54 protein-coding genes and 1 riboswitch (2 of these 55 only partly in view) are annotated in these 57,077 nt (G+C 57.9%); of the genes, 23 read left to right on the forward strand and 31 right to left on the reverse strand.

Annotated elements, in window-relative coordinates; all coding sequences use genetic code 11:
- Positions 1–216, forward strand: partial view of a universal stress protein UspA gene (gene uspA, locus NIM72_RS11145; protein WP_161734119.1) — the 3' end only. The gene continues 222 nt to the left of window position 1, outside the view; the window shows 216 of its 438 coding nt (coding positions 223–438); its start codon lies beyond the left edge, outside the window; it ends in the stop codon at positions 214–216.
- A 441-nt stretch (positions 217–657) separates the two neighbouring features.
- Complete coding sequence (locus NIM72_RS11150; protein WP_253420362.1) at positions 658–900, forward strand: hypothetical protein; 243 nt, start codon at positions 658–660, stop codon at positions 898–900.
- 190 nt (positions 901–1,090) lie between these two features.
- On the opposite strand, the gene rsmJ is transcribed toward NIM72_RS11150, so the two are convergent.
- Positions 1,091–1,849, reverse strand: a complete 759-nt coding sequence (gene rsmJ, locus NIM72_RS11155; protein WP_222924873.1) for a 16S rRNA (guanine(1516)-N(2))-methyltransferase RsmJ — start codon at positions 1,847–1,849, stop codon at positions 1,091–1,093.
- Between the two features lie 8 nt (positions 1,850–1,857).
- Complete coding sequence (prlC, locus tag NIM72_RS11160; RefSeq protein ID WP_161734112.1) at positions 1,858–3,900, reverse strand: oligopeptidase A; 2,043 nt, start codon at positions 3,898–3,900, stop codon at positions 1,858–1,860.
- A 406-nt stretch (positions 3,901–4,306) separates the two neighbouring features.
- Here prlC and NIM72_RS11165 point away from each other — a divergent pair, with 406 nt between their 5' ends.
- Together NIM72_RS11165 and NIM72_RS11170 are read left to right on the forward strand one after the other, a co-directional pair.
- A complete protein-coding gene (locus NIM72_RS11165) occupies positions 4,307–5,149 on the forward strand; it encodes a 23S rRNA (adenine(2030)-N(6))-methyltransferase RlmJ (RefSeq protein WP_161734110.1) in 843 nt (280 codons plus the stop codon).
- A 7-nt stretch (positions 5,150–5,156) separates the two neighbouring features.
- On the forward strand, positions 5,157–5,975 hold the full coding sequence (locus tag NIM72_RS11170) for a CPBP family intramembrane glutamic endopeptidase (RefSeq protein ID WP_161734108.1): 819 nt from the start codon (positions 5,157–5,159) through the stop codon (positions 5,973–5,975).
- Here NIM72_RS11170 and rnz read toward each other — a convergent pair.
- Positions 5,972–6,883, reverse strand: a complete 912-nt coding sequence (gene rnz, locus NIM72_RS11175) for a ribonuclease Z (RefSeq protein ID WP_161734106.1) — start codon at positions 6,881–6,883, stop codon at positions 5,972–5,974. The two genes, NIM72_RS11170 and rnz, sit on opposite strands and share 4 nt — an antisense overlap.
- 128 nt (positions 6,884–7,011) lie before the next feature.
- Here rnz and gorA point away from each other — a divergent pair, with 128 nt between their 5' ends.
- Positions 7,012–8,364 carry a glutathione-disulfide reductase gene (gene gorA / locus NIM72_RS11180; RefSeq protein ID WP_253420364.1) on the forward strand — a complete coding sequence of 451 codons (1,353 nt, stop codon included), beginning with the start codon at positions 7,012–7,014 and terminating at the stop codon, positions 8,362–8,364.
- Between the two features lie 109 nt (positions 8,365–8,473).
- On the opposite strand, the gene NIM72_RS11185 is transcribed toward gorA, so the two are convergent.
- The 4 genes from NIM72_RS11185 to NIM72_RS11200 form a co-directional block, all read right to left on the reverse strand.
- Positions 8,474–9,370 carry an alpha/beta hydrolase gene (locus tag NIM72_RS11185; RefSeq protein WP_161734102.1) on the reverse strand — a complete coding sequence of 299 codons (897 nt, stop codon included), beginning with the start codon at positions 9,368–9,370 and terminating at the stop codon, positions 8,474–8,476.
- Positions 9,371–9,538: 168 nt separating this feature from the next.
- A complete protein-coding gene (locus NIM72_RS11190) occupies positions 9,539–9,883 on the reverse strand; it encodes a hypothetical protein (protein ID WP_253420367.1) in 345 nt (114 codons plus the stop codon).
- Between the two features lie 22 nt (positions 9,884–9,905).
- Positions 9,906–11,252 (reverse strand): sodium:proton antiporter, encoded by a 1,347-nt coding sequence (locus NIM72_RS11195; protein WP_161734100.1) that lies wholly within the window; start codon positions 11,250–11,252, stop codon positions 9,906–9,908.
- A gap of 61 nt (positions 11,253–11,313) precedes the next feature.
- Entirely contained in the window at positions 11,314–12,516 is a 1,203-nt protein-coding gene (locus NIM72_RS11200) for an MFS transporter (protein WP_253420368.1), read from the reverse strand.
- A gap of 93 nt (positions 12,517–12,609) precedes the next feature.
- Here NIM72_RS11200 and NIM72_RS11205 point away from each other — a divergent pair, with 93 nt between their 5' ends.
- A complete protein-coding gene (locus NIM72_RS11205) occupies positions 12,610–13,575 on the forward strand; it encodes a LysR family transcriptional regulator (protein WP_253420371.1) in 966 nt (321 codons plus the stop codon).
- Between the two features lie 34 nt (positions 13,576–13,609).
- Here the strand turns inward: NIM72_RS11205 and NIM72_RS11210 are convergent, their stop codons facing one another.
- The 9 genes from NIM72_RS11210 to NIM72_RS11250 form a co-directional block, all read right to left on the reverse strand.
- Positions 13,610–14,113 carry a TIGR00645 family protein gene (locus NIM72_RS11210; protein ID WP_010253431.1) on the reverse strand — a complete coding sequence of 168 codons (504 nt, stop codon included), beginning with the start codon at positions 14,111–14,113 and terminating at the stop codon, positions 13,610–13,612.
- 54 nt (positions 14,114–14,167) lie between these two features.
- Positions 14,168–16,843, reverse strand: coding sequence for a two-component system sensor histidine kinase KdpD (gene kdpD, locus NIM72_RS11215; RefSeq protein ID WP_253420373.1), 2,676 nt, complete (start codon positions 16,841–16,843; stop codon positions 14,168–14,170).
- A gap of 16 nt (positions 16,844–16,859) precedes the next feature.
- Entirely contained in the window at positions 16,860–17,426 is a 567-nt protein-coding gene (gene kdpC, locus NIM72_RS11220; protein WP_253420376.1) for a potassium-transporting ATPase subunit KdpC, read from the reverse strand.
- 10 nt (positions 17,427–17,436) lie between these two features.
- Positions 17,437–19,485 (reverse strand): potassium-transporting ATPase subunit KdpB, encoded by a 2,049-nt coding sequence (gene kdpB, locus NIM72_RS11225; RefSeq protein WP_161734090.1) that lies wholly within the window; start codon positions 19,483–19,485, stop codon positions 17,437–17,439.
- Positions 19,482–21,170, reverse strand: a complete 1,689-nt coding sequence (kdpA, locus tag NIM72_RS11230) for a potassium-transporting ATPase subunit KdpA (protein WP_161734088.1) — start codon at positions 21,168–21,170, stop codon at positions 19,482–19,484. Before kdpA ends, kdpB begins: the two co-directional genes overlap by 4 nt.
- Positions 21,170–21,259, reverse strand: coding sequence for a K(+)-transporting ATPase subunit F (gene kdpF, locus NIM72_RS11235; protein ID WP_253420379.1), 90 nt, complete (start codon positions 21,257–21,259; stop codon positions 21,170–21,172). The genes kdpA and kdpF overlap by 1 nt, the downstream gene beginning before the upstream one ends.
- Before the next feature lie 108 nt (positions 21,260–21,367).
- Positions 21,368–22,534 (reverse strand): HD-GYP domain-containing protein, encoded by a 1,167-nt coding sequence (locus NIM72_RS11240; RefSeq protein WP_161734086.1) that lies wholly within the window; start codon positions 22,532–22,534, stop codon positions 21,368–21,370.
- Positions 22,535–22,691: 157 nt separating this feature from the next.
- Positions 22,692–23,648, reverse strand: a complete 957-nt coding sequence (locus NIM72_RS11245) for a 2-hydroxyacid dehydrogenase (protein ID WP_253420382.1) — start codon at positions 23,646–23,648, stop codon at positions 22,692–22,694.
- Positions 23,629–25,020, reverse strand: a complete 1,392-nt coding sequence (locus NIM72_RS11250) for an MFS transporter (protein WP_253420385.1) — start codon at positions 25,018–25,020, stop codon at positions 23,629–23,631. Before NIM72_RS11250 ends, NIM72_RS11245 begins: the two co-directional genes overlap by 20 nt.
- A gap of 419 nt (positions 25,021–25,439) precedes the next feature.
- Here NIM72_RS11250 and NIM72_RS11255 point away from each other — a divergent pair, with 419 nt between their 5' ends.
- Entirely contained in the window at positions 25,440–26,357 is a 918-nt protein-coding gene (locus NIM72_RS11255) for a sugar ABC transporter substrate-binding protein (RefSeq protein ID WP_161734080.1), read from the forward strand.
- Positions 26,358–26,392: 35 nt separating this feature from the next.
- Here the strand turns inward: NIM72_RS11255 and NIM72_RS11260 are convergent, their stop codons facing one another.
- Positions 26,393–26,893 (reverse strand): GNAT family N-acetyltransferase, encoded by a 501-nt coding sequence (locus tag NIM72_RS11260; protein ID WP_161734078.1) that lies wholly within the window; start codon positions 26,891–26,893, stop codon positions 26,393–26,395.
- Between the two features lie 72 nt (positions 26,894–26,965).
- On the opposite strand from NIM72_RS11260, the gene NIM72_RS11265 reads away from it, so the two are divergent.
- Complete coding sequence (locus NIM72_RS11265) at positions 26,966–28,798, forward strand: ABC transporter ATP-binding protein (RefSeq protein WP_161734076.1); 1,833 nt, start codon at positions 26,966–26,968, stop codon at positions 28,796–28,798.
- On the opposite strand, the gene NIM72_RS11270 is transcribed toward NIM72_RS11265, so the two are convergent.
- The gene (locus NIM72_RS11270; protein WP_253420388.1) at positions 28,795–29,919 is read right to left on the reverse strand and encodes a GNAT family N-acetyltransferase; all 1,125 of its coding nucleotides are present in this window, start codon (positions 29,917–29,919) and stop codon (positions 28,795–28,797) included. The two genes, NIM72_RS11265 and NIM72_RS11270, sit on opposite strands and share 4 nt — an antisense overlap.
- 141 nt (positions 29,920–30,060) lie before the next feature.
- Between NIM72_RS11270 and NIM72_RS11275 the strand changes: the two genes are divergently transcribed.
- The 3 genes from NIM72_RS11275 (at position 30,061) to NIM72_RS11285 (ending at position 32,617) form a co-directional block, all read left to right on the forward strand.
- Complete coding sequence (locus tag NIM72_RS11275; protein ID WP_161734072.1) at positions 30,061–30,960, forward strand: LysR family transcriptional regulator; 900 nt, start codon at positions 30,061–30,063, stop codon at positions 30,958–30,960.
- 98 nt (positions 30,961–31,058) lie between these two features.
- Positions 31,059–32,000, forward strand: a complete 942-nt coding sequence (locus tag NIM72_RS11280; protein ID WP_161734070.1) for a glutathione S-transferase family protein — start codon at positions 31,059–31,061, stop codon at positions 31,998–32,000.
- An 11-nt stretch (positions 32,001–32,011) separates the two neighbouring features.
- Positions 32,012–32,617, forward strand: a complete 606-nt coding sequence (locus tag NIM72_RS11285; RefSeq protein WP_253422081.1) for an alpha/beta hydrolase — start codon at positions 32,012–32,014, stop codon at positions 32,615–32,617.
- On the opposite strand, the gene NIM72_RS11290 is transcribed toward NIM72_RS11285, so the two are convergent.
- Together NIM72_RS11290 and crcB are read right to left on the reverse strand one after the other, a co-directional pair.
- Positions 32,614–33,429 carry a sugar phosphate isomerase/epimerase gene (locus NIM72_RS11290; protein ID WP_161734068.1) on the reverse strand — a complete coding sequence of 272 codons (816 nt, stop codon included), beginning with the start codon at positions 33,427–33,429 and terminating at the stop codon, positions 32,614–32,616. The two genes, NIM72_RS11285 and NIM72_RS11290, sit on opposite strands and share 4 nt — an antisense overlap.
- A gap of 121 nt (positions 33,430–33,550) precedes the next feature.
- The gene (gene crcB / locus NIM72_RS11295; RefSeq protein ID WP_150011351.1) at positions 33,551–33,928 is read right to left on the reverse strand and encodes a fluoride efflux transporter CrcB; all 378 of its coding nucleotides are present in this window, start codon (positions 33,926–33,928) and stop codon (positions 33,551–33,553) included.
- An 87-nt stretch (positions 33,929–34,015) separates the two neighbouring features.
- Positions 34,016–34,091, reverse strand: a riboswitch (Fluoride riboswitch).
- Positions 34,092–34,208: 117 nt separating this feature from the next.
- Here crcB and NIM72_RS11300 point away from each other — a divergent pair.
- Entirely contained in the window at positions 34,209–35,129 is a 921-nt protein-coding gene (locus NIM72_RS11300) for a nucleoside hydrolase (protein ID WP_222924863.1), read from the forward strand.
- 6 nt (positions 35,130–35,135) lie between these two features.
- Here the strand turns inward: NIM72_RS11300 and NIM72_RS11305 are convergent, their stop codons facing one another.
- Positions 35,136–36,164: a zinc-binding alcohol dehydrogenase family protein gene (locus NIM72_RS11305; RefSeq protein WP_161734064.1), complete on the reverse strand. Its 1,029-nt coding sequence runs from the start codon at positions 36,162–36,164 to the stop codon at positions 35,136–35,138.
- Positions 36,165–36,301: 137 nt separating this feature from the next.
- Between NIM72_RS11305 and NIM72_RS11310 the strand changes: the two genes are divergently transcribed.
- Positions 36,302–37,204 (forward strand): GntR family transcriptional regulator, encoded by a 903-nt coding sequence (locus tag NIM72_RS11310; RefSeq protein ID WP_253420392.1) that lies wholly within the window; start codon positions 36,302–36,304, stop codon positions 37,202–37,204.
- A 170-nt stretch (positions 37,205–37,374) separates the two neighbouring features.
- Complete coding sequence (locus NIM72_RS11315) at positions 37,375–38,727, forward strand: MFS transporter (RefSeq protein ID WP_222924860.1); 1,353 nt, start codon at positions 37,375–37,377, stop codon at positions 38,725–38,727.
- Positions 38,728–38,743: 16 nt separating this feature from the next.
- Here the strand turns inward: NIM72_RS11315 and NIM72_RS11320 are convergent, their stop codons facing one another.
- A complete protein-coding gene (locus tag NIM72_RS11320; RefSeq protein WP_222924859.1) occupies positions 38,744–40,135 on the reverse strand; it encodes a hypothetical protein in 1,392 nt (463 codons plus the stop codon).
- A complete protein-coding gene (locus tag NIM72_RS11325; protein ID WP_161734056.1) occupies positions 40,128–41,039 on the reverse strand; it encodes an alpha/beta fold hydrolase in 912 nt (303 codons plus the stop codon). Before NIM72_RS11325 ends, NIM72_RS11320 begins: the two co-directional genes overlap by 8 nt.
- A gap of 168 nt (positions 41,040–41,207) precedes the next feature.
- Here NIM72_RS11325 and NIM72_RS11330 point away from each other — a divergent pair, with 168 nt between their 5' ends.
- Positions 41,208–41,393, forward strand: a complete 186-nt coding sequence (locus NIM72_RS11330; RefSeq protein WP_253420406.1) for a hypothetical protein — start codon at positions 41,208–41,210, stop codon at positions 41,391–41,393.
- Between the two features lie 193 nt (positions 41,394–41,586).
- Here NIM72_RS11330 and cspA read toward each other — a convergent pair whose 3' ends face one another.
- Positions 41,587–41,799 carry an RNA chaperone/antiterminator CspA gene (gene cspA, locus NIM72_RS11335; protein ID WP_161734054.1) on the reverse strand — a complete coding sequence of 71 codons (213 nt, stop codon included), beginning with the start codon at positions 41,797–41,799 and terminating at the stop codon, positions 41,587–41,589.
- A 659-nt stretch (positions 41,800–42,458) separates the two neighbouring features.
- A complete protein-coding gene (locus NIM72_RS11340; protein ID WP_161736900.1) occupies positions 42,459–42,722 on the reverse strand; it encodes a DUF2798 domain-containing protein in 264 nt (87 codons plus the stop codon).
- 128 nt (positions 42,723–42,850) lie between these two features.
- On the opposite strand from NIM72_RS11340, the gene NIM72_RS11345 reads away from it, so the two are divergent.
- Positions 42,851–43,753 carry a LysR family transcriptional regulator gene (locus NIM72_RS11345; protein ID WP_253422084.1) on the forward strand — a complete coding sequence of 301 codons (903 nt, stop codon included), beginning with the start codon at positions 42,851–42,853 and terminating at the stop codon, positions 43,751–43,753.
- 415 nt (positions 43,754–44,168) lie between these two features.
- On the opposite strand, the gene azuC is transcribed toward NIM72_RS11345, so the two are convergent.
- The gene (gene azuC, locus NIM72_RS21570; protein WP_123809971.1) at positions 44,169–44,246 is read right to left on the reverse strand and encodes a stress response protein AzuC; all 78 of its coding nucleotides are present in this window, start codon (positions 44,244–44,246) and stop codon (positions 44,169–44,171) included.
- Positions 44,247–44,362: 116 nt separating this feature from the next.
- Positions 44,363–44,938, reverse strand: coding sequence for a manganese efflux pump MntP (mntP, locus tag NIM72_RS11350; protein ID WP_161736898.1), 576 nt, complete (start codon positions 44,936–44,938; stop codon positions 44,363–44,365).
- Positions 44,939–45,254: 316 nt separating this feature from the next.
- Here mntP and NIM72_RS11355 point away from each other — a divergent pair, with 316 nt between their 5' ends.
- Positions 45,255–45,497, forward strand: coding sequence for a DUF1158 domain-containing protein (locus NIM72_RS11355; RefSeq protein ID WP_161736897.1), 243 nt, complete (start codon positions 45,255–45,257; stop codon positions 45,495–45,497).
- On the opposite strand, the gene NIM72_RS11360 is transcribed toward NIM72_RS11355, so the two are convergent.
- A complete protein-coding gene (locus tag NIM72_RS11360) occupies positions 45,487–46,923 on the reverse strand; it encodes an aminotransferase class I/II-fold pyridoxal phosphate-dependent enzyme (protein WP_253420409.1) in 1,437 nt (478 codons plus the stop codon). The two genes, NIM72_RS11355 and NIM72_RS11360, sit on opposite strands and share 11 nt — an antisense overlap.
- A gap of 57 nt (positions 46,924–46,980) precedes the next feature.
- Here NIM72_RS11360 and NIM72_RS11365 point away from each other — a divergent pair, with 57 nt between their 5' ends.
- From NIM72_RS11365 to NIM72_RS11380, 4 genes are all read left to right on the forward strand, one after another.
- Positions 46,981–47,436: a carboxymuconolactone decarboxylase family protein gene (locus NIM72_RS11365; RefSeq protein ID WP_161736895.1), complete on the forward strand. Its 456-nt coding sequence runs from the start codon at positions 46,981–46,983 to the stop codon at positions 47,434–47,436.
- 510 nt (positions 47,437–47,946) lie between these two features.
- Entirely contained in the window at positions 47,947–49,563 is a 1,617-nt protein-coding gene (gene mqo / locus NIM72_RS11370) for a malate dehydrogenase (quinone) (protein ID WP_161736894.1), read from the forward strand.
- A 370-nt stretch (positions 49,564–49,933) separates the two neighbouring features.
- Entirely contained in the window at positions 49,934–50,275 is a 342-nt protein-coding gene (locus tag NIM72_RS11375) for a hypothetical protein (protein WP_253420412.1), read from the forward strand.
- Between the two features lie 478 nt (positions 50,276–50,753).
- The gene (locus NIM72_RS11380; protein WP_253420415.1) at positions 50,754–53,138 is read left to right on the forward strand and encodes a phosphoketolase; all 2,385 of its coding nucleotides are present in this window, start codon (positions 50,754–50,756) and stop codon (positions 53,136–53,138) included.
- Here NIM72_RS11380 and NIM72_RS11385 read toward each other — a convergent pair.
- Entirely contained in the window at positions 53,135–53,722 is a 588-nt protein-coding gene (locus NIM72_RS11385) for a LysE family translocator (RefSeq protein WP_161736397.1), read from the reverse strand. The genes NIM72_RS11380 and NIM72_RS11385 overlap by 4 nt on opposite strands.
- A gap of 134 nt (positions 53,723–53,856) precedes the next feature.
- Here NIM72_RS11385 and NIM72_RS11390 point away from each other — a divergent pair, with 134 nt between their 5' ends.
- Entirely contained in the window at positions 53,857–55,344 is a 1,488-nt protein-coding gene (locus tag NIM72_RS11390) for a PLP-dependent aminotransferase family protein (RefSeq protein ID WP_161736398.1), read from the forward strand.
- On the opposite strand, the gene NIM72_RS11395 is transcribed toward NIM72_RS11390, so the two are convergent.
- Positions 55,311–55,934 carry a glutathione S-transferase family protein gene (locus tag NIM72_RS11395; RefSeq protein WP_161736399.1) on the reverse strand — a complete coding sequence of 208 codons (624 nt, stop codon included), beginning with the start codon at positions 55,932–55,934 and terminating at the stop codon, positions 55,311–55,313. The genes NIM72_RS11390 and NIM72_RS11395 overlap by 34 nt on opposite strands.
- A gap of 106 nt (positions 55,935–56,040) precedes the next feature.
- On the opposite strand from NIM72_RS11395, the gene NIM72_RS11400 reads away from it, so the two are divergent.
- Positions 56,041–56,886, forward strand: a complete 846-nt coding sequence (locus tag NIM72_RS11400) for a PhzF family phenazine biosynthesis protein (protein ID WP_161736400.1) — start codon at positions 56,041–56,043, stop codon at positions 56,884–56,886.
- A 39-nt stretch (positions 56,887–56,925) separates the two neighbouring features.
- On the opposite strand, the gene NIM72_RS11405 is transcribed toward NIM72_RS11400, so the two are convergent.
- A protein-coding gene (locus tag NIM72_RS11405) for an SDR family NAD(P)-dependent oxidoreductase (RefSeq protein WP_253420418.1) crosses the window boundary here: on the reverse strand, positions 56,926–57,077 show its 3' portion. 607 nt of this gene lie beyond the right edge of the window; 152 of the gene's 759 nt are visible here — the last part of the coding sequence; its start codon lies beyond the right edge, outside the window — the gene reads right to left on this strand; it ends in the stop codon at positions 56,926–56,928.

The following is a 57,077-nucleotide window of genomic DNA, read 5'->3' on the forward strand; positions in this document are numbered from 1 at the left end:
GATGCTGCGGGCTATCCGATCAGTGAGACACTGAGCGGCAGTGGCGACCTCGGCCAGGTGCTGGTTGATGCGATCAAAAAATATGACGTTGATTTGGTGGTGTGTGGTCATCACCAGGATTTCTGGAGCAAGCTGATGTCTTCAGCCCGTCAGTTGATCAACACCGTGCACATCGACATGCTGATTGTGCCGCTGCGCGATGAAGATGAAGAGTAACCGCTGTTATTAAAGCCGGTGTAAGCCGGCTTTTTATCGGGATGAATATATTTACGCTTTATTCTGGCCCGCGATTTAAGTTCCTGATTCCCGGGCAACGCCATCGGAATCTATTTTTATTTATAAACCTATCCTCCAGGCTGTCTTTACACAAAACTAAATATCCGCTGCTTTATCATTTCTGATCTCCGTTTATATTACTTCCTTTTAGCGCTGTAATTACCGTCCCATACATAATTTCAAAGCCATTGTTACATTGCTCATTCATCCAGTCGCTAATGATAGAAATTTTATTGATAGCAAAGGGTAATTTATCAAAATCTTACTATAGGAAAAGGTTAATTTATCCGTTATCTTTCGCTCGCTTATCTGCTGCGCAGGCAACGGATAAAGCAGAATAATGATCCCCATTATTTTAAAAAACCAATAAGGATATTAAAAATGAGAGAAATCAACCAGACAGAAATTGCTGCAGTTAGCGGCGCGGGCCTGACTGAATTTCTGGGTGAGGTTAATACCGCACTGACTGAAGTGTCCGGCTTATTTGACACCACCGTCGCATCAATCAAGGAAAGCACTGATCTGGGCCAGACTCTGGGCCTGACCTACAAGGCCATTGGCCTGAACTTCGCCAAAAGCTTCCTGAATGCATTTTCAGGCTTCCTGACTAAATTAGCCGCCTGACCGAATCAGTAGCACCGTATTAACGCGACAACGCGCATGCGGATAATTAAAGCCTGCCTGATAATAAATTTCAGACAGGCTTTTTATTGAGCGCAATATGATAAACCGTTCGCTTTCAGAGTACATATGCGTTCATAACCGGCAGAGAAATTATCATGACCTGAAGTGACTGCTTCAGCTTGATAATTACCTAACGCGTACTGACCAGCGGCGGATAAATATCAAAGCGATGGCTTTTGGTTACCACAGCCGCCTGCGTCACGACACCCGCCAGCGGCGGTGCATAGTCTGGCCGTTTGACCACGATACGTTTCTTCGCCAGCCATCGGGCCGGTTCCAGTAGCGCATCCGCATCTTCATCCGGACCGACCAGCGACTGAAAGACCCGCATCTCTTTTTTCACCAGCGCACTTTTCTGGCGATGGGGATACATCGGGTCAAGATAGACCACATCCGGCTGCGGCGTAATCTCGCCCAGCGCCTGTGCACTGGCTGCATGAATCAGCGTCAGGCGTTCGCGCAGCCAGGGGCCAATTTCCACATCCTGATAACCGCGCTGCAGGCCATCTTCCAGCAGTGCAGCCACGACCGGATGGCGCTCCAGCATCCGCACCCGGCAGCCGAGTGCGGCCAGCACAAACGCATCACGCCCCAGTCCGGCCGTCGCATCGACCACATCCGGCAGATAGCCGCCTTTAATGCCGACCGCTTTGGCGACAGCTTCGCCACGTCCACCGCCGAAGCGACGGCGATGCGCCATTGCTCCGGTGACGAAATCAACAAAAATACCACCCAGCTTTGGCTCATCACGCTTGCGCAGCTCAAGGTGCGTCGGCGTCTGCACCAGTGCCAGCAGCGCGTCTTCGTCGTGCTCCAGCTGCCAGCGCTGCGCTAAACGTGATAAGGCGCCGTCTCCGGCGCCTGATTCATCGAGCAAACAGATTTTCACGAACCGACTTATCCCTGAATGCCGTAATGTTCCAGCATCGCATCAAGCTGCGGCTCACGGCCACGGAAGCGTTTGAACAGCTCCATCGGCTCCTCAGAACCGCCACGTGTCAGGATGTTATCCAGGAACGACTGACCGGTTTCACGGTTGAAGATGCCCTCTTCTTCAAAGCGGGAGTAAGCATCTGCCGCCAGCACATCTGCCCACAGATAACTGTAGTAACCCGCCGCATAGCCACCGGCAAAGATATGGCTGAAAGCGTGTGGGAAACGGCCCCACTCCGGACTCGGAACAACCGCTACGCGGCTTTTCACTTCGCGCAGGGTTTCCAGAATCTGCGCGCCTTTCTCCGGATTAAACTCGGTATGCAGACGGAAATCGAACAGGCCGAACTCCAGCTGACGCAGGATAAACAGCGCGGCCTGGTAGTTCTTGGCGGCCAGCATTTTATCCAGCAACGCTTTCGGCAGCGGTTCACCGGTCTCAAAGTGACCCGAGATAAACGCCAGCGCATCCGGTTCCCAGCACCAGTTTTCCATGAACTGGCTTGGCAGTTCGACCGCATCCCACGGCACACCGCTGATACCGGAAACGCCAGGCGCTTCGATGCGGGTCAGCATGTGGTGCAGGCCGTGACCAAACTCATGGAACAGGGTAATCACTTCGTCATGGGTGAAGAGCGCAGGTTTGCCTTTCACCGGACGGTTAAAGTTACAGGTCAGGTAAGCAACGGGCTTCTGCAGGCTGCCATCGGCTTTACGCATCTGGCCCACGCAGTCATCCATCCAGGCACCACCACGTTTGTGCTCGCGGGCGTAGAGGTCGAGATAGAAGCTGCCGCGCAGTTCACCGGTTTCATCAAACAGATCGAAGAACTTCACGTCAGGATGATAAACCTCAACGTCGGTACGCTGCTTCGCAGTGATACCGTAAATGCGTTTCACCACTTCGAACAGACCGGCGACCGCGCGCGCTTCCGGGAAGTAAGGGCGCAACTGCTCATCGCTGATGGTGTAGAGATGCTGCTTCTGCTTTTCACCGTAATAAGTGAGATCCCATGGATTTAGCTGCTCAACGCCATGCTCTTTCTGCGCGAAAGCGCGCAGCTGCTCCAGCTCTTTTTCACCCTGCGGACGCGCACGTTCAGCCAGGTCATTAAGGAAGTCGATGACCTGAGAGGGGCTCTGCGCCATTTTGGTCGCCAGCGATTTATCCGCGTAGGAGTCGAAGCCCAGCAGCTGAGCCAGCTCGTGACGCAGCGCCAGTTCTTCCGCCATGATGGGGCCATTGTCCCATTTACCGGCGTTCGGCCCCTGATCGGAGGCGCGTGTCGCATAGGCGCGATACATCTCTTCGCGCAGCGCCGCGTTGTCGCAGTAGGTCATGACTGGCAGGTAGCTTGGAATATCCAGCGTCAGCAGCCAGCCTTCCTGCTCTTTAGCTTCAGCCTGGGCTTTTGCCGCCGCCAGTGCGCTTTCCGGCATACCGGCCAGCTCGCTTTCATCGGTGATCAGCTTGCTCCAGCCCATAGTGGCATCGAGCACGTTGTTGCTGTAAGCCGAACCCAGCTCAGAGAGGCGCGCGGCGATTTCACCATAGCGTTGCTGTTTATCTTTTGGCAGACCAATACCGGAGAGTTCGAAATCACGTAGGGCGTTATCAACCGCTTTCTTCTGCGCCAGATCCAGTGCCGCGTATTGATCGCCCTCTTTCAGGTTGCGATACGCCTGATACAGCCCTTCATGCTGACCGACCCAGGTGCTGTATTCGGAGAGCAGCGGCAGCGTCTGTTCATAGGCTTCACGCAGCTCCGGGCTGTTTTTTACCGAATTAAGATGGCTAACCGGGGAGAATATACGGCTCAGGCGATCGTCGGTTTCCGCCAGCGGCTGAACCAGGTTATCCCAGGTATAGGGCGCACCCTGCGCCACAACTTTTTCGACTTCTGCGCGGCATTGGCTCAGCACTTCCGTCACGGCAGGCACCACATGTTCAGGCTGGATGGCAGAAAAAGGGGGAAGCGTAAAAGATGTCAGTAGCGGATTGGTCATAGCGCAGTCCTTTATCGATGTATGGGGCGCAGCGGGTCGCGCAACGCAATCTAAGTAACATGCGGCTTAGTGTAGTGAAAATCAATGGGGGTCAGGATGAGGTGGGGAAGAAACACGCGAATGGCTACCCGAAAGCCCGCTGCTTTTAAACCATGACAGCGATTATGGCGGGCGCGTCGGGCAGCTTTCTGCGTTTGCATGCGTGTAACAGGATGCCGCGCCCTGTCATCCCGATTTGTTATCACGCTTCTGGCCCATCGCCAGGCCATCCCTGATATAATCGCGGATTCTCATGCTTTTCCTGCGTCGGTTGCTGTGCGTCGTTCTGTGGGTAATACGTGAGGTAATAATTGGTATAAATTGATTTTCCATCAATTAAAACCTTATACATTCAACAGGATAAACAATGCTGAGTTATCGCCATAGCTTCCATGCGGGCAACCACGCCGACGTGCTGAAGCATACCGTTCTGAGCCTGATCATCACGGCGCTGAAAGAGAAAGAGAAACCGTTTTTCTACCTGGATACCCATGCGGGTGCAGGTCGCTACCAGTTGAGCGGCGAGCACGCCGAGCGTACCGGTGAATATCTGGAAGGCATCTCGCGTATCTGGCAACAGCCCGATGCACCGGAACTGCTGCAACCCTATTTTGACGCGATCGGTGCGCTGAATCGTGGCCCCTCGCTGCGCTACTATCCGGGTTCCCCGCTGATTGCCCGTCATCTGCTGCGTGAAGATGACCGACTGCAACTCACCGAGCTGCACTCCAGCGACTATCCGCTGCTGCGCAATGAATTCAGCAAAGATAACCGCGCGCGCGTCGACCGTGCCGACGGTTATCAGCAGTTGAAATCGAAACTGCCACCGCCGTCGCGTCGCGGTCTGGTGCTGATTGACCCGCCTTATGAGATGAAAAGCGACTACCAGGCGGTGGTGAAAGGCATTCAGGAAGGCCATAAACGGTTTGGCACCGGCGTCTTTGCGCTGTGGTATCCGGTGGTGTTGCGTCAGCAGATCAAACACATGCTGCGCGACCTGGAAGCAACCGGCATCCGCAATATCCTGCAGATCGAACTGGCCGCCCGTCCGGACAGCGATCAGCGCGGCATGACCGCCTCCGGCATGATCGTGATTAACCCGCCGTGGAAGCTGGCCCAACAGATGAATACTCTGCTGCCATGGCTGCACAAAAAACTGGTTCCGGCTGGTACCGGTCACTTCGTGGTGAACCAGATCGTTCCTGAATAAAACGATTATGTGGATTCTGCTGGCAGGCGCACTGGGCGCGCTGCAACCCGCCCGGCGGCTGGCGCTACTGTTGTTAGCGCTCGCCGCGCTGCTGGGGTTTTATCACGACGTCCTGACGTGGCCGGTGCTGCCACTGCTGGCCGGGATTGCGGCACTGGTCGCGCTGCGCCGCTTTGACCCAATCCGTTCCCGGCAGCATATTCTGAGTGAAGCGTTGCTGGTGCTGATGTCGCTGGGATTGTTCCTCCATCTTTTTCCGGGCTTTCACAATCCCCTCGTCGTCGATGAGGTAAAGGCAGGCGCACAGAGCCTGCCATTCAGTTTCTCCTTCAACTTCGATAAAGCGCTGATCCCCTTTGTACTGCTGGCCTGCCTGCCCACGCTGTTCCGCGCCCGCGCCTGCCCGCCACGTTATCCGTGGATCGCTGCGCTGGCATTAATCGCCGCCGTGCCGCTGCTGCTGGGTAGCGCCGTGCTGCTGGGCGGCCTGGCCGTGGAGCCTCATTTTCCGCCCTGGCTGCCCGTGTTTATGCTGGCGAACCTGTTCTTTGTCTCACTGACCGAAGAGGCGCTGTTCCGCGGCTATCTGCAACAGCGGCTGAGGGATGCGCTGGGCGGGATGCCCGCGCTGGTAATCAGCGCGCTGGTGTTCGGGCTGGCGCATGCAACCGGCGGCGTGCTGCTGGTGGTTTTCGCGACGCTGGCCGGGCTGCTTTATGGTCTGGCGTGGCACTGGAGCGGCCGCTTATGGCTGGCGACCGCCCTGCACTTCGCTCTGAATATTACCCATCTGCTGCTGTTTACCTATCCGGCTCTGCATCACTAAACCGTAAATACCGCCAGGTCCGAGGCCAGCTCGGTGCAGGGGAAAATGGTCTGGCACTCCGCCAGCAGGCGGCTCATGTCCTTTGCCAGATAGCGGGAGCTGAAATGGGTGGCGATCATCCGCTTTGCCCCGGCACGCTTTGCCACCTCCGCCGCCTGCAGGGTTGTGGAGTGCCCGCGCCCGTTGGCTTTCTCCATCATCGCCGCCTCCAGCGTGGTTTCATGCACCATCAGGTCAACATCTGCCGCCAGTTGCAGCGCGACCTCCGTGGGTGCCGTATCGCCAAAGATGGCCAGCTTTTTGCCGGGTGTCGCCGGGCCAAGGTAGTCAGCCCCGTTGACCACCCGCCCATCCTCCAGCGTCACACATTCTCCCTGCTTCAGCTGCTGGAACCACGGTCCGCGGGGCACCCCTTCGGCTTTCAGCCGCCCGGCATCCAGCAGGCCGGGTTTGTCGTGCTGTTCAATGCGATAGCCATAGCACTCCACCGGATGGCTCAGCGGCCAGGCACTGATACGAAACTCACCGTCATCCAGCGTCCAGCCCGCCTCAATTTCAACGATGTTCAGCAGATAGTCGGTATAGGAGCCGCTGATCGACAGCGCCGTCTCAACAAAGGTCTTTAATCCTCTGGGCCCATAAACCGTCATCGGTGAGGTCAGTCCGGCCATAGACCGGCTGGTGAGTAAGCCCGGCAGCCCAAAAATATGATCGCCATGCAGATGGGTAATAAAAATCTTTTCCAGCTTGCCCGGTTTCAGGCTGGAGCGCATAAACTGTAACTGTGTGCCCTCGCCGCAGTCGAACAGCCAGGTTTCACCACTCAGCGCACGGGTAAAAGCAATGGAGGTCACGTTGCGTTGCAGACTGGGAGCACCGCCGCCGGTGCCAAGAAAAGTAAGGTGCATGGTATGCTTCCCTGTAAGCGAGTGAAAAAACAGAACCCTATTACAATCATAGGCGCAAACTTTGCGTCATTTCGACCCGCAGCGTTACACTCAACCCCAATTTTTTATGCAACCGGATGGATACTTCAATGACCCGACATTTCGACTATCTCGCCATTGGCGGCGGCAGCGGCGGCATCGCCTCGATTAACCGTGCGGCTATGTATGGCCAGAAATGCGCCCTGATTGAAGCAAAAGAGCTGGGTGGCACCTGCGTGAACGTAGGTTGCGTGCCGAAAAAAATCATGTGGCACGCCGCGCAAATCGCCGAAGCTATCCATCTCTACGGGCCAGATTATGGCTTCGACACCACCGTCAATCGCTTCGACTGGGCCACGCTGGTCAAAAACCGCAGCGCCTATATCGATCGCATCCACAGCTCTTATGACAACGTGCTGGGTAAAAACAAAGTAGAAGTGATCAAAGGCTTTGCCCGCTTTGTCGATGCGCACAGCGTTGAGGTCAACGGCGAGATTATTACGGCTAACCACATTCTGATCGCCACTGGCGGTCGCCCGGTTCACCCTTCTATTCCGGGTGCGGAGTACGGCATCGATTCTGACGGCTTTTTCGAGCTGGACGCGCTGCCTAAACGCACCGCGGTTGTCGGCGCGGGCTACATCGCGGTCGAACTGGCGGGCGTGGTGAATGCGCTGGGATCGGAAACCCACCTGTTCGTGCGTAAACACGCGCCGCTGCGCAGCTTCGACCCGCTGCTCAACGAGACGCTGGTCGAAGTGATGAACACTGAAGGCCCGGCGCTGCACACCGAAGCCATTCCTAAGGCTGTGATCAAAAACAGCGATGGCAGCCTGACGCTGCAGCTGGAAAATGGCAGCGACTATACTGTGGATTGCCTTGTCTGGGCGATTGGCCGTGAGCCTGAAACGGACAACCTCAATATTCAGGCTGCGGGCGTGGCGCTGAACGATAAAGGCTATATCAGCGTCGATAAATTCCAGAACACCAATGTGTCAGGCGTCTACGCTGTGGGCGACAACACCGGTGCGGTTGAGCTGACGCCGGTTGCGGTGGCCGCGGGCCGTCGTCTCTCTGAGCGTCTGTTTAACAACAAGCCGGACGAGCATCTGGATTACAGCAACGTGCCGACCGTGGTGTTCAGCCATCCGCCGATTGGCACCGTAGGATTGACCGAGCCGCAGGCGCGCGAACAGTATGGTGATGACCAGGTGAAGGTTTATAAATCGTCGTTTACCGCGATGTACACCGCGGTCACCCAGCATCGTCAGCCGTGCCGCATGAAGCTGGTCTGTGTGGGTGCCGATGAGAAGATCGTCGGCATTCACGGCATCGGATTCGGTATGGATGAGATGCTGCAGGGCTTCGCCGTGGCGCTGAAAATGGGCGCGACCAAGAAAGACTTCGATAACACCGTGGCGATCCACCCGACCGCAGCGGAAGAGTTTGTGACGATGCGTTAACCCGCACCGGGCTTCGGAAACAAAACAGGCGACTTAAGGTCGCCTGTTTTTTTATACCGCATTCACATCCGCTTTCTGACTGTGCAGTGCAGAACCGCGTCAGTGCAACTTAGCTTACGCGATCCAGCCAGCGTACATACGCCTGATCCCACAACGCCGCAGGCGTTCCCGCTTTACCAAGACCGAATCCATGTCCGCCTTTGCTGATCTGAATCAGCTCAACCGGCACGCGGTTACGGCGACAGGTGTCGCGCATCAGTTCGGTGTTAAACGGATTGGAGGTGTGATCGTCCTCGGCCTGCGCCAGAAACGTCGGCGGATATTGCCGGGTCACGAAGTTCTGCACTGACCAGTTCGCCTCATCCTGCGGCGTGGCATTTTTGCCGACCATCATCAGATGCGTGTTGGTGTGCTGATAAGGCGCTTCCAGGGTGATGACCGGATAGATCAGGCCGACGCTATCGACTTTCGGCACCACTTCATCCAGCGGATCGATGGCCGGATAAGATTCAAAGTCTGGCCGCGCCGCCGCCAGCCCCAGCAGATGTCCGCCTGCCGAGAAGCCCAGCACATGCACCTTACGCTCAAAAGAGCGCACCAGCCGGATGGCGCGCTGCGCATCCTGCAAGGGGGCCAGCCGTCCCGCCTGCCACTTCTCATGCGGTAATCGGTAGCTGAGCACATAAGCGGTATAGCCACTGGCGTTCAGCCAGCGCGCCACCGGCCAGGCTTCACGTCCCATGCCGATCCAGCGATAACCGCCGCCAGCGGCGATTAATACCGCTTCGCCATTGGGATTTTCCGGTTTAAAGCGCTGAATCGCCGGGCTGACGATATTTGACCAGGAACCGCTGCTGTTAATATGCAACTGGCCGGATGGGCCGCCGCCGCCGGGCGGATCGTCCGGCCAGAGGGGAATAATGTCATCACGGGCAAATAATTTGCCGGTGGTCATGGAGAGCCCGAGCGCTCCCGTGCCGAGAATAAAGCGTCGACGCGTAATCATAATGCCTGTTGTGTGATGCCAGAGTAATGAGCAAGCCATTGCGGCAGGCTACCGAAGAATGAACAGATGCAAGTCTGGTGCCATGGATGGCGATTATGTACGCAATGGCCCCTGAAAAGCCATAAAAAAACGCGCCCGTCAGGCGCGTTATTATCTTATCCGGCGGGCTTAATCTTCCTGCTGGAATTGTGCCATCACGGCCTGTTCACACTGCTGTTCGTTGACGCGCAGTTTGGCCCGCTCATCGTCGCCAAGTTGCAGCCAGGCACTGGCCACTTCACGCGCAGACTCTTCATCAAATTCCGGCTGATTCATCGCCGATGGTGACTGGCCGCCCGCCACGGTCGATTTCATTTTCTCGACATAGTGATCCGCCGTGGCGACTTTTTTCTCACCGCTGACAATGTGGCACAACTGGCTGGCATAGACATTCTGTTCAGTATCAGCGTCATCCGCTGCCAGCGCGCTGCCGGAGGCAAGGAGGCTTAGCAGCACTATCTGAGTCACTTTCATTTTTAACTCCTGTTCGTTCGGGTTAAACCTTGCGCTGAAGGGCTTCGAGGCGCTTCTGACGCCAGTTCAGCAGCGGCGTCACCGTGGTGCCGTGAACCACCACGCTGCAGACCACCAGCGTTAACGCTATATTCGTCATAATTTCCATCTGCGGGCCTTGCATACCGTGCGTCCAGGCATAGGCGATGTAGTTCAGGCTACCAATCCCCCGGATGCCCAGCCAGCCGATCAGCAGGCGCTGCCCCAGCGGCAGTCCGGCGCGCAGCGTCACCAGCCAGACGGCCAGCGGTCGTACTACGGCAAACAGCACCAGGCCAATCAGCACGCCGTAGATGTTCCAGTGCTGCGCCAGTGTGACGCCCAGCACCACCATCATGCCAGCCGCCAGTAAACGTTCAATAGTATCGCCAAAAGAGAGCGCGTCGCCTACTACAAACCCAATCGACTTCACCATATTGTTGTTGCCCTGATGCGCCAGGCGTATGTTGGGATTCACCAGCGCCTCAGAGGGCAACACGCGCTCATCGTCAGAGAGATCGTCCGGCTGATGGCGACGGAACACGCCCAGCTCGGCGCGGCGTAATCCCAGTCCTGCGGCAAAGGCGGCCAGGAAACCGGAGGCGCCCAGCCCTTCTACCAGTGAATAACTGAGGGCTATCAGCGCCAGCGCCAGAAAATCATTGGGTGCGACGTCGCCATTGGCATTGCGCAGTCGGGTCGCCAGCAGGCCGATCAACTGCCCTAGCACATAACCAATAGTCAAACCGCCGCCAATCGCCCAGAGCACCTCGACCGCCCCCCAGTGGGCCAGCATCGCACCATTCAGGCTCTCGCCATTGAACAGCAGCAGCGCCAGTATCAGCAGCGGCAGCGCGGAGCCATCGTTCATGCCCGCTTCGCTGGAGATCGCCACGCGCAGCGAATCATCATCCTGCGCATCGTTGACCGAGATTAAGCTCGCCAGCACCGGATCGGTCGGCGCCACTATCGCACCAAATGCCAGCGCAATCGGCCAGTCTAATCCCACCAGGAAATGCGCCAGCAGGGTCATCGCGGCGACGGTGAACAGCATGGCAGGAAACGCCAGTTTCAGCCCGGTTTGCCAGCAGTTATTCTGCAGTGGCAGACGCAGCTTAAGTCCGGTGATAAACAGCGAGGCCGCCATGGTGATTTCGGTGATATGGGCCACCGCTTCGGAATGGGTCACGATATCGACGTGGATGAGGTCAAATCCCCAGGGGCCGCAGAGAATGCCCGCAATCAGAAACAGACCAAATGAGGTAACTGGCCCCCGGTGAATCCAACCGGCAGCCAGCGACATCAGCAGCAAGAGGCCGCCCGTCGCTGCTGTCCAGGCTAAAAAGTTCATAACACTCCAGAATATTTCGGGTTTATGAATAAGCCTGGCACATTTTTTGACGGGCGCGATGTCAGTTTTTCAGGTGACGACTGGCGAAGCGAACCGCCAGCGCGGCGGCACCGGCCAGGGTGGCGAGCGCAACCACGCCATTCCAGCCCCAGTGCGCCAGCGCCAGACTCCCCACTGCCGCACCGGTAGCCATACCGATAAACACCACGGTAAACAGCAGCGCATTCAGGCGGCTGCGCGCTTCGGGTGCCAGGCCATAGACCAGTGTCTGATGCGCCACCAGCGTGGCCTGCACCCCTAAATCAAAGCCGATGGTGCAGAGGACAATCAGCGCCAGCTGCGCGGGCATGGGCAGCAGCGGCAGCAGAAACATCAGTGCAAAAGAGATCGTCACCAGCGCGGCACCGGCCTGCGTAACCCTTGCCGGACCAATGCGGTCAGCGAAACTGCCCGCCAGCGGGGCTGCCATGGCACCTGCTGCACCGGCTAAACCAAAGGCACCGGCCACCGCACTGTCCAGATGAAAGCGGTCGCTGAGCATTAACGCCAGCGTTGACCAGAAGGCGCTGAAGGCGACAGAAAGCAGACCCTGAGCCAGCGCAGCCCGGCGCAGCGTCTGATGGTGACGCCACAGATGCACCAGCGACAGCAACAGGCGCGGATAGCTCACCGAAGAGCCCGGCGCGAAGCGCGGCAACACCCGCCACAGCGTCAGCGTAATCAGCAGCACCGCCAGGGCGGCGATCATATACATGGTGCGCCAGCCGAAATACTCTGCCACCACCCCGCTGACCACCCGCGACAGTAGGATGCCCACCAGCAGCCCGGTCATCACCGTGCCGACTGTTTTACCCCGGCTGCGTTCCGGCGCCAGCGCCGCCGACGCGGGCACAATGTCCTGCGCCACGGTGGCGGTCAGCCCGGTGATAAAACTGGCAATCAGCAGCGCGCTGAGTCCGCCGGAAAAACCACACAGCAACAGCGCCGCGACCAGCAGTAAACCTTTGATAAAGATAATGGTGCGACGATCATGACGATCGCCCAGCGGGGCCAGCAGCAGAATACCCAGCGCATAGCCCGCCTGGGTCAGCATCGGCACCATGCCGACTGCGCCGATACCCGCATTAAACTGCTTACTGATGATATCCTGCATCGGCTGGCTGTAGTAAATCGATGCGACGCTGAGCCCGGCTCCGGCGGCCAGGGTAAACACCAGCGGTGTGGAGAGCGATTCATTTTGCGTCTGAGTCTGTATGGCTGACATGCTGTAATCCTCATCATTTCGTCACATCATTAAAGCGCATCACGGTTATACGCGGTAGACTGACATCAGGCAAAACCGTTATGCGTGGTACGTATGAACAACCCTAACAGCAGCGATCGCATCGACCTGATGCAGACGTTTATCCGTATTGTCGAGAGCGGCAGCTTGTCCGCCGCCGCGGCCCAGCTCGGCACGACACAGCCTACCGTCAGCCGTCGCTTGCAGACCCTGGAGCAGCGGCTGGGCCTCAAGCTGATCCTGCGCACCACCCATGCGCTGAAGCTCACCGATGATGGCGAACGCTGCTACGCCCAGGCACGGCAGCTGCTGGCGACCTGGCATGCGCTGGAAGATGAGCTGACCGGTGCCAGCGATGACCCGGTCGGTACGCTGCGGGTTCGTGCGCCGCACGCCTTTGGTCAGGATCAGCTGATCGCGCCGCTGGTGGACTATCTGCACCGCTATCCCCGTCTCAATATCGAGTGGATGCTGAATGACCGCACGCCCGACTTTATGGCGGAGAACGTGGACTGCGCCATTCAGGTCGGTGCGCCCACCGATCCTTCGGTCGTGGCGATTCTGTTAGCCGAAGTGCCACGCATTGTGGTGGCGGCCCCGCACCTGCTGGCGCAGCATCCGTCGATTGAACAGGTGGAACAGCTGCGCGATTTGCCGTGGCTGGCGCTGACCAGCTTTTACCGTAATGAAGTGGCGTTGCAGAAGATTGACGACGGCCAGCCGGTGAACCTGGCGATTACGCCCCGGCTGAGCAGCGACAGTTTATATGCGGTGCGCAAAGCGGCGCTGGCCGGGATGGGCGCGGCGATTGTCTCCTCGTGGGCGGTACAGGACGATTTAGCGGATGGCAGTCTGGTTCAGCTGATGCCCGCCTGGCAGGCCCCGCCGCTGCCGGTATGGCTGACCTATCCCTGGGCGAGTTACTACCCGGCCAGGCTGCAACACTTTTTTGCCATGATCAAAGAGGTGATGCCGCAGCTGGCGGGCACACGTCCGGCCTCACAGGCGGGTCGTTCAGGGGGAGCAGAGCGGAAAGGGTAAAGCAGGCGCCCGCCTCAGCGGGCCGCCAGAGAGGTTACTTCGGTTTTTTATCGCTGCGCGACATCTGATCCAGCCAGCCCATCACAAAGGCGGAGAGCACAAAGGTCAGGTGGATAATCACGTACCACATCAGCTTGTCGTTTTCGACGTTGCGCGCTTCCATAAACACCCGCAGCAGGTGGATCGAGGAGATGGCGACAATGGAGGCGGCGACTTTGTTTTTCAGCGAGCCGGAGTCCATCTTGCCCAGCCAGCTCAGCTTCTCTTTATCTTCGTCGATATCGAGCTTGGAGATGAAGTTCTCATAACCCGACAGCATCACCATCACCAGCAGGCCGCCAACCAGCGTCATATCCACCAGCGACAGCAGCAGCAGGATCAGATCGTTTTCCGCAATGCTGAAAATGTTGGGCAGCAGGTGGAAAATTTCCTGGAAAAATTTAATGGTCAGCGCCAGTAATCCCAGCGAAAGTCCAATGTAAACCGGGGCCAGCAACCAGCGCGATGCATACATCAGGTTTTCGGTAAAACGTTCCATACAATCCCACGAATAATCAAACAGGTCCGGGAGTATAACCGATCAACTGTGAAGTTATTTCAGCCCTTCGTCAGAAATTTCAGGGACCGGCGGCAGTGGCAGCGAGAGACGAAATGCCGCGCCCCCTTCGGGTCGGTTTTCGGCCCAGATCTGACCGCCGTGGCTCTCGATAATGGTTTTACAGATTGCCAGACCCAGCCCGACGCCCGGCACCGCCGACTCTTTGTCGCCCCGCCAGAATTTATCGAATATCCGGCTTAAGTCGTCTTCGGCAATGCCCGGTCCGCTATCCCAGACCGCAATCTCCAGTCGTGATGCGGCACGCCAGGCGCGAATGCCGCGTGGTGCGCTGTTACCGGCATACTTCAGGCTGTTCTCAATCAGGTTAGTGAAAACGCGTTCCAGCAGCGTACTATCGCCTTTGATCAGCACGATATCGTCCGGCAGATCGAGCTGAACCTCATGCCCTTTCAGCGACGGTGCCATGCTGCTCAGCGCCCCGCCGATCACCTCTTCCAGCGCCAGCCACTCCTCACGCAGGTTGAGGCCACCCGACTGAATGCGCGCCATATCCAGCATATTGCTCACCAGCCGGATAGTGCTCAGCGTCTGCTCGCGGATCTGGCTGGCCTGCGGCACATATTTTGAGTTGTCGCTGGCCAGATCGAGCATCAGCATTTCCGCCTGACCAAACAGCACGGTCAGCGGGGTGCGCAGGTCGTGCGACAGCGCCGACAGCAGCGCATTGCGCAGCTGTTCCCGCTCTGCCGAGAGACGGGAGGCTGCCTCGCTGTGCGACAGCGCCATCCGCTCCAGCGCATTGGCAATCAGTACCGTAAAGGTTTCCACCAGCCGCTGCTGTTCGGGGATCATCAACTGACGCAGATTCTGCGGCTCCACCACCAGCAAACCACGGCAGTGCGCGCCACTTTTCAGCGGCAGGATCTGATAGGGCACCGCCGGTAAGGTATCGGTGCCCGCACCCGCAGGCTGGCCTTTGCTGTAACTCCATTTCGCAATCGCACGATCCGGCTCACTGGCCGGTAACGCCTCGCCCACCGGTTGCAGCTCGCCCTGCTCATCCGGCAGCAGCAGCAGGCAGCGCGCCTGTAACGTGGCATCCAGCACACGCTGGCTGGTGGCGGCAATATCCTGCGGCGTCAGCGCGCTGCCCAGCGATTTCGCCATCTCATAGAGCTGGCGCGCCCGCTGTTCGCGGTAGCGCGCCACCCGCGCCTGATAGCGCACCCCGGCCGTGAGATTGCCGACAATGACGCCCACCGCCAGCATCACGCCAAAGGTCACCAGATATTGCAGATCGGAGACCGCCACCGTGCCGGTGGGGGCCACAAAGAAGAGGTCAAAGGCGATGATGTTCATCACCGTAGCGATCACCGACGGCCAGCGGCCATAGCGCAGCGCCACGATCACGACCGCCAGCAGGTAGATCATCACACAGTTGGCGGGATCGAAATTGATCAGCACAGACTGTCCGGCTGCGGTGACGACGATGCAGAGCACCAGCGCCATCATCACGCCACGCAGCTGAATGCGCCATTTTTCACTGGTGACGCGGCCATCCGGCAGCGGATGCGGCGCATCCTTCAGCGGCTCATCCAGTGCGACGACCAGCAGGTCGAGATCGGGGCCAAGCTGACCCAGACGTTCGGCAAAACTGTCACGCCGCCAGCGCCGCTGCGGGCGACGGCCAGTGACGATTTTACCCAGGTTGTGTTCGCGGGCGTAGCCCAGCACCGCTTCCGCTTCATCCGGTTCCGAGAGCGTGGCGGTTTCTGCGCCCAGCTCCTGCGCCAGCTGTAAGGTACGCAGAATCGCCCGTCGCCGCGCTTCCGGCAGCCGGTTAAGCCGCGGCGTTTCGACATAGACCGCGTGCCATTCACTGCCGAGCCGTGCTGCCAGCCGGGCGGCGGTGCGCACCAGCTTTTCACTGCCGCTGTCGTCACCAATACAGAGCAGAATGGCATCGCGGGTGTGCCAGACGCGCTCCCGTCCCTGCTGATCGCGCCAGGCGCGCATCTGGTCATCCACCCGATCGGCGGTGCGACGCAGGGCCAGCTCACGCAGGGCGAACAGGTTACCTTTGCGGAAAAAGTTTTCGATGGCGCGTTCTGCGCGGTCACCAATGTAGACTTTGCCCTCTTTCAGCCGCTGCCGCAGATCGTCGGGCGGCAGATCGACCAGCACCACTTCATTGGCGCTGTCGAAAAAGGGATCAGGCACGGTTTCGCGCACCTGAATGCCGGTGACGCCGCCGACCACATCATTGAGGCTCTCAAGATGCTGCACGTTGACGGTGGTGAGCACGTCGATGCCCGCTTCCAGCAGCTCCTCGATATCCTGCCAGCGCTTGGGATGGCGTGAGCCCTGCACGTTGGTGTGCGCCAGCTCATCCATCAGGATCACCGCCGGATGGCGGGCCAGCGCAGCATCAAGATCAAACTCCGCATGACGCGAGCGGCCGGTTGCGCGCCGCGGCAGCAGGGTTAAGCCTGTCAGCAGCTGCGCGGTTTCCGGCCGGTCGTGGGTCTCTACCACGCCGATCAGCACATCCAGACCCTGCGCACGCAGCCGCTGTGCCTCCTGCAGCATGGCGTAGGTTTTGCCCACGCCCGCACAGGCACCAAAGTAAATCTTCAGCTGTCCGCGATGACTCTCGCGGTTAGCCTGCAGCAGCGCGTCGGGATCGGGACGCTGGGGTTCGTGGTTCATCGCTTCCTTTACACCATTACAGTTCGTTGAGCGCTATATTCAGCTGCAACACATTGAGGGTCGGTGTGCCGAGGAAGGGCAGCAGCGGACGATGCGTCATCTTTTCAATCAGCGCCTCGACCTGTGCCACCGGCACCTTGCGGCTGGCAGCGACACGCGGAGCCTGCCACAGTGCAGCCTGAGGCGAAATATCCGGGTCCAGCCCGCTGGCGGAAGCAGTCACCAGCTCAACCGGCACGGCGGCCGCTGCCTGGGGATTGGCGGCCCGCAGTACAGCGATGCGGTCGGCCACCGCTTTGTCCAGCGCCGGGTTGCTGGCGGCCAGATTACTGCCGCCCGAGGCCAGCGGGTTATAGGCTTTATCACTGGTGGCTGAAGGACGCCCCCAGAAATAGCCGGGCTGGGTAAAGTTCTGCCCAATCAGCGCAGATCCGTGCGCCACGCCCTCCTCCTCCAGCAGCGAGCCATTGGCCTGGGCCGGAAAAAGCCACTGCGCCAGCCCGGTGGTGAGGAAAGGATAAACCACGCCGGTCACAAGCGTAAGCAACAACAACAGTAAAATTGCCGGACGTAACTGACTCATTTTTTTCTCCTCAGGCCATGCCTGAAAGCACTAACAGCAGATCGATCGCTTTGATGCCGACAAACGGCACCAGCAGGCCACCCAGACCGTAAATCAGCAGGTTGCGGCGCAGCAGCGCAGCAGCACTCAGCGGGCGGTAGCTGACGCCTTTCAGGGCCAGCGGGATCAGGAAGATAATCACCAGGGCGTTAAAGATCACCGCCGACAGAATCGCGCTGGCGGGCGAGTGCAGCTGCATCACGTTCAGCATGTTGAGCTGCGGATAGGTGGCCGCAAACGCCGCCGGAATGATGGCGAAATATTTCGCCACGTCGTTGGCGATACTGAAGGTGGTCAGGGAACCGCGCGTCATCAGCATCTGTTTACCGATGTGCACCACTTCCAGCAGCTTGGTCGGGTTCGAGTCGAGATCGACCATGTTGCCCGCCTCTTTCGCCGCCTGCGTACCGGAGTTCATCGCCACCGCCACATCCGCCTGCGCCAGGGCAGGCGCATCGTTGGTGCCGTCGCCGGTCATCGCCACTAACCGTCCTTCTGCCTGATACTGGCGGATCAGCGCCAGTTTGGCTTCCGGCGTCGCCTCTGACAGGAAGTCATCCACGCCCGCTTCCGCCGCAATGGCCGCGGCGGTCAGCGGGTTATCGCCGGTGATCATCACCGTTTTAATGCCCATTTTGCGCAGTTCGGCAAAGCGTTCTTTGATGCCGCCCTTCACGATATCTTTCAGCGCCACCACGCCCAGCACGTTCGCGCCCTCTGACACCACCAGTGGCGTGCCGCCACTGCGTGCCACCTCTTCCACCTGCGCATTGACCTCGGCAGGGAAACGGCCATGGTTCGCTTCAATATGACGACGTACCGCATCGACCGCACCCTTGCGGATCAACCGGTCCTGCACGTTTACGCCACTCATGCGGGTCTGGGCTGAGAACGGAATAAAGCTGGCGCCCATGCTGCTGAGATCGCGTTCACGCAGATTAAAGCGCTGCTTCGCAAGCACCACGATGCTGCGCCCTTCAGGTGTCTCATCGGCCAGCGAGGCGAGCTGCGCGGCGTCGGCCAGTTGCTCTTCGCTGACGCCCGGCGCGGGCAGGAACTGGGTCGCCTGACGGTTACCCAGCGTGATGGTGCCGGTTTTGTCCAGCATCAGCACATCCACATCGCCTGCGGCTTCCACCGCACGTCCGCTGGTCGCAATGACGTTCGCACCCAGCATACGGCTCATCCCCGCCACCCCAATCGCCGACAACAGCCCGCCGATAGTGGTGGGGATCAGACAGACCAGCAGCGCCACCAGTACGGTGATGCTGACCGGCTTGCCGCCCCAGGCCGAGAACGGCCAGAGCGTGACGGTCGCCAGCAGGAACACGATAGTCAGCGACACCAGCAGGATGGTCAGGGCAATCTCATTCGGGGTTTTGCGACGTTTCGCACCTTCCACCATGGCGATCATCCGGTCAAGGAAGGTTTCACCCGGGTTGGCGCTACAGGTAATGACCAGCCAGTCAGAGAGAATACGCGTACCGCCCGTGACGGAGGCGAAGTCACCGCCTGACTCACGGATCACCGGTGCAGATTCACCGGTAATGGCGCTCTCATCCACGGAGGCACCACCCTCTATCACTTCACCGTCGCAGGGAATAATGTCGCCCGCTTCGACCAGCACCGCGTCGCCTTTGCGCAGCGCATCGGCACTGACCTGCTGCCACTCCGCGCCATAACGCGCCGCTGACAGTTTTTTGGCAAAGCTGGTCTTTTTCACTCCTTTCAGGCTGCTCGCCTGGGCTTTACTGCGCCCTTCAGCCAGCGCCTCCGCCAGGTTGGCGAACAGCACGGTGAACCAGAGCCAGAGCGCAATCGCGCCGGTAAAACTGGCGCTGCCGCTGATGCGGCCAGACAGCATGGCCAGCGCCAGTAGCGTAGTCAGCACGCTGCCGAGCCAGACCACAAACATCACCGGGTTACGGAACTGTACCCGGGGATCGAGCTTTTTCACCGCATCCCAGGCCGAGGTACGCAGCAGCGCTGCGTCAAATAATGCCTGTTGTTGACGACTCATGAGGATTGTCCCTGAACAAGTTGCAGATGCTCAGCCACCGGGCCCAGCGCCAGAGCAGGAATAAAGGTCAGTGCACCCACCAGCAGCACCGTGCCAATCAGCAGTCCGATAAACAGCGGACCGTGGGTTGGCAGCGTGCCGTTACCCACCGGCTGCACTTTTTTCACCGCCATCGCACCGGCAATCGCCATCACCGGAATGATGATGCCGAAGCGGCCCAGCAGCATGCAGACCGCCAGTAACAGGTTCCAGAACGGCGTGTTAGCACTCAGTCCGGCAAAGGCGCTGCCGTTGTTGTTGGCCGCCGAGGAGACGGCGTAGAGCACTTCGCTGAAGCCATGAATGCCGGGGTTCGCCATTGCACTGCGGCCAGCGTCGGTCATCATCGCCAGCGCGGTGCCGATCAGCACCAGCGCCGGGGTGACCAGAATCGCCAGCGCGGTCATCTTCATCTCCCAGACGTCGATTTTTTTGCCCAGGAATTCCGGGGTACGACCGATCATCAGCCCGGCGATAAACACCGCCAGCAGCACAAACAGCAGCATGCCGTAGAGACCGGCACCGACGCCGCCAAACACCACTTCGCCCAGCTGCATCAGCCACATCGGCACCATGCCACCCAGCGCAGTAAAGGAGTCGTGCATGGCATTCACCGCACCGCAGGAGGCCGCGGTGGTAATGACCGCGAACAGGCTGCTGTTAAGAATGCCAAAGCGCGTCTCTTTGCCTTCCATGTTGACGGCGCTGTCGGCCCCCAGCTGGAGGAAATGCGGGTTGCCCTGCAGTTCGGCCCACATGACGACCGATACCGCCGCGACAAACATCAGCGTCATCGCCCACAGCAGCATGTGGCCCTGACGACGATCGCGTACGCTTTCGCCAAACGCGAAGCAGAGCGCCGCCGGGATCAGAAAGATGCTCAGCATCTGCACCAGATTGGTCAGCACCGTCGGGTTTTCAAATGGATGGGAGGAGTTGGCGTTAAAGAAGCCGCCACCGTTGGTGCCCAGCATTTTGATCGCTTCCTGAGACGCCACCGGTCCCATCGACAGCGTCTGCTGCACGCCTTCCAGCGTGGTGAAGCTGTGATAAGGTGCGAAGTTCTGGATGCTGCCCTGACTGACAAAGAACAGCGCCACCAGCAGGCTGATCGGCAGTAAGACATAGAGCGTGATGCGCGTCAGGTCGCGCCAGGCGTTACCCAGGGTCGCAGCGCTGCGATTAGCGAAGCCACGGATCAGCGCAAATGCCACGGCGATCCCGGTTGCGGCAGAGAGAAAATTCTGCACCGTCAGGCCCACCATCTGACTGAAATAGCTCAGGGTGCTTTCGCCGCTGTAGGACTGCCAGTTGGTGTTGGTGACGAAGCTCACGGCGGTGTTCAGCGCCAGATGCCAGCTCAGGCCAGGCAGCTGCTGCGGATTCAGCGGCAGCGCGCCCTGCATCAGCAATATTGCCAGCAGCACCACGAAACCCAGCGCATTAAACAGCAGAATCGCCAGCAGGTAGTGCGGCCAGCGCATCTCCGATTGCTGCGCGCCCAGCAGTCGCCACAGCGGCGCTTCCAGCCGGGCAAACACCGGCTTGTCGGCCACTAACGCGGCCAGGCCCCGGCCAAGCGGCTGCGCCAGCACCATCAGCAGCACCAGATAAAATGCGATGAGTAAAAAAGCATTGGCCGCCATCAGAAAGCCTCCGCATTTAACAGGGCATAGAGCAGATAGCCCAGTAACAACACCACCAGCACAATGCCGGTTATTACGCCCACGCTCACAGGAACCTCCAGAGGATTGGATTTATGGCGTAGCTTGCGCGGAGGCGTATAAAGAAGGGGTTAAAATGCAGCGGGCGGGCGTAAAAATAGTGTAAAAATGGCGAAAAATCAGGCGACTTCCAGCGCCCAGATACGATTGAGATCGACGTTACCCCATAGTGCACTGTCCTCTGCGCCCACAATACTGTCGGTGCAGAAACTGTCGCCGAGGTCGAGCTCCTCCGGTTTCACTTCGCGCTGGGCGTGCAGCGACCAGAAGACATGCACACAGGGGCGCATCAGCGATTTTTCGCCTGCCTTTACCACCAGCGCCACCCGGCCGGAAGCCAGACGCACCAGCGAACCTACCGGATAGATGCCGATGGTTCGCACGAAGGTGTGCAGCAGGCCCGGATCGAAATGGCCGCGCCAGCTCAGCATCTGGTGCATCGCCTCTGCCGGTGTCCAGCCGTTGCGATAGGAGCGGGTTGAGGTGACAGCATCGTAGACATCACACACCGCTGCCATCCGGGCGTAGAACGAAATCGCTTCCCCTTTCAGACGGTGCGGGTAGCCACTGCCATCATATTTTTCATGATGATGCAGGGCGATATCGAGCAAATCGTCATCGGCGTCGGCTTCAATCAGCATCTGCGTGCCCACCACCGGATGCTCGCGCATCACCCTGAACTCCTCTTCCGTCAGCTTGCCCGCTTTGTTCAGGATCGCCAGCGGCACAGCGGCTTTGCCGACATCATGCAGTAAACCGCCCATGCCCACCCGACGCAGCTGCTGCTCATCCAGCCCGAGTTTTTTACCCAGTGCAATCATCAGCCCGCAGACCGCCATGGAGTGCAGATAGGTGTAGTCATCATGATTTTTCAGCCGCGCCACGCTGAGCATCGCTGAGGGTTCACGCGTGATCGAGCCGGCGATGTCATCCACCAGATCCATCATATAATCAAGCTTCAGGCCGTTACCCAGCCGCGCTTCGTTGAACATCGCCAGTACTTTCGGTTTGCCCTGCTGAAAGATCAGCTGTGCCTGGTCCAGTTCCTGAAAAAATGGGGTACGCCCAATGGTTCTTTTCGCGATCGAGGTGGCGATCGGCGCCTGCACAGATCGATCGAGGTCGATCCAGAGCTGGCGGATCCCTTCACTGCGTAACGTGGCGATTTGTCGTGGATCGGTGATCAGCATCTGATTATGAATGCGCTCGTCCTTTATCCACCAGACCTCCAGCTTGTGGATAAACATCCCAGGGCGCAGTTCATCAATGGTAATCAGCTTTATCACGCTATCACTCCTTACGATCAGCGGGTGGTAAGGTGATATCGGCAGCTGGACAAATATTCTTCAGGCTGTTTTGTGCGGAGGCGGCGCGCGGGCGAGTGGTCAGAGGAGAAGCGTCCTGTCTCACGCTCTGCCCATCATGGTTAAGTCATTGTTGTCGTTAGACTACGCGGGTCAGCACCGGCTCGCCACGGGCAAACGCCAGCATGTTCTCAAACACCAGGCCGGCCATCGCCGCCATGGTTTCGCGGGTGCTGCTGGCGATATGTGGCGTAATCACCACATTGTCGCGCTGGCGCAGGGCGTCAGGGACATGCGGCTCCTGTTCAAACACATCCAGCCCGGCACCGGCGATCTGCCCGGTTTCCAGCGCCGCCACCAGCGCCTGCTGATCCACCACGCTGCCGCGCGCGATGTTAATCAGATAACCCTGCGGGCCCAGCGCCTGCAGCACGTCTGCGTTAATGATATGGCGCGTTGCGGCACCGCCTGGCAGCGTGAGCACCAGAAAATCGGCCTGCTGCGCCAGCGCCACCAGGCTCTCATGCCGGGTATAGGGCACGTCAGGACGTGAACGCGGGTTGTAGTAGTGAATCTGCATACCAAACGCCTGCGCGCGCCTGGCTACCGCCTGGCCGATATTGCCCAGCCCGACGATACCGCACACCTTGCCGCCGATTTTGCTGCTCAGCGGAAAGCGGCCCTGCGTCCAGTGCCCGGCGCGTGTGAAGCGATCGGCCTCACTGATGCGGCGCGCCACATCCAGCAGCAGCGCCATGCCCAGATCCGCGACGCAATCATTGAGCACCTCCGGCGTGTTGGTCACCACAATGCCGCGCGATCGGGCGGCTTCCGTATCAATGCTGTCATACCCGACGCCGTTACTGCAGATCGCTTTGAGGTTGGGCAATGCCGCGATCAGTGCGGCGGATGCCCCCATTACCGCGTTGCCGCTGGTGACCAGTATGTCGATGGCAGCACCCTGTTCAGCCAGAAAAGCGCTCTCATCGTCCGCCTCCCACAGCCGGAACGCGGTGAACGTCTTTTCAATGTTCTCTATCAGCTGCGGCGGCAGGAATTTCCCTCTGATCAGCACCTTACATTGCTTTAATACCATCTTCTTTCTCCTGATTGTTATAGGATGCCGGGCGTTCGGTCTCTTCGCCCACGCGTTCAATCGGTCCCATCACCAGCAGGAACAGCAGCGCCGCAACCACGCAGTGTGCCGCCACAAACGCCAGCCCGATGCTGTAGCTGCCGGTCAGCCCGACGATGATGCCGAACAGCAGCGGCGTGGTGAAACCGGCAATGTTGCCAATGCCGTTAAAAATGGCACCCGCCAGACCTACTGCCTCTTTCGGTGCGGTGTCGCTGATCACTGTCCAGGTGCCTGCGCCCGCCGCGATGCCTTTGCCGAAAAAGGCGAAGGACATAATGGCGATGATGCCGCCGTTACCGGGAATAATCGCCGCCAGCACCAGGCTCGACGCCATCAGCATGCCGACGATATAGGGGGTTTTACGCGCCCAGGAGACGCTCCAGCCCCGGGCGATTAATTTATCTGACAGGTAACCGCCGCTGATCCCGCCGAGAAAACCAAACAGCGCCGGAGCAACGGTGGCGAAGCCCGCCTCCATAATGTTCATGCCGCGCGCCTGCACCAGATAGATCGGGAACCAGGTAATGAAGAAGTAGCTGAGCGCGATGATGCAGTACTGGCCAAGATAGGCGCACCAGAGCATGCGATTAGTGAGCAGCTTTCTGAACATCGCTTTGCTGACCGGTGGTCGGGCCTTCAGGGTCCGCGCCGCGTCGATATCCACCATCGCGCCGCCATTAATGATGTGGCGCAGTTCACTTTCCGACACGCCGGGATGGTTGCGCGGCTCGCGCATCCAGGCTGCCCAGACAAACACCGCCAGCAGGCCGATGCCGCCCAGCACAAAGAACGGCCACTCCCAGCCGAAGCGCGACACCAGCCAGCCTGACAGCGGTGAGAAGATGGCGACGGCAAAATATTGCGCCGAACTGAACAGCGATGATGCCCGGCCCCGCTCAGCGCCAGGGAACCACATAATCACCACGCGCGCATTGGCGGGAAAGCTGGGTGCCTCAATGAGTCCCAGCATAAAGCGCAGACCAAACATCAGCATCAGCGCGCCGGTCATACCGCTGGAGAACTCACCCACAAATCCCATCGCCAGCGTCGAGACCGACCAGAGCGCCAGCGTGACGCCATACACTTTTTTGGCTCCGAAGCGGTCAAGGAACAGTCCGCCGGGGATCTGACCGATGACATAGGCCCAGCTGAAGGCAGAGAGGATCAGTCCCAGCTGGATCGCTGACAGGCCGAACTCCTCTTTGATCGCCGATCCGGAGATCGAGAGGATCGAACGGTCGGCATAAGCCACGACCGACAGAAACAGGATCAGGCAGAGGATCCCGATGCGGACATGGGTGGTCCGTTGAGGCGTTACATCTTTAGGCATGAGCTGAATTCCTTAAAAAGCGGCAGGTTGTGCCACAAGGTTTTTTTCAGGAATAACGCTGAGATTTCCCGCTTCTGGAAATATAGATAGGAGGCTAACTAAGGGTCATTGTGCGGATGTTGAGATCGACGGGTCCGATTCAGCGATTTTCTGGCAACCGCCACAACCGCCCGTGCGGCGCTGCACAAAAGCGCAAAAAGCTGCGGCGCTTTGCCGCAGAGTGTGCACCCGATCGGGGTTTTAACCGGCGCTGACAGCTATGACGCGACGAATTTTCAGCAAAGTGTGGCGACGCCAGCAAGAGTGAAAAAGGCGGCTTGTCAAACCTGACGGCCATTTCTAAGCTGCAGATGATCCTCTTTATCCATTTTTATAATAAATGAAATATCCATTCCAAACAGCAACCTCTGGAGTCCGCAATGAAAACACGCGCATGGGCATTACTCTGTCTGCTCTCTCTTTCTACGTCGGCGCTGGCAGAGAAGATTGGCGTATCGATGGCTTTTTTCGACCAGAACTTCCTGACCATTATTCGCCAGTCGATTGAAAAAGAGGCGAAAGCGCGTCAGCTGGATGCGCAGTTCGAAGATGCACGCGGCGACGTCGGTCGTCAGACCGATCAGGTGCAGAGCTTTATCAGCGCCGGCGTAGACGCGATTATCGTCGATCCTGTCGACTCCGCCAGCACCCCTGCCCTGACCAGGCTGGCGCAGCAGGCTCACATTCCGCTGGTCTACGTTAACCGCACACCGGGCGATAAAACCCTGCCGCCAGGCGTGGTATTTGTCGGCTCTGACGAACGCGAGTCGGGTACGTTGCAGATGGAAGCGCTGGCGAAGCAGGCGGGTTATCGTGGCAAGGTCGCCATTATCATCGGTAACCTCAGCGATGCGGGTGCGCTGCAGCGCACCAAAGATGTGGAGCAGGTGGTGGCAAAGTATCCCGACATGAAAGTGGTGCTGAAGCAGACCGCCAACTATTCGCGTAATGAGGGCATGGATTTAATGCTCAGCTGGCTGTCGAACGGCGAAGAGATCGATATTGTCGCCGCCAACAATGACGAAATGGCGATTGGTGCGACAATGGCGATTGCGCAGGCGAAGCCGAAGAAGACCATTCTGGTGGGCGGCATTGATGCCACGCCGGATGGCCTGAAAGCCCTGGCAAGCGGCAAACTGGCCGTCACCGTGTTCCAGGATGCCGTGGGTCAGGGCAAAAAATCGGTCGAGGTGGCGCAGCAGATGATCAAAGGGGAAAAAGTCGATTCCCACCAGTGGATTCCGTTTGAACTGGTAACGCAGCAGAACATGCAGCACTACAGCAATAAAAATCCGTAATGAAAAGCGGAGCGGCAGCGCTGCCGCTCCGGTTATCACTTCTCGTGCAGCAGCTTCGCCATCATCACCACATCGCGCAGCTGACCGTCGCGCAGGGCGGCCTGGCGCATCACCCCTTCACGCTCAAAGCCCAGCCGCTCATAGAGCCGCAACGCCCGTTCATTGTCGTGAAACACCTCCAGCGCCATACGCGTAATCCCCAGCCAGTTGCGGGAATAGTCGAGCGCGGTGCGGATCAGGCGCTCACCGACGCCGCGACCGGCGTAATCGGGATGCACGCCCAGCCCAAAGCTGATGCAGTGGCGGGTGCGCGGCTTGTTATCCACAAACAGCGTCAGCTCACCGGCCAGCACGCCCTCGATCTCCGCGACAAAGGCGATAAATCCCTCGGCATCCATTCTGGCGATTTTTTTCTCCCAGGTGGCGACGCTGGGAAACGGTAGCTGCAGCGTCCAGGGATAGACATCGGGATGACTGTAGAGTCGCTGATAGGCGGCGGCATCCTGCGGTTCCCGTGCCCGAATAATGATTTCCATATTTTCTCCTTTTAGCCGAACGGGGTTCATGCACTAAGCTGTAGCTCTTTACCGGACGGAAAGAGTATCGCTATGTTGTATCGCCGTTTTGAGCGTTTTATCAATATATTTCATGACGCGCCCACCGACTCGCCCCCCTCAACGGTCTGGTCGTTTTACCTCTATTATCTGCGGCAGGTCTGGCCGAGTTTCGCGGCACTGCTGGTAGTGGGACTGGCGTCAGCCCTGATTGAAGTGTCGCTGTTCAGCTATCTGAGCCGCATTATCGACATGGTCAATCACTCCACGCCCGCAAGCCTGTTTCGGGATAACTGGCCGATACTGCTGTGGATGGTGGCGGTGGCGCTGATCCTGCGGCCGATTTTTATCGCCCTGCACGACATGCTGGTGCATCAGAGCATCAGCCCGAGCATGACCAGCATGATCCGCTGGCAGAATCACAACTACGTGCTGCGCCAGAGCCTCAATTTCTTCCAGAACGATTTCGCGGGTCGCATCGCCCAGCGCATTATGCTGACCGGCAGTTCTCTGCGCGATTCCGCGGTGCAGTTGGTGGATGCCATCTGGCACGTACTGATCTACGCGGTAACCTCGCTGGTGCTGTTTGCCGGTGCCGACTGGCGGCTGATGATCCCGCTGATTATCTGGATGGTGGCCTACAGCGCCTCGCTGCGTTTCTTTGTGCCGCGCGTCAAAGCACGTTCGGTGGTCTCCTCGGAAGCACGCTCAAAGCTGATGGGCACCATTGTTGACGGCTACACCAACATCGCCACCATCAAGCTGTTCGCCCACAGCGATCTGGAACGGCAGTATGCGCGTGAGGCGATTCAGGAGCAGACCGAAAAAACCCAGAACGCCGGCCGCATGGTCACCAGCATGGATCTGACCCTGTCGGCGCTGAATGGCCTGCTGATTGTCTCGACCTCCGGGCTGGCGCTGTGGTTATGGAGCCAGTCGCTGATTAGCGTCGGGGCGATTGCGCTGGCGACAGGTCTGGTCATCCGCCTGGTGAATATGTCCGGCTGGATCATGTGGGTGGTCAACGGCATCTTCGAAAATATTGGTACGGTACAGGATGGCCTGAAAACCATCGCGCAGCCGCTGAGCGTGCAGGATGCGCCGCAGGCGAAGCAGCTTAAGGTGACGCGCGGCAACATCCGTTTTGAGGATGTGCGCTTCGATTATGGCGGTGGCCGTCAGGTGATTAACGGCTTTAACCTCGACATCAAACCTGGCGAGAAGATTGGGCTGATTGGTCCCTCGGGCGCCGGTAAATCGACGCTGGTGAACCTGCTGCTGCGCCTCTATGACCTGAACGCGGGGCGGATTGTGATCGACGATCAGGATATCGCCGCCGTGACGCAGGAGAGCCTGCGCAGCCAGATTGGCATGATCACCCAGGACACCTCGCTGCTGCACCGCTCAATCCGTGAAAACCTGCTCTATGGTCGTCCCGACGCCAGCGAAGAGGAGCTGCAGCTTGCGATTCACCGCGCCCGCGCCGATGAGTTTATCCCGCTGCTCTCTGACTCACTGGGCCGCACCGGGCTGGACGCGCATGTGGGCGAGCGCGGCGTGAAACTGTCGGGCGGTCAGCGTCAGCGTGTGGCGATAGCCCGCGTGCTGCTGAAGGATGCGCCGATTCTGATCATGGATGAGGCCACCTCGGCGCTCGACTCTGAAGTGGAAGCGGCAATTCAGGAGAGCCTGGAGTCACTGATGCAGGGTAAAACCGTTATCGCTATCGCGCACCGCCTGTCGACCATCGCGAAGATGGATCGGCTGGTGGTGCTGGATAAAGGCGGCATTGCCGAGATGGGCAGCCATCACGAGCTGCTGGCGCAAAACGGTCTCTATGCCCGGCTCTGGCAGCATCAGACCGGGGGTTTTGTCGGCGTCGATTAATCGCCGCGTCGATAGGGTAAGGCGTCGCGTGCTTCTTCCGCCCAGCCGCGCACACCTTCCCGCTCCTGCACCAGAAAATCTGCCACAGCATCGCGCAGGCCGGGATGCAGCAGATAGTGCCAGGAGTGGGTAATCTGCGGCTCAAAGCCGCGCACCAGCTTGTGCTCGCCCTGCGCGCCTGCATCAAACCGCGTCAGCCCTTCATCAATCGCTAAATCCATCCCCTGATAGAAACAGGTTTCGAAGTGCAGCCGGTCAAACTCCGCCAGACAACCCCAGTAGCGGCCATAGAGCGTGTTGCTGTCACGCAGATAAAAGGCTATCGCCGCCGGTTGCTGCTGTAAGCGGGCGATCACCACCACAATATTCTGCGGCATCCGCTCCGCCAGCAGGCTGAAGAAGTTGCGCGTCAGGTAGGGCCGCTGGCCGCGCACCGCGTAGGTGTTGGCGTAACAGGTATAGACAAAATCCCACTGATCTTCGCGCAGCTGGTAGCCCAGGTAGCGGTCAAACTCAAAGCCGCTTTGCGCCACCTGCTCACGCTCTTTACGCAGCTGTTTGCGCTTGCGCGACATCAGCGTATCCAGGAAATCCTGAAAATCGCGGTAGCCACAGTTATGCCAGTGATACTGACAGCCGAGCCGGGAGAGCCAGTCGGGCTGATCGGCCAGCAGCTGGTTAGCCTGCGCATCGGTAAAGTTGATGTGTGCACCGCTTAAGCCGTGCTGCAACAGGCTCTCCGGCAGGGCCGACAGCAGCTGCGTCGCAGCGGATGTGTCACCCAGCAGGCGCGCGCCGCTGACCGGGCTGAAGGGAATCGCCCCCAGCCATTTCGGGTAATAGCGGATCCCGGCGCGCTGGCTGGCATCCGCCCAGGCGTGATCAAAGACATACTCGCCCTGTGAATGATATTTCTGGTAGCCCGGCAGCGCGGCGCGGGTCACGCCCTTTTCCCGCCACAGCATGTGATCAGGCTGCCAGCCCGCCTCAAACCGCACGCTGCCACTCTCTTCTAAAGTGAGCAGAAAAGCGTGGCGCAAAAACGGCTGGTCATCAGGCAACAGCGCATCCCACTCGGCGGCCGGGATCGCCGCCAGTGACGTCAGGTGAATCAGCGACATGAATTACTCCAGAGAACGTCGGGCAGAGCGTCAGTCAAGCAGGTTTTCCCCGCCAGCGAAAGGGTTAAGGCACGCAATGTGAAGGCTGCAACGCCTGGCCGCAGCTTCTATACTGCGACTTTACCCTTTCAGGACTTCGCCATGGATCGACTCGATTGTGACCGGATGTTTGTCACGGTGCTGGAAACCGGCAGCTTTTCGGCAGCGGCGTTGCGCCTCGGTACCAGCAGCAGTCAGGCTTCTAAACTGGTTTCAAAGCTGGAGCATCAGCTCGGCGTCCAGCTGTTTAAGCGCAGTACGCGCGCCCTCTCGCCCACCGACGTTGGCCGCAGCTATTACGAGCGGGTTAAAAACCTGCTCGATGCATTTGAGACGCTGGATGCCAGCGTGCGGGAAAGCGCCACCACCCCTACCGGCCGGCTGAAAATCAGCGCGCCGGGCTCCTTTGGCACGGCGGTGCTCTCTCAGGTACTGGTGGCGTTTGCCCGGCGCTATCCGCTGATTGAACTGGATGTCAGTTTTTCAGACCGGGCCGTTAACATCGTCGATGAGGGATTTGATATGGCGATCCGCATCGGTAACCTCAGCGACAGCAGTCTGGTCGCGCGTAAGCTGGGCGAAGTGCATGTTCGCATTGCTGCGTCACCGATCTATCTTGAGCAGTTCGGTACGCCACAGCACTGGCGGGAAATGGCGCAGCACCAGTGCATTATCGACACCAATTTCCGCGATCCCTGGCACTGGCCGTTTGCCGGCGATGATGGTGAGATCGTCACCGTGCCGGTCCGTGGCCGTCTGCGCTTTGCCAACACCGAAGCCTGTCTGCAGGCGGCCGTCGCCGGATTAGGTATTGCGCGTCTGCCCGGTTTCATCGCCGCTCCCGCGCTGCAACAGGGCGATGTTGTCCGGCTGCTGGATAACTTCGACACGCCGCCGCTGGGCCTGTTTGCGGTTTATCCGCCCGCCCGTCATCTGGCGCATCGCGCGCGCCTGCTCATCGACTTCCTGGTCACTCACTTTACCCGCTTCCCGCCCGCCTGATTCCGTCCATAATGGAAGAAATGATTGTCTTTACAACCGGATTATCACCTGTTTAGTCATCAGTTAAGCTGCTTCTCAAAACAGAGAGGAGTCGCGCAATGTTAGTAGAAGGTAAATGGAGTAGTGACTGGCATCCGGTGCAGGCTACCGATAAACAGGGCGGGTTTGTCCGTCAGACGTCGGGTTTCCGGGGCTTTATCAGCAGCGATGGCTCCACGGCATTCGCCGCCGAACCCGATCGCTACCACCTCTATGTGGCGCTGATCTGTCCGTGGGCGTCGCGCGCGTTAATTGCCCGCAAGCTCAAAGGGCTGGAGTCGCTGATTAGCGTGACGGTGGTTGAACCGCAGCTCGGTGCTCAGGGCTGGCGCTTTGGCAATTTACCCGGCGCACAGCAGGACCCGCTGAATAACGCGCAGTATCTGCATGAAATCTATACCCGCGTCGCGCCCGACTACACAGGCCGGGCCACCGTGCCGGTGTTGTGGGACAAAAAAACCGCCACCATCGTCAGCAACGAGTCTGCTGATATTGTGCGTATGTTTAACAGCGGCTTCGGCGATCTGGCCGATAACCGCATCGACCTTTATCCCGCCGCGCTGCGTGCGGAGATTGATGCGCTGAATGAGAGCCTCTATCCGCGTCTGAATAACGGTGTTTATCGCGCGGGTTTCGCCACCACCTCCGTCAGCTATCAGCAGGCGTTTAATGACATTTTCAGCCAGCTCGATGAACTGGAGGCGCTGCTCAGCGATGGTCGTACTTTCCTGCTGGGTGAACGGCTGACGGAAACCGACATCCGGCTGTTTGTGACCCTGATTCGCTTTGACGTCGCCTACCATGGCCTGTTCAAATGCAACCTGCGCCGGATCCGCGACTATACGCTGCTGAATCGCTATCTTAAGAGCATGTTGTCGGTCTCTGGCATACGTGAAACGGTCAACATTGACCATATCAAACAGGGTTACTACTCGATCAAGGCGCTGAACCCGAATGGCATCGTTCCGGCCGGGCCTGATCTAAGTGAATACGGTTTATAAAAGGAGCAATGATGGCAAAAGCACTGGTGATTTTTCTGCATGGCGTGGGCAGTAACGGCGACGATCTGGCACCGATTGGCCGTCACTGGGCGACGCTGTTGCCGGATGTGGTTTTTGCCTCGCCCAATGCGCCTGAACGTTTTCCCGCCGGTTTTGGCTGGCAGTGGTTCAGCCTGGCAGACGTGACGCCAGAGAACCGGCCTGGTCGGGTTCGGGCGGCACGGGCCGCGTTTGATACGACCCTCAGCGACATCGTCGCGCAGCACGACTTTGCCGACCGCTGGCAGGATGTGGTGCTGGTGGGCTTCTCTCAGGGGTCGATCATGGCGCTGGATGCGCTGGCGTCTGGCCGTTATCCGCTGGCGGGCGTGGTCGCCTTTTCTGGTCGTCTGGCGGTTGACGGTGAACTAACCCCGCAGGCTCATGTGCCCGCGTTGCTGATCCACGGTCAGGCCGATGAAGTCATCCCATGGCAGGAGAGCGAATCTGCGGCGGCCCGGCTGCGAGCCGCGGCAGTGCCGGTCGACGCGCGCTTTGAACCCGCCACCGGCCACACCATTTCCGCTCAGGGTGCCATGCACGCCGCCGCGTTTATTGGGCAGTGCTTACAGGATTAACCCCAGCAGCGCGTTAACGCCTGCCAGGCATGGCGGGCAGCCACGTCGGGCGGCAGGCGTTTCAGCGCATCATTAAAGACTTCGATTCCCACCGGCCCCTGATAGCCCGCGCTTTTGAGCTTATCGACAAAGCGTTCAACATCGATAATGCCATCGCCGGGCAGCAGACGCTGATGCTTTGCCATCGCCATCAGGCTCTGCTTATCCTGTGCGGGAACGGCGGCCATATCACACAGCTGTACTTCATAGATGCGATCGGCAGGAATGCCGTCCAGATGGGAGGCGTCACCGCCCAGCGCGCAGATGTGGAACAGATCGATCACCAGCCCGATATTGGGCTGATCGAGTCGCTGCAATCGCTGCCACGCCAGCGGCAGCGTGTTATCTACGCTGCACCAGGCCATCGGCTCATACATAATGCGCATGTTGTAGCGCGCAGCTTCCGAGGCCATCCAGCGCAGGTCATCATCAATCTGATCGGCACAGCAATCCTCACGGGTGCTGGCCGGTGCCTGGAGGGTGTCACAGCCCAGCGCCTGGGCAATCTGTATAAACTGACGCAGCTCTTCGCGCTTCTGAGATCGCAACGCACTGGGTGCGCCGGTGAAATCACGCAGCACCTGCAGATTGGTAAAGCCAGGTCCCTGTCGTGCACTGATTTCAGCCAGTGCTGCCGCACCGCCTTCATATGCGTCGACATCCTCGCGCCAGATCTCCACCTGATCGAAACCGGCGTCACGCGCCGCCTGCAGCTTCTGGCCGGGTTCACCGTTTAACAACACCAGGTTAAGGAATGTGGGGTTGGTTCGCATTGCTCGGCTCCTTAATCGTCCGGAATAATCGGTGAGGTTCAGCGTCAGCGCCGCGCATTATCCAATCCACGGCGCACACGCCCGAAATCAGTATCCCTTAAGCGGTATGACGCGCACCGGGTCAGCCCAGCAGCGTGACCAGTGCGAAACCGGCAAACGCCATCAGCAGCGAGCCAATCACATGCACCAGCGCGCTGGCCATCGCCCAGAAATACTTCCCTGATTGTAGCAACCCCATTAACTCCGCGGTGAAAGAGGAGAAGGTCGTCAGCCCGCCGCAGAGTCCGGTGACGATCAGCAGTTTCCAGATCGGGTCAATGTCGGGATGGCGAACAAACCAGGCCATCGCCCCGCCGATTACCAGACCGCCGATCAGATTCACCAGCAGCGTGCCGGGCGGCAGGTTGGGAAAGAGTGCATTAAAACGCATCGCGAACAGCCAGCGCAGTACGCAGCCGGCAGAGCCGCCGATCATCACAGCCAGTAACGGTTTAAACATGTCTTGCTCCTGGTTACAGAGTAATGCGGGGCTGGGGAGAGAGGCAGAGATAAACTGCGCCTGACACCTCAGCTCCCGCGAAAGGATTGAGTGTCAGGCGTCATCAGCCGGTGTTAAGCCCACCGGCGGTTGGGAAAGGTGGCACGCCATCACCTTGAGCCGGTGATAATACGACGCCCGTTTCAGGCTGGCAATAGTGCGCGCAGGGCGGCTGAATCACTTGACGATGTTGCTATTGCCGGGGTAATGCTGAAGGTTTACAGCCTGTTGCGGAGAGCCTATGCGTACCCTGATTTTTGATACTGATATCGGCGTGGATGACGCCTTTGCGCTGGCTTATGCGGCGCGGACGCAGCATTTACTGGGGATTACCACCGTATCTGGCAACGTGGCGGTGGGTCAGGCGGTGAAAAATGCCCGTCTATTCTGCGACAAAATGGCGATCAGCGCGGCGGTCTATCGCGGCTGTTCACGGCCGCTGGCGCTGGCCGCCTCTGCGCCCGCCAGGCTGCACGGTGAAGATGGGCTGGGCGATGCGTTTGATAATGCTTTTAGCGATCAGGCACCGGGCGCGGTGCAGTTTATTATCGACAGCGTGCGGGCGCAGCCGCATCAGATCACCCTGGTGGCGATTGGCCCACTGACCAATATCGCCACGGCCATTAATCAGGCACCGGATATTATTCCGCTGGTGAAAGAGCTGGTGATTATGGGCGGTGCGTTTGGCACCGACGGCCACAGCGGCAACGTGACGCCCTTCAGTGAATTCAATATCTGGAAAGATCCGCACGCCGCCGATCAGGTACTCGCCTCTGCGCTGAACGTGGTGGTGATCCCGCTGGATGTCACGCACAAAGTGCTGATCAGCGGCGATGAGGTGCAGCGTCTGAATCAGCCGGTGCTGAGCGCTATCTGTCGCCCTTACCTGGCTTACAGTCTGGAGAAAGAGGGATTCGAGGGTATGGCGCTGCACGACACTCTGGCGGTGGCGTGGCTGACGCTGCCACAGGCCTTTACGCTCACTGAAAGCCCGCTGCGGGTGATCACTGAGGGCATCGCCTGCGGTCAGACGGTGCGTAAACTGAGCGCGCTCGCATCACGAGCCGATCCGTTTGCCGGTCTGCCCGCCCAGCGTATTGCGCTCGGCGTGGATGCCGACGCGGTGCGGGCGCACTTCTTTGAGACCCTCACCGCGCCCTGAATCCGGTTACCGATCGAAGTGAATGACGCCTTTGATCAGTTCGCGGTTGTTGATGACCTGCGCCTCAAAGGTTTCATCCAGCGTGGAGAAAGCCAGATGGTGATTCAGCATCATGTCGGCGCGCAGCTGGCCGCTGGCCATTAACGCACGCACCCGATCAAAATCTTCGCGGGTGGCGTTGCGGCTGCCCATCAGCGTGGCCTCTTTTTTATGGAATTCACTGTCCGGGATGACCAGATCGCCTTTGTGCAGACCGACATAGACAATCGTGCCGCCGTGCCGCATCAGGTTGACCGCATTGTTCATCGCCGCCGGGCTGCCGGTGGCGTCGATCACTTTCAGCGCCAGACGGCTACCAAACTGCTCGCGCAACGCACTATCGAAGGCCTCATCAGCCGGATTCAGTGTCGCCAGCCCGAGCTGGTCCGCAACATGCTGGCGACGGAATTCGCTGGTATCCGCCACCACCACCTGCGCGCCGCTGGCGGCGGCAATGGCGGCGACACCCAGCCCAATCGGTCCGGCGCCCACCACCAGCACCTGCTCATCCGCCACAATACCGGCACGCCGCACCGCATGGGCACTGATGGCAAACGGCTCAATTAGCGCGGCCGCTTCCGGTGCCACCTCATCCACCGCCAGCAGGGTGCTGACCGGCACGCTCAGGTAGTCACAGAAACCGCCATCCTGATGCACACCAATGACTGAGATCTGCTCACAGCAGTTGGTCTTGCCGCTCTGGCAGGCGTCGCACTGCAGGCAGGAGATGTAGGGCATGAGCGCCACCCGCTGGCCGGGCTGAAAGCCTTCCGCGCCACTGCCCAGCGCCATTACTTCAGCACAGATTTCATGGCCCAGCACCCGTGGATAACTGAAGAACGGCTGATTGCCGGACCAGGCGTGAATGTCAGTGCCGCAGATCCCGGCAGTCAGTATTTTTATCAGCGCCTCGCCAGCGGCAGGCGTTGGGGTGTCGCGAGTGGCCCAAACCATCTTACGTGGTTCAGCGATGACCAGTGCTTTCATTGTTGTCATGGTGATTCTCCGGTTGTCCTGCTGGCAGTTATGGCGAATCCTGCTTGCGGCGCGGCGTTCGTTTGCGGGAAGTGTGAAGTACGGCGATTTTTTTGGGCTTTGAATGGTTTTTAATACATAAAAAACCGGAGAGTGAGATGAGTCGCAGCCAGAATTTGCGTCAGAATGTGATCAACCAGATGCTGGAGAGCATTGCTCAGCGTCATATCTGTTCACCATTGCCGCCACAGGCCGCGCTGGCGGAGATGTTCAACATCAGCCGCACCACGGTGCGCCATACCCTGCACTATCTGCACCAGTGCGGCGTGCTGGATAAAGTCGATCAGACTTACGTTATCGTACGCGAACCTCGCGATGATGACGGCTTTAGCGCATTAACGCCGCCGATTGAGCAGCAGGCCAGCCACTTCGAGCAGGTGTTTTTTAATATGATTAATCAGCGGCAGCTGGTGCCGGGCGACACCTTCAGCGAGCTGCAACTGGCGCAGCATGTGAAGGTCAGTCCGGTAGTGGTACGCGAGTTTCTGCTGCGCTTTATGCGCTATGACCTGCTGGAGCCGGTGAAACGCGGTCAGTGGCGGATGAAGAAGTTCACGCAGGATTACGCCGAGAAGCTGTTTGAACTGCGCGAGATGCTGGAAACCCACGCCCTGAGCCGCTTCCTTAATCTGCCCGCCAGCGATGAACGCTGGGTGCAGGCGCGGGATCTGCTGGATCGTCACCGATCAATGCGCGACACCATTGCCAGCAACTATCGTCATTTTGCTGCGCTGGACCGCCAGATGCATTCGCTGATTTTATCCGCCGCTAACAACCCGTTTTTCAATCAGTCGCTGGAGATTATCTCGGTGATCTTTCACTCGCATTATCAGTGGGATGAGAGCGATCTCAAGCAGCGAAATATTGTGGCGCTGGAGGAGCATATGGCGATTCTCACCGCGCTGATTGGCCGTCAGGATATCGATGCGCTCTGTGCCTTGCATAACCATCTGGCGACCGCCAAAACCTCAATGGTGCGCTCAATCAGTCAGTACAATTAAAAACCGATTAAAAACCACAAAGCATTATCTCCCGCACGCTTCAGAAACATCTTTGCAACATCCTTAACCCTTTGCTCTTAGTCTCGACTGCAACGTCACGGCGGCCTTTTGCCGCTGCGCGCAGACCCCTTCTCACCATAACGATAAGTACCCAGTTTCGGGAGAGTGCAATGGAAAAGACTTCAGTAACCGGCCGCGACAGCGTGACCGGCGACACGCCACCAGGCCAGGACTTTGTGCCGATGCGCAGCGATGTGGTGCGTTCACCGCGCATCCGTAAGGTGCAGATCACGGCGATGCTGCTGCTGCTGTTCGCCGCCATCATCAACTATCTGGATCGCAGCTCGCTGTCGGTAGCGAATATGACCATACGCGAGGAGATGGGGCTGAGCGCCACCGAAATCGGCCTCCTGCTCTCTGCATTTTCACTGGCGTATGGTCTGGCGCAGCTGCCGTGCGGTGCGCTGCTGGATCGTAAAGGCCCGCGCATTATGCTCGGTATCGGCATGTTCATCTGGTCGCTGTTCCAGGCGGCTTCTGGTCTGGTGCATAACTTCACCCAGTTTGTACTGGTGCGCATCGGCCTCGGCATTGGCGAAGCGCCGATGAACCCGTGCGGCGTAAAAGTGATCAACGACTGGTTCAACATTAAAGATCGCGGCATGCCGATGGGGATGTTCAATGCGGCGTCGATGATTGGGCTGTCAGTGGCCCCGCCGATTCTGGCGGCGATGATGCTGGTGATGGGCTGGCGTGGCATGTTTGTCACCATCGGTATCCTCGGCATGTTCCTCGCGATCGGCTGGTATATGATTTATCGCGACCGCGATAACAACACCCTGAGCGCCGAAGAGATCCACTATCTGCAGGCGGGCAGCGTCGCCTCGCGCAAAGAGCCAATCAGCTTCAGAGAGTGGCGCGGCCTGTTTAAGCAGCGCACCATGTGGGGCATGATGATTGGCTTCAGCGGCATCAACTACACTGCGTGGCTCTACATCGCCTGGCTGCCGGGCTACCTGCAGTCGACCTATCATCTCGACCTGAAAAGTACCGGCCTGCTGGCGGCGATTCCGTTCCTGTTTGGTGCGGCGGGCATGCTGCTGAATGGCTACGTGGTTGATTCACTGGTGCGTCGCGGCTTTAACGCGGTAAAAACCCGCAAAGTCTGCATCGTCAGCGGGATGCTGCTGTCCGCCGGGTTTACCGCGGTGGTGACCCGCGCGACCGACACGACCAGCGCTGTGACGCTGATCGGGATGGCGCTGTTCTGCATCCACTTTGCGGGAACGTCGTGCTGGGGGCTTATCCACGCCAACGTCACCGCCCGCATGACCGCCTCGGTCGGCAGCATCCAGAACTTCGCCAGCTTTATCTTCGCCTCGTTCGCGCCCGTCATCACCGGCTGGGTGCTCGACACCACCAAATCGTTCAGCCTGGCGCTGATGATTTGCGCCTGTGTGACGCTGGTTGGCGCACTCGCCTACCTGCTGCTGGTGCGCCAGCCAATTACCGACGGCGAATAATCACAACTGACGGCGGCTACGTCAGCGCCGTCAGGGTGACGCCATATTTCGCACCGTAACGTTTAATGCCCGTCATCACCTTCTCTGTACTCAGAGGAGGTGGCGGTGGCAACAGCGGTGCCCGTTCACGCAGTGCCGAGTCGAAGCGGGCAAACGTCGCAAAGTCACGCGGGAAACGCGCTTCATCCACCCCGATCAATACCCCCTCATCACGCGCATAAGAGAGCAGCGCCCGCCAGCGATCAATCTCCGCCAGCCCGATACTGTCGGTGCCGTGAGAAAAGAGCATCATGTCAATGTTGCGGAACGGCGGCTGTTTTTCCAGGAAGCGCTGCAGCGCTGCCGCGGACGGTTCGGTGCAGAATACCAGCCAGAACGGTATTGCCTGCTGCTGCTGGGTACACCAGGGATCCATTAACAGGAAGCTGTCCACCGTCAGCCGGGTCGGTAAAATGCCCGCTGCCAGATACCAGTCGCGATAAATCTCCGCCACCACATAACTCATCGCTTCCGGGTCTTCGTAACGAATCTCCATCAGTTTCCAGTTCTGCGCCGCCGCCAGTTTTTTCAGCGGGGAAATCAGATAACCATCCAGGCCCCACTCCGCTTCCGGTACGTGGTCGGTGATGTCAGGCGGCGTCCAGCGCTCACGATCAATGCCGTAACTCGCCAGATATTCCGCTACCCGCGGGCCACCCTGTAAATACTCTTTTTCGGTTGCGCCACCAAGTGCGCCAAACTGGAAAAACGAGCGATCACTGGTGCGAGTCACCGGCCACTGGCGGGTGCAGTGGTTGATAAACAGCGTTGAACCCGCGGGCAGGCTCCCCATCAGAAACTCATTAAAAGCCAGCGGCAATTCGCGCAGTTTCAGCCGGAAATAGCGCATCTGGTCGAGCATCAGGCGATCCTGATTCGGGTCATGCATATGGTGCACCGCCAGCCTCGGCCAGGCGGCCAGCAGGGCTGCGGCTATCTCTTTGCCCTGCTCAAAGCTCGCCATCGCATCATCGGGATCGCTGTTAGTCGCCCGCACCGGACAGAGAAAGGTCTGCGGCAGCCAGGGCACGCCCATCGCCGATGCCAGGTGCACCAGCGCACCGTTCGACGAGCCAATAAACGCCGCCGGATAGTCCTGCTGCGGGTACTCGCTGACCATCCATTCTGCGATGCCTTCCACATCCAGCTCGCCCGCCTGACGCAGGCTGATGCCCTCTGCCATGCCGCCCAGCGCATAGCCCCACTCGCGCAGCCCGGTCGGCAGACGGTTCAGTGAGGGTAGCAGCCGGTCGAGCGTCGGAGACTGGCTCGGGCTGGCAAAGGGTCGATCGTGGAGCGCATTGGCCAGCGCCAGCAGCATGGCAGCTGCCGAGTCAAAACGGGCGATGCCCTTGGGCGGTTTATTCATGCTGATTCTCCTGCTGAATACGCGCCAGGAAGGGGCGAATGGCGTTGCAGAAACTCCACGGATAGACGTAGTGCAGCGTATGGGTGCCGTCGCGCAGCGTCAGGCGTTCGCTGTGTGGCATCAGGGCAGCAAGCTCATCCAGCCAGCGCGCCCGACAGATGGGATCGCGCGAGCCGCGCAGCAGCAGCGTCGGCGCAGTGATGTAAGTCAGACGATGTTCGATGCGATCGCGCATCATGGCGCGCATCGTGCCAAAGGCGCGCCATAGCCCCGCTTTAGCGTAATCGATACGGGCCAGCGGCCCCGGCGGACGACGCGACTCCAGTCGGCCATTACACCAGCTGCGCCACAACTGACGCGGCAGGCTGCGGGCATGACGATCGACCGTCGGCCCCTGCAACACCAGCCCCGCCACTGCCTGCGGGTATTTCACCGCCAGTGCCGCCAGAATCTGACACCCAAACGAGTTCCCGACCCAGATAGCACGCTGAAACCCGTTGTGCTGTAGCCAGAGCCAGAGCGCCTCAGCCTGCTCATCCACGGACATGATCGGCGCAGAAGCAGGCAGCGCACTGGCCCCAAAACCGGGCAGATCCGGCACCAGCACGTGATAGTCGCGGCCCAGCGCCAGCGCCAGCGGTTCCATCGCCCGGCCCGACATTACCAGACCGTGAACCAGTACCACCGGCAGTCCCCTATCTTCATTGGGCGTGACGCGGGTAAACATACGCCAGTCGCCTACCTGCTGAAAATAACCCGCCAGCCCGGCGTGATGACTGCGCGGCGACACTGGCGGTGTCTGCTTCAGCTGCTGCCAGCGTTTCATACCCCAAAGCGTAGCCGCCACACCTAATCCCACGCCTGCCACAATCGCTGCCTGTTTTCGTTGATGCTTCTGGATCATCCGCTGCTCCTGATTTGGGGAGAATAATTCAGTGTAGGACGGGATCGGGCAGCAGGCGGGTTATCCGCGTGATGGTGTGAAATAAGTATGGGGTTTCGCATAAGAAGAAGCTGGCATTGCGGGTGATGAACTCTGGCGGGAGATCTGTCTGGTGTAAGCGGGAAGGCAATGACTGAAACACCCGAGGAGTATCGCTTTACATTCGATGCCCGATATCCAGCGTTAGCAAAAGAAATGGATTACTTGCTGGCAATCAGTAATACGCCTCAGTGGAACATCGCTTATTTCAAAAGGCGCGTGATGGCTTTTGCCCGATGGTTTAACCTGACATTTCATAACGGGCAGGGCTTATGAAGAGAGGATTAACATCGAGGTGGACGAATAAATACGTAGCAGGTCAGCAGACCAGAATTAATGCGAAAGATAATACGAATTTCAGGCAATAAAAAACCCGCACTGAGCGGGTTTATTTTATTATCAGCAGAGCTTATCTGCTCAGACTTATGTCTTCATCGCTATTGTAAGCGTCGCTGATAATGAGCGCGGCTTACTGCGCTGTGACGTTGCCGGCTGCAGGGCCTTTGGCGCCATTTTCAATGGTGAAGGAGACTTTCTGACCTTCATCAAGCGTTTTGTAGTTATCACCCTGGATAGCAGAGAAATGCACGAATACATCTTTGCTGCCATCATCGGGAGTGATAAAGCCAAAACCTTTATCTGAATTAAACCATTTTACTAAACCAGTCATTTTGTCAGACATAGATATTTCCTTAATCGATTAGCCACTAAGAGCGGCGAAGATGGCCTGTAGTTAGAGATTTACTTATTGGGCACTTAGGAGGAGGCTCTCGAAGAAGGATATCTGTGGATAACACTTGAACTGAGGACTACTTTACTAAAACTGCTTTCATAAGGTCTGTGTTCCAAACCGATGACGCATTAAGACATAGCGATAATAATTAAGCAATGTATAAGTTTATTTATTTTAACCATTTAAACGCTCAGATGGCTGAATGGCCGTTATATTTTGACTACTCAGGAAGTGCTTCAGGCCCCGCTGTGTGCGAAGAGGAGCAGGCAAATCCTGTCATAATGACGGTGCCGATTTAACGTTGATGCTTAACAATAAAACAGAGCCAGTAATGTTACATCGCCTAAAAATTTCCGCACGGCCAGCGAAAGGGTTTTCTCGCCCTGCTTATCTGTGAGCTTTACCTGCTGCATGTCGTACGCCCGGCTCTTCGGTATCTTTCATCCTGATACCGGTCAGTATCCGGACGGCCCGCCCGCCCTCACCCTGCATCTGAAATGCTGGAGGTTTGTCACCCGCCTCCATTCTGGTGCAGAAGCAGCCTGCCGCGATGAGCGAGAAGCGGGCTAAACCCTATCTGTCCGCCCATTTTGAGCATGCTGACTGTCTCAGTGACCGTGAACGGTCAATCCTACGAGCCGGATAACAACAGGACGGACAACCAGTATGCAAAAGAAAGCGGCTGGCATGGCGACCTGGTAAGCATTCATCACATTTGTCATGTAATGAGGTCCCATTCCGAATTCGGCTAACGTGATAACCAGACTCATCAGGAACGCCATGATGATCGCCATGTAAAACGCAAATATGTAAGGTGCCGTGCGCACCGGCAAACGGGTTCGTAAGGTTTTTTTTGTTGCAGCATCAGTCATCTGAATATCCTGTTTAACAAAAGTAGAGAAGACTGCGGCTAACTTAACAAGCTTATGCGGGGGGGTGTAGAGCGGTTATGCTTTAATCGTTATTAAGTAAAATTGACGAATTAACCGTTGAGGATATGATGGACATTTTAGGGCTGATTAGCACTTTTATCCGCGTGGTGGAAAACGGCAGTATTGCAGCGGCGGCACGCGCTAAAGGTATGAGTCCGGCAGCAGTCAGCCAGAGTCTTTCCCGTCTTGAAGCGCATCTGGGCGTGCGACTGCTATCGCGTACCACCCGCAGCATGACCTTAACGGAAAACGGTAAACGCTATTTCGAGAAAGTCCGTCACATCCCACATGATATCGAACTCGCCTCTCAGGCTGCAGCGAATGAAACCAAACCGCAGGGGCCACTTTGTATCGCTACGACAGCCGCGTTTGGTCGGTACGTTCTGGCTCCCCTTATGCCCGCTTTCAAAGCGTCTTTCCCCGATATAGATATTGAACTGATCAGTACCGATCGCAACGTCGATCATCGCCTGGAAGGCGTCGATGTCAGTATCCGCATCGAAGCACAGCTGAATGATCAACTCATCGCCAGAAAAATCGCATCGTTACCCTTTATATTCTGTGCGGCTCCCGCTTACCTTGATCGCGCTGGCACGCCTCAGACGCCTGGAGAACTTAGCCAGCACGCCTGCCTGGTTTTCCGCTATCCCACCGACAGACGGTTTCTGCCATGGACGTTTATGGTCAACGGACAGCCTGTCAATGCAAAACCTAACCCCAGTTTTATCAGCGATGATATTGATATTATTGCTAAAATAGCCATAAACGGCGGCGGCATTGCCCGTCTGGCAAGCTTTGTTGCTCAGCCGCTGATAGACAGCGGTCTGCTAAGGCCTTTGTCCTGGTCAGGTCACAGTGGCGAGAGCACCATTGAGTCCCTGCCCATGAATATCTATGCCTGTGTCACCGAACGTTCGGCACTCAATTCGAAAGTACGGACATTTATTGAATTTGTGGCCGATGCGATTTAAGACAGGCGCGTTTTTGCCGGGCGAAAATTGACGCATTTTTCTGCTTATCCACCCGCAAAAGTCACTCACCGCTGCCGGATAGCGCACTGGGTTTGTGGTTAGCAGACCGTTTCAGGCGGGCATTCAGCTTCATTCCGGGGGCTTCTGATTCCATTGAACGTGAAGGCTTTCCCATTGCGCGCAGATTGATGGGGATTTCAGCAGGTACGTCACCGCCAGTTACAGAAGCAGTTTCGTCGCCATAAAGCGGCATATAACGGGGGAATCAGAAGGAGAGTGTTAGCAGCCAGTCAGATGCACCCGAAGTGCAAAAACGCGGGTTTAAATCAGCAGAAGCAAAGGCAGAAAAAGCAGAAAAGGTGATAATCACAGGTCGATCCCTGACCGCGATTATCGAGGGTTTCTTACAGGGTACTTAGTACATGGCACCCGGCGGTACGTGTTTGAACGTCTCAACGTAAGCGCGGAATACGTGTTTAATGATGCGTTTCATGAAATACCTGTTCAAATTTAGTTGAAGATATACTGAAAAAGTATAGCGTCTGTGCGTTTTAACAGCAAATAAATTTGAACCAGATCACAAAAATGCCGCTTTTATGTGCAAAAGCACTAGGCGGTGTAGCCGAGATGCTGCAACAGAATGGTGGAGCCTACGGCGATTAAGACCACGCCACCCAGCACTTCCGCCCATTTTCCCAGCACCGGACCGATAAAGCGACCGACTAATACGCCTGTGGTCGCCATCACCGTGGTGGCGGCACCAATGGTCAGCGCGGTGGTAATGATATTCACCTGCAGGAAAGCCAGTCCGACACCGACAGCCAGCGCATCGAGGCTGGTCGCGACAGCGGTAGTTGCCAGTACCATAAAGCCGTGGCTTTGCGGGGCTTCGCAGGGTTCGGTGACGGCCGTCTTACGGAAACCTTCCATCATCATACGGCCACCGAGAAACGCCAGCAGGCTGAAGGCAACCCAGTGATCCCATGCCATGATATAACGGCTGGCGGCCAGGCCAAGCGCCCAGCCAATCAGTGGAGTCAGCGCTTCAATGGAGCCAAAGATCAGACCGGTACGCAGCGCTTCTTTAAAACCAGGACGATGCAGTGTGGCACCTTTGCCCAGCGCAGCGGCAAACGCGTCCATCGACATACCCAGCGCAAGAATTAAAGTGGCAATAAAGGTCATGATTTATTCACCTGGGGCGAAAAAGCGGCAATTCACGCTGAATTCACCACACAAAGTGTTCAGTTATGAAAAAGTGGGCGCAGTCTACCATGCAAACCTGAAGATAAAAAGACAGTAAAATCAGGGATTTAAGTATAGCAAAGGCTATAACTCTTATCATTCGCTATGAATGCCGCTAAGTCGATGGTGGCAAAGCATTTTCTTCGGTCTGACCTGGCCGGTTCGGGCTGCGGGATGGCGCTTTGGCGCACGCCACCATTGAACCCTGTCGCCGATTACCTGAAAATGCCGGGCTGATAAATATGGGAAACCGGTTATGAATAACCCTTTTGAGACGTTGATCGTGCCAGGTGGCATTTTGCTGCTGGGCTTTCTCTCGGCGCTGCTGCTGCCCGCACCCGCCTTTAGCGTGACGGTGGCGCAGCACCTGTTGCAGATGTTTCATCTGCAGGATCTGAATCAGCTCTACACGGTGGTGTTTTGCGTCTGGTTTTTGCTGCTGGGCGCACTGGAGTTTTTTGTGATCCGCTTTGTCTGGCGTCGCTGGTTCAGGAGCTGACCGCCTGCGCATCGACCAGCGCTTTTAGCCGTTCGGCACTGCGCGCATAACCTTCACGTGGCAGATGTGCCGCCCCCAGCAGCAGGCCCGCCCCGCGCTGATCCGCCTGCTGATACCAGATCGACAGCGGCGACGGCGCCATGCCCCACTCTGCTGCCTGCTGGGCAATCACCTCATCCGGCGTACCGGCGGGTAAGCGGACAATCACCGCCAGCCCGGCACGTTGCAGATCGGGAAAGTGAGGATGGAGCGCCGCGATCATCTGCTCCAGCCGCTCCTGATAGACGCGCTTCATGCGCCGCAGATGCCGCATAAAGTGACCTTCCCGCAGAAACTCCGCTACCGCATTGTGCAGCAATCCCGAAGAGGCTGGCGCAAGTAATGCGCACACCTCGCCGAAGCGAGCCGTCAGCGCCGTCGGAACCACGATAAAACCGAGCCGCAGTTGCGGCGTCAGCGTCTTACTGAAGGTACCGATGTGCAATACGCGTCCCTCGCTGTCGAGCGCGGCCAGTGCCGGAGCCGCGCGATTACCGGGCTGAAGCTCGCCGAGATAGTCATCTTCGATAATCCAGCGCTGCTCGCGACTGGCCCAGCTCAGCAATGCATGGCGGCGTGCCAGACTCATGGTCATGCCAAGCGGTGCCTGCTGTCCTGGTGTCACCAGCGCAAAAGCGGCATCCGGCGCGCGGGCCATCCCGGCCTCCACCTGCAACCCTTCGGCATCAACCGGCACGGCAACCGGCGTAACGCGCAGCGCGTCAACCGCGCGACGCGCCACCCAGAATCCGGGATCTTCCAGCCAGGCCGTTTTGCCCTGAAAATCCATCGCAAGGCCAATCAGGCCCATCGCGCCCGCATAGCCGCTGGTAATAATAATCTGGTCCGTCTGACAGCGCAGGCCGCGTGCCACCGCAAGGTAGGCCACCAGCGCCTGCCGCAACGCTAAGCTGCCGCGTGGATCGGAATAGCTGGCCGGTCTGCTGACCTGCATGCGCGTCTGACGCTGCAGAATGCGCAGCCAGACTTTGGCCGGGAATGCATCGCTGGCAGGAATGCCCATCTGGAAGATCAGCGGTGGCGCTTCATACCCCTCTGCACCCTCCAGCAGCTGGCGTTCAGCATCGACGCTGACCGGTTTCAACGGCGGTAATGGGCTGACGAAGGTACCCGCCGCACCTCTGGCCTGCAGAAACTGACCATCGACCAGCATGTCATAGCTGGCACGTACCGTGCCGCGCGCCACGCCGAGCTGCACCGCCAGATCGCGACAGGAGGGCAGACGCGCACCGGGCTGTAAGCGCCCTTCTCCAATCGCCTGTTCAATCAGCTGGCGTAGCTGTTCGCTGAGGCCACGTGACGTACCGCGCTGGAGTGTCAGCGTGGAAAGCAGCGATGGACCAGTCAGACTCTCATTTTTTGGCACTTTATCTGCTCCATTGAAAGGCCGAAAATCGCCTCATCAATCCCAGGAGGCAACAAGATGAGCGAACGTATCGATTTCCACAGTGCAGCACCGGCAGGCATGAAAGCGCTGGGCGGCGTATACAGTTATCTGGCGCAAACCGATCTGCCGCTCACTTTACTGGAACTGCTGTTCCTGCGCATATCGCAGATTAACGGCTGCGCCTACTGCATTGATTTACATACCAAAGCGCTGAATAAATCAGGCATGAGTTGGGATAAGATTGTATTGACCTCGGTCTGGCAGGAATCCGGCACGCTGTTCAGTGATAAAGAGAAGGCGGCCCTGCACTGGGCTGAATGCCTGACGCTGATTGCTCAGCAGGGCGCGCCGGATGCCTGCTATGCCACATTAAAAGAGCAATTTAGCGAGAAAAGTATTGTCGATCTGAACATCGCAATTGGCCTGATGAACACCTATAACCGCATGGCGATAAGTCTGAAAAAGCTGCCAGCCAGCGCGAATCAGTCATAAGTGAATCCGATGCGTGCGCCGGTGCGCGCGCATTTTCAGACTCACAAAAATGTAACATTATTTTTACACGAGCAGCTTTTCAGGCTCTCATCACCCGATTCCCGTTATTCCTTGCTGCATAATAAATCGCTAAATTTCAGCGAATTAAATAATTCCGCACGGTTCATATCCATTCCGGCCCTGCACCAGCATGGGGCTTTCTCGCAACATACACTCTCAGTTAACTCACTGACTTATCTCTAAAAAACCGCTAATACGCCACCGCCCCTGATGATTAATTCTTATGCTGAATCATTTCTGCATTTAAAAAATAAACAAATGTTTAATTCAGATGCGAGAATGTTATATTCGGATGACTAAGCATAACGTTCAGTTAACGCGTTATCACCGCTTAACCCTATACCTGAGACTTAACCTTAGAGAAATAGCGCAACGCGCTCGAAAGAAGCGTGACTATTTCGCCTGCGAAACTGTTGGGCTTCAGGTCAACAGAAGAGGAGATGTCGCCTCATGAGCAATTCAGCTGTAAACCTTGCGCTCGCGATGAGTGCCATGGCAAAGGACACCACTACTACCGCGCAGGAGCGCAAAGACGTTGACGTGCTGCTGATTGGCGCAGGTGTGATGAGCGCCACCCTCGGCGCGTGGCTGCAGGATTTAGAGCCGGACTGGTCCATCGAAATGGTGGAGCGGCTGGATAGCGTGGCCGAAGAGTCGTCCAACGGCTGGAATAACGCGGGCACCGGTCATGCGGCGCTGGCAGAGCTGAACTATACGCCTCAGCAGGCGGATGGCAGCATCGACATCTCCAAAGCGGTGACGATCAACGAATCGTTCCAGATTTCCCGCCAGTTCTGGGCTTATCAGGTCCAGAAAGGCAACCTGCGCAACCCTGAAAGCTTTATTCACAGCACGCCGCACATGAGCTTTGTCTGGGGTGACGACAATGTCGACTTCCTGCGCAAGCGCTTTAAGGCGCTGCAGAAGAGCACCCTGTTCCGTGGCATGGCCTACTCCGAAGATCCGCAGCAGATTGCCCGCTGGATCCCGCTGGTGATGAATGGCCGTGACCGCAGTCAGAAAGTGGCCGCGACCTGGACGGAGATGGGCACCGACGTGAACTTCGGTGAAATCACCCGTCAGCTGATTGCCTCGTTAGAGAAGAAAGCGAATTTCCAGCTGCGTCTGCGTCAGGAAGTGCGTGAGCTGAAGCAGCTCGCCGACGGTCGCTGGCAGGTGACGCTGCAGTGTCTGAACAGCGGCACGCGTCGCACACTGACGGCAGGTAAAATCTTTATCGGTGCGGGCGGCGCGGCGTTACCGCTTCTCCAGAAGGCGGGTATCCCGGAAGCCAACGGCTATGCCGGTTTCCCGGTGGGCGGTTCGTTCCTGGTCACAGAAAATCCGCAGGTCGTCGCGCAGCACATGGCCAAGGTCTACGGTAAAGCCAGCGTCGGTGCGCCGCCGATGTCTGTGCCGCACGTCGACACCCGCGTGCTGGATGGCAAGCAGGTGCTGCTGTTTGGCCCATTCGCCACCTTCTCGACTAAGTTCCTGAAGCAGGGTTCGCTGATGGATATGTTCACTTCGCTGAACAGCAGCAATATGCTGCCAATGGTGAAAGTGGGGCTGAAAAGTTTTGATCTGGTGAAATACCTGATGGATCAGGTGCTGCAAAGCGATCGCGACCGGATGGACGCGCTGCGCGCCTATGTGCCGCAGGCGAAGCAGGAGGACTGGCAGTTAGTCACTGCCGGTCAGCGTGTGCAGATCATCAAGAAAGATGAAAAAGAGGGCGCCGTGTTGCGTCTGGGCACCGAAGTGGTCGCTTCACAGGATGGCACGATTTCAGCGCTGTTGGGTGCCTCGCCAGGTGCGTCTACGGCGGCACCGATCATGCTGGAGCTGCTGCACAAGGTCTGTCCTGAGCAGATGGCTTCGCCGGAATGGCAGAACAAAATCCGCGCGGTGATCCCTTCCTGGGGTCGCAAACTGAACGGCGACGTGGCGCTGACAGAGAAAGTGTTAGCTGAAACCAGCCGCATTCTGCATCTCGATTACTCGCCGGTCACCCCGATGGCGGCCAACGATGAAGGACGGGAAACCGCCTTCGTCGTCGGCAAGTAATGTGCCACTGAAGAACAGAAGGCTTTGCATCTGAATTGCCCCAGCAAACCGGGCAGTTTATATTAAGCCGCTTTCAGGGCCTGGGTCCGGTACCTAACCGGACCCAGGCCTTTCCGTTTCAGGCTTATCCGCGCGTTATTTCATCATGAACCTATTCGTAGATCGCCCGCTTCACGTCATCAATTCATTTAAACTGATTACGGTATAAATACGCCGAATCCAGCGTGCAGATACTGTACCCCTGAATAATATTACCCGGACAGATTCCTGTCTGTGATATGAATAGTGTGACGCCCAATGATATAAATCCTCCTGTCTGATAATCGTAAAATTACGATAAAAATATGAGCTCTGCGTCACATTAAGGAATATGTCATTTTGTTATTTTCTCCAGGCTCATTATTTAAAAAGGATTTTCATAAAAGGATTAAATATTTTAGAAGTAAAATATGTCTCTGGTGTCGGAGCCGAATCTTACAGATTCGATGTTAATCTGGAGATTGCTCAGGTTATGACTGCGAAGTTTAACCAATGTAATGTAAAAGATTTAACTACAGATATGTTTCAATCTGTAATAGCCTCCGGCGTGCCGGGCTCAATGAGCGGTGCCGTAATCGTTCCTGGCATCGGACTGGTGCCAGGATGGATTGTCGGAGCAGCTACGGATGCGACAGGCGCGGCTTTCACTTACGGACTAACCTGCTGGTGGTAATGAAACCGGTACAGAGAGTTTTTTTAGATACGCTGCTCATCATTTTAGCATTATTTTTAATGGTCTATTTTATTGATGGTTTACCAACGATAAAAGACTCAATCAAAATAGTGATAACCGGAGTATTAACAGGACTGATAAATTACAAGCTATATGGTAAATAAAATCGCTGTTTGCAGAATTAAAATATCACCTTTTAAAAATCTTACTTAATCGATTAACGCTTTAAAGCTGGACAGTTTATATTAAGGCGCTTTCAGGGCCTGGGTTCGATATTCAACCGGACTCAGGCCTTTCATTTTCAGGCTTGTCGGTTCGCTATTTTAAGAGATAGGTTCAAAGATGACTCTGCTGGGTGAGCAGCTTTAAGGGTCAATCCGGTTGCGGGGCCTTTTTTATTGGCCGGTTACCTGGTCGATTCGGGCATTCTCTATTAGGGTTAAGGCATCTTTTAGCTGCACGATCAGGAGGAACCCGCATGTCTTACTCCCCTGCGTCACCCGAATTTACCCTGCTCGACCGCTACTGGCGGGCAGCGAACTACCTCTCCGTCGGACAGATTTACCTGATGGATAACCCACTGTTACGCGAACCGCTCAAACCGGAGCACATCAAACCGCGTCTGCTGGGCCACTGGGGCACCACGCCAGGGCTGAATTTTATCTACGCTCATCTCAACCGTGTTATCCGCAAACAGAACCTGAATATGATCTACATCTGCGGGCCAGGACACGGCGGCCCTGGCATGGTGGCAAATACCTGGCTGGAGGGCAGCTACAGCGAGATTTATCCGCACATCTCTCAGGATGCGGCGGGCATGCAGCGCCTGTTTAAGCAGTTTTCTTTTCCGGGCGGCATTCCCAGCCACGCCGCGCCAGAAACGCCCGGCTCGATTAATGAAGGCGGTGAGCTGGGCTATTCGCTCTCCCATGCCTTTGGTGCCGCTTTCGATAATCCCGATCTGGTGGTGCCATGCGTGATTGGCGACGGTGAAGCCGAGACCGGGCCGCTGGCCTCAAGCTGGCACGGCATCAAATTCCTCAACCCTGAACGTGACGGTGCGGTGCTGCCGATTCTGCATCTGAATGGCTATAAGATTGCCAACCCGACGCTGCTGGGTCGCAGCAGCGACGAAGACCTGCACCAGCTGTTCAGTGGCTACGGCTATGAGCCGATATTTGTCTGCGGACATGAACCGGAAAAAATGCATCCGCTGATGGCGGAGGCACTGGATAACGCCTTCAGTAAGATTGCTCAGTATCAGCGAGAGGCGCGCAGCGGCAACGCCAGCACTGACGTGCCGCGCTGGCCGATGATTATTCTGCGCAGCCCCAAAGGCTGGACCGGCCCAAAAACGGTCGACGGCAAGAAAGTGGAGGATTTCTGGCGGGCGCATCAGGTGCCGGTCGCGGCCTGTCGTGAAGATGACGGTCATCGCCAGATCCTTGAGACGTGGATGCGCAGCTATCAGCCTGACGACCTGTTTGATGAGCAGGGTCGCCTGAAGCCGGAACTGCAGGCGCTGGCACCAGAGGGCGATAAGCGCATGGGCGCTTCACCGTATGCCAATGGCGGCCTGCTGCGTCGTGAGCTGGATACGCCCGGGATCGCAGAGTTTGCCTGCGATGTCAGCGAGCCAGGTACGGAGATGGCGCAGGCCACCGAGCATCTGGGCCGCTATCTCAGCGTGCTGTTCCAGCGTAACCGCGATAATTTCCGCCTGTTTGGCCCGGATGAAACCGCCTCTAACCGCCTGACACCCGTCTTCGACGTGACCAGCCGCACCTGGCTGGAACGAACCGAGCCTTATGATGAGCAGCTGGCGCGGGATGGCCGGGTGATGGAAATTCTCAGTGAGCATCAGTGTCAGGGCTGGCTGGAAGGCTATCTGCTGACCGGCCGCCACGGACTGTTCAACTGCTATGAGGCTTTTATTCACATCGTCGATTCGATGTTTAACCAGCACGCCAAGTGGCTGAAAGTCTCGCGCAAACTGGGCTGGCGTAAACCGATCTCGTCGCTGAACTATCTGCTCTCGTCCCATGTCTGGCGGCAGGACCACAATGGCTACAGCCATCAGGATCCGGGCTTTATCGATCACGTCGCTAACAAGAAAGCGGACATCGTGCGCATCTACCTGCCGCCCGATGCCAATACGCTGCTGTGGGTTGGCGATCACTGCCTGCGCACCTGGGACCGGATCAATGTGATTGTGGCGGGTAAACAGCCTGCGCCGCAGTGGCTGGATATGGCCAGCGCCGTGACACATTGTGAAGCGAGTATGGGTGAGTGGCGCTGGGCGGGCACTACGCCGGAGAATGAACAGCCGGATGTGGTGATGGCCTGTGCCGGTGATGTCCCAACTATGGAAACGATGGCGGCGGTCGATCTGCTGCGCGAGATGCTGCCCGGACTGCGCATCCGCGTGGTGAATGTAGTCGACCTGCTGGCGCTACAGCCGGAAGAGCAGCATCCGCATGGCAAATCTGATGCGGAGTTCGATGCGCTGTTTACCCAGGACAAACCGGTGATCTTTGCCTTCCACGGCTATCCGACGCTGATCCATCGCCTGACCTATTCTCGTACCAATCACCGCAACTTCCATGTGCGCGGCTTCAATGAAGAGGGAACTACCACCACGCCATTTGATATGACGGTGCTGAACGAGCTTGACCGCTATCATCTCGCGCAGGAGGCGATTCTGCGCGTGCCGGGACTGGCCGATACACATCCGGAACTGCTGGAGGATTTACAGCAGCGTCTGGCGGAGCATCATCGCTATGTCCGTGAACATGGCGAAGATTTGCCGGAGGTGCAGAACTGGAAATGGCCGTCGGCCACCGCACCCGGTGCACCTGATTAAGCGGCCAGCAGCGCGTCGGTCAGCATCCAGACGGTCGTCGCCACCAGTGACAGCGCCATCAGGCTGTTAAACAGCTGACGCTTCCAGGCAATCTGCAGATGGCTGCGCAGGCGATCGCCCAGCGCAGCCCAGATCAGGATGCAGGGCAGATTGAGCAGCATAAAGGCGATCATCACCGTCAGCACACCGCTACTGCCGCTGTAAAGCAGCGCGACGTTGGTGGCCATCAGCCAGGCTTTGGGGTTGATGGCCTGGAAGCAGGCACCGCCCACCAGCGTCATCGGCTGTGCCCGGGTTCGCGCTTCCGGTGCACCGGCGCGAAAAATTTTCCAGGATAACCACATCAGATAGGTACAGCCTGCCAGCGTCAGCGGCAGGCGAATCGCCGCCATCCAGTGCAGCAACACCTCCAATGCCATCCCGGCAATCACTGTCTGTACCGCGCAGCCCACCAGAATGCCAAACACCATCGGCAGGGTCCGCCGCATGCCAAAATTGACCCCGGATGTCGCCAGCAACAGATTGTTCGGGCCTGGCGTAATCGACATCACGGTAACGTAACTGAAGAAAGAGGGATCGAGCATCGTGGCTCTCCTGAAAGTGGACAGCGTTCTATGCTACGGCGGAGAAAGAGATGGTAACAGTGACACAAAATTACTATTGTAATGGTTACAGTTCCCGTTAACAGCAATTGTACCCATCCACGCCGGAGGCTTCTGTGTCCCTTACTCCTGCTTCCAATCAGCCGCTCTATCAGCAGCTCGCAGACAGCTTCGCTGAGGCCATCCATCAGGGCACGCTGAAACCCGGTAAACGCCTGCCGGCGATCCGCCGTGTCGCGCAGTCACACCAGGTCAGCGTCAATACGGTGCTGAATGCCTGGCAGATGCTGGAAGATCGCGGGCTGATTGAGGCGCGGCCGCAGTCGGGCTACTACGTGCGCGGCGTGTTGCCGGCTGTAACCCGTCACGGTCAGCATAAAGCCCGGGTACGCGACCCCAGCAGCGGTAAGCTCGACCTGATCGATAAGGTGTTTGCAGCGCAGAATCATCCCGACTACACCAATATTTCCCTGGCCTGCCCGCAGGACAGCGAGCTGTTTCCGGCGGCGCGCATCGCCCGGATTACCGCCTCACTGCTGCGCCGTCATCCCAACATCATCGGGCGCTATGCACTTCCACCCGGTAGTGAGCGCTTACGGGAGGAGATTGCGCGACGGGCGCTGCACGCCGGGCAAACGCTCACCGCCGATGAGATCACCCTGACCCATGGTTGCATGGAGGCTTTACAACTGGCGCTGCGGGCGGTGACGCAGCCCGGCGACTGCGTTGGGCTGGAGTCGCCGACCTACTTTTTCCTCTTCCCCCTGCTGGCGTCGCTGGGCCTGAAGGCGCTGGAAATCCCTACCGATCCGCAGCATGGCCTGTCGCTGGATGCGCTGGAGATGCTGCTTCAGGAGCAGCGTATAAAGGCACTGATTGCGATGCCCAGCGTGCAGAACCCGCTGGGCTGCGGCATGTCGCTGGAGAATAAGAAGCGGCTGGCTAAGTTAGTGAATACTTACCACGTTCCGCTGATTGAAGATGGGCTTTATGACGAGTTGCAGTTCGACTGGCCGCTCTCACCCGCCGTGAAAGCCTTTGATCGCGATGGCTGGGTGATCTACTGCACCAGCTTCACCAAAACCGTGGCACCCGATTTCCGACTTGGCTGGACCGCCGCAGGTCGTTTTCATGATGCGATTGCCCGACTGAAAGCAGTGTCGTCGATGGCCGAATCCGCCCTGCTCTCGGAAACGCTGGCGGAGTTTCTTGCGTCCGGCGGTTATGACCATCATCTGCGCACGCTACGCCGTCGCTACGCGGCCAATCTGGATGAGGCGCGCGGTCTGATCGCCCGTTACTTCCCGGTGGGAACCCGCGCGACGCTGCCACGCGGTGGATTTGTTTTCTGGGTTGAGTTACCGGGCGGCGTGAATACCACAGAGATGTTTGATCGACTGCTGCAGGAGCAGATTTGCGTCACGCCTGGCGCGCTCTATTCGCTGAGTGAGCGCTACAACCATGCGCTGCGTCTCTCCTGCTGCTATCCGTTTGATGCGCGCTATACCCGGGCGATTCAGCGCGCAGGTGAACTCGCCTGTGAACTGGCAGGCGTGTCGTGCGGCCAGGCTCAGGGTGTACCGTTGCGGCCCCAGACGGTATAGCCGCGACGTTCAGTCAGGCGCTCGTAATAGGTGCGCACCGCCGGATAGTCGGGATGATCGAGCGGGGTTTCAAACCAGCGGTTTACCGCCAGGCCAATCGGAATGTCTGCCAGGGTAAAATTGCGTCCGGCGACGTAGCGCCCGGTTTTTTCCAGCTGCTGATTGAGAATGCTCATAGTGTGCGCCCAGCCTTTGCTGGCCGCAGCCAACAGTCGCGGGTCCTGGTGGGCCGGTGAGTTTCGCACCAGCGACATAAAGGCGTAACGCCATGAGGTGTTGAGTTCGGTGGATTGCCAGTCCATCCACTGATCGACAGGTGCACGCGTCTGCGGATGCAGAGGATAAAGCCATTCACCGCCATAGGCGTTCGACAGATAGCGCAGAATGGCGTTGGATTCCCACATCACAAAGTCACCATCTTTCAGCACCGGCACCATCGCATTCGGGTTGAGTGCCATGAATTCGGGCAGGTGCGTTGAACGGAAGCCATCGCCCCACTCTTCGCGCTGGTAATCGAGTTCCAGCTCGTCACACAGCCATAATACTTTGCGCACGTTGATTGAGGAGGCGCGTCCCAGGATCGTCAGCATTCACAGTCTCCGATAAAATCTTTAACTTATTGATAACGCTGTTAGCTGTTATAAGCAATCATCCGGCAGAGAAAAGGCCACACTAAAGCCACAGTAAGGAGTCACAATGAAGGTCGCGTTTAAGCAAGTCGATGTGTTTACCTCATCAGCCTTTAACGGCAATCCGCTGGCGGTGATCATGGATGCTCAGGGGTTAAGCGACAGCCAGCTGGCGGCGATTGCCCGCTGGACAAACCTGTCGGAAACCACCTTTGTCCTGCCGCCACAGCACGAAGAGGCGGACTATCGGGTGCGGATTTTTACCGTTGAAGGGGAACTGCCGTTTGCCGGTCATCCGACGCTGGGCACCGCCCATGCGCTGCTGGAGGCGGGCTGGCCAACCCGCACGCCGGGTGAAATCGTGCAGGAGTGCGGCGTCGGTAACGTGACGGTGAAGATAGGTGACGCGGACCTGGCCTTTGCCGCGCCGGCTGCCACGCTGATGCCCTGGCAGGATGCGCGGATGAGTAACGCCTTAAACTGCGATGCGTTCGATCTGACGCAAAGTCCGACGATAGTGGACATGGGGATTCGCTGGCTGCTCATTCCGATGATTAGCGCTGAAGCGGTACTGGCGCTGCAGCCCGATGTCAGTGAATTGCAGCGACTGATTCAGCATGCGGGTGTCTCGGGCATCATGCCCTTTGGTCGTCTGCCTGCGGACGAGCCTGAGCAGTATGAAGTGCGCGGCCTGCTGGTAGAGAATGGCAGTCTGACCGAAGATCCAGTGACCGGCAGTGCCAACGCCTGTCTGGCGCGCTACTTTGCCGCGGCGGGGCAAACCACCCCCTATCGCGTTCGCCAGGGCACGGCCCTGCAGCGTGCTGGTCGGGTGAATGTGACCTTTGCCGGTGAGACCATCTGGATTAGCGGCAATACCGTGACCGTCATCGACGGCACCATTACGCTGTAAAATGCGGCGGCGTCGTGTTTTTCGCGACGCCGCCCGGGGTTAAATCCCCTGCCCGCCTGACGCTTCAATGCGCTGCGCGGTGATCCAGCCCGTTTCATCGCTAAGGATCGCGCTGATAGCGTCGCCGATATCATCCGGCAGTCCGACCCGACCCAGCGCCGTCAGCCCGGCAATCTGGTCGTTAATCTCGC

Origin of the sequence: Pantoea sp. B550 (assembly GCF_024158165.1) — a bacterium.
Classification (GTDB): domain Bacteria; phylum Pseudomonadota; class Gammaproteobacteria; order Enterobacterales; family Enterobacteriaceae; genus Pantoea; species Pantoea alfalfae.

Coding starts and splice junctions, on each gene's coding strand:
- NIM72_RS11150 (WP_253420362.1), top strand. CDS start 658: ATGAGAGAAATCAACCAGACAGAAATTGCTGCAGTTAGCGGCGCGGGC.
- prlC (WP_161734112.1), bottom strand. CDS start 3,900: ATGACCAATCCGCTACTGACATCTTTTACGCTTCCCCCTTTTTCTGCC.
- NIM72_RS11165 (WP_161734110.1), top strand. CDS start 4,307: ATGCTGAGTTATCGCCATAGCTTCCATGCGGGCAACCACGCCGACGTG.
- NIM72_RS11170 (WP_161734108.1), top strand. CDS start 5,157: ATGTGGATTCTGCTGGCAGGCGCACTGGGCGCGCTGCAACCCGCCCGG.
- rnz (WP_161734106.1), bottom strand. CDS start 6,883: ATGCACCTTACTTTTCTTGGCACCGGCGGCGGTGCTCCCAGTCTGCAA.
- gorA (WP_253420364.1), top strand. CDS start 7,012: ATGACCCGACATTTCGACTATCTCGCCATTGGCGGCGGCAGCGGCGGC.
- NIM72_RS11185 (WP_161734102.1), bottom strand. CDS start 9,370: ATGATTACGCGTCGACGCTTTATTCTCGGCACGGGAGCGCTCGGGCTC.
- NIM72_RS11190 (WP_253420367.1), bottom strand. CDS start 9,883: ATGAAAGTGACTCAGATAGTGCTGCTAAGCCTCCTTGCCTCCGGCAGC.
- NIM72_RS11195 (WP_161734100.1), bottom strand. CDS start 11,252: ATGAACTTTTTAGCCTGGACAGCAGCGACGGGCGGCCTCTTGCTGCTG.
- NIM72_RS11200 (WP_253420368.1), bottom strand. CDS start 12,516: ATGTCAGCCATACAGACTCAGACGCAAAATGAATCGCTCTCCACACCG.
- NIM72_RS11205 (WP_253420371.1), top strand. CDS start 12,610: ATGAACAACCCTAACAGCAGCGATCGCATCGACCTGATGCAGACGTTT.
- NIM72_RS11210 (WP_010253431.1), bottom strand. CDS start 14,113: ATGGAACGTTTTACCGAAAACCTGATGTATGCATCGCGCTGGTTGCTG.
- kdpD (WP_253420373.1), bottom strand. CDS start 16,843: ATGAACCACGAACCCCAGCGTCCCGATCCCGACGCGCTGCTGCAGGCT.
- kdpC (WP_253420376.1), bottom strand. CDS start 17,426: ATGAGTCAGTTACGTCCGGCAATTTTACTGTTGTTGTTGCTTACGCTT.
- kdpB (WP_161734090.1), bottom strand. CDS start 19,485: ATGAGTCGTCAACAACAGGCATTATTTGACGCAGCGCTGCTGCGTACC.
- kdpA (WP_161734088.1), bottom strand. CDS start 21,170: ATGGCGGCCAATGCTTTTTTACTCATCGCATTTTATCTGGTGCTGCTG.
- NIM72_RS11245 (WP_253420382.1), bottom strand. CDS start 23,648: ATGGTATTAAAGCAATGTAAGGTGCTGATCAGAGGGAAATTCCTGCCG.
- NIM72_RS11250 (WP_253420385.1), bottom strand. CDS start 25,020: ATGCCTAAAGATGTAACGCCTCAACGGACCACCCATGTCCGCATCGGG.
- NIM72_RS11255 (WP_161734080.1), top strand. CDS start 25,440: ATGAAAACACGCGCATGGGCATTACTCTGTCTGCTCTCTCTTTCTACG.
- NIM72_RS11260 (WP_161734078.1), bottom strand. CDS start 26,893: ATGGAAATCATTATTCGGGCACGGGAACCGCAGGATGCCGCCGCCTAT.
- NIM72_RS11265 (WP_161734076.1), top strand. CDS start 26,966: ATGTTGTATCGCCGTTTTGAGCGTTTTATCAATATATTTCATGACGCG.
- NIM72_RS11270 (WP_253420388.1), bottom strand. CDS start 29,919: ATGTCGCTGATTCACCTGACGTCACTGGCGGCGATCCCGGCCGCCGAG.
- NIM72_RS11275 (WP_161734072.1), top strand. CDS start 30,061: ATGGATCGACTCGATTGTGACCGGATGTTTGTCACGGTGCTGGAAACC.
- NIM72_RS11280 (WP_161734070.1), top strand. CDS start 31,059: ATGTTAGTAGAAGGTAAATGGAGTAGTGACTGGCATCCGGTGCAGGCT.
- NIM72_RS11285 (WP_253422081.1), top strand. CDS start 32,012: ATGGCAAAAGCACTGGTGATTTTTCTGCATGGCGTGGGCAGTAACGGC.
- NIM72_RS11290 (WP_161734068.1), bottom strand. CDS start 33,429: ATGCGAACCAACCCCACATTCCTTAACCTGGTGTTGTTAAACGGTGAA.
- crcB (WP_150011351.1), bottom strand. CDS start 33,928: ATGTTTAAACCGTTACTGGCTGTGATGATCGGCGGCTCTGCCGGCTGC.
- NIM72_RS11300 (WP_222924863.1), top strand. CDS start 34,209: ATGCGTACCCTGATTTTTGATACTGATATCGGCGTGGATGACGCCTTT.
- NIM72_RS11305 (WP_161734064.1), bottom strand. CDS start 36,164: ATGACAACAATGAAAGCACTGGTCATCGCTGAACCACGTAAGATGGTT.
- NIM72_RS11310 (WP_253420392.1), top strand. CDS start 36,302: ATGAGTCGCAGCCAGAATTTGCGTCAGAATGTGATCAACCAGATGCTG.
- NIM72_RS11315 (WP_222924860.1), top strand. CDS start 37,375: ATGGAAAAGACTTCAGTAACCGGCCGCGACAGCGTGACCGGCGACACG.
- NIM72_RS11320 (WP_222924859.1), bottom strand. CDS start 40,135: ATGAATAAACCGCCCAAGGGCATCGCCCGTTTTGACTCGGCAGCTGCC.
- NIM72_RS11325 (WP_161734056.1), bottom strand. CDS start 41,039: ATGATCCAGAAGCATCAACGAAAACAGGCAGCGATTGTGGCAGGCGTG.
- NIM72_RS11330 (WP_253420406.1), top strand. CDS start 41,208: ATGACTGAAACACCCGAGGAGTATCGCTTTACATTCGATGCCCGATAT.
- cspA (WP_161734054.1), bottom strand. CDS start 41,799: ATGTCTGACAAAATGACTGGTTTAGTAAAATGGTTTAATTCAGATAAA.
- NIM72_RS11340 (WP_161736900.1), bottom strand. CDS start 42,722: ATGACTGATGCTGCAACAAAAAAAACCTTACGAACCCGTTTGCCGGTG.
- NIM72_RS11345 (WP_253422084.1), top strand. CDS start 42,851: ATGGACATTTTAGGGCTGATTAGCACTTTTATCCGCGTGGTGGAAAAC.
- azuC (WP_123809971.1), bottom strand. CDS start 44,246: ATGAAACGCATCATTAAACACGTATTCCGCGCTTACGTTGAGACGTTC.
- mntP (WP_161736898.1), bottom strand. CDS start 44,938: ATGACCTTTATTGCCACTTTAATTCTTGCGCTGGGTATGTCGATGGAC.
- NIM72_RS11355 (WP_161736897.1), top strand. CDS start 45,255: ATGAATAACCCTTTTGAGACGTTGATCGTGCCAGGTGGCATTTTGCTG.
- NIM72_RS11365 (WP_161736895.1), top strand. CDS start 46,981: ATGAGCGAACGTATCGATTTCCACAGTGCAGCACCGGCAGGCATGAAA.
- mqo (WP_161736894.1), top strand. CDS start 47,947: ATGAGCAATTCAGCTGTAAACCTTGCGCTCGCGATGAGTGCCATGGCA.
- NIM72_RS11375 (WP_253420412.1), top strand. CDS start 49,934: ATGTCATTTTGTTATTTTCTCCAGGCTCATTATTTAAAAAGGATTTTC.
- NIM72_RS11380 (WP_253420415.1), top strand. CDS start 50,754: ATGTCTTACTCCCCTGCGTCACCCGAATTTACCCTGCTCGACCGCTAC.
- NIM72_RS11385 (WP_161736397.1), bottom strand. CDS start 53,722: ATGCTCGATCCCTCTTTCTTCAGTTACGTTACCGTGATGTCGATTACG.
- NIM72_RS11395 (WP_161736399.1), bottom strand. CDS start 55,934: ATGCTGACGATCCTGGGACGCGCCTCCTCAATCAACGTGCGCAAAGTA.
- NIM72_RS11400 (WP_161736400.1), top strand. CDS start 56,041: ATGAAGGTCGCGTTTAAGCAAGTCGATGTGTTTACCTCATCAGCCTTT.